The sequence below is a fragment of the Streptomyces sp. NPDC043726 genome (assembly GCF_056436565.1).
The window spans coordinates 172220-228898 of the sequence record NZ_JBWKCI010000012.1; the positions used below are offsets into that span (position 1 = coordinate 172220).

Here is a 56679-nt window from a genome sequence, read left to right on the forward strand (position 1 = left end):
CCGCCGCGCGGAACACCGGCCGGGACCTCAAGGCCGAGCTGGACAAGCTCACCGACTCCGTGCACCGCGGTGAGGTGCTCGGCGCCGAGAAGCGCATGCGGATCGAGCAACTGGAGACCAAGGCGCTGGAGGAACTCGGCGTGGAGCCCGCCGGGCTCGTCGAGGAGTACGGCCCCCACCAGCTCGTACCGCCGTCCCCGCCCGCCGAGGGCGAGGAGCTGCCCGAGGATCCGGAGCATCCGCGCAACCGGCCCAGGCCCTTCGCGCGCGGCGAGCAGGAGAAGCGGCTGAAGGCGGCCGAGCGGGCGTACCAGCAGCTCGGCAAGGTCAATCCGCTGGCCCTGGAGGAGTTCGCGGCGCTGGAGGAGCGGCACAAGTTCCTCAGCGAGCAGCTGGAGGACCTGAAGAAGACCCGCGCCGATCTGCTCCAGGTCGTCAAGGAGGTCGACGAGCGCGTCGAGCAGGTCTTCACGGAGGCCTACCGGGACACCGCCCGCGAGTTCGAGGGCGTCTTCAGCCGGCTCTTCCCGGGCGGCGAGGGGCGGTTGATCCTGACCGACCCCGACAACATGCTCACCACCGGCGTGGACGTCGAGGCGCGTCCGCCGGGCAAGAAGGTCAAGCGGCTCAGCCTGCTCTCCGGCGGCGAGCGGTCGCTGACCGCCGTGGCGCTGCTGGTGTCGATCTTCAAGGCCCGGCCCAGTCCGTTCTACGTCATGGACGAGGTCGAGGCCGCCCTCGACGACACCAACCTCCAGCGCCTGATCCGCATCATGCAGGAGCTGCAGGAGGCCTCGCAGCTGATCGTGATCACCCACCAGAAGCGGACCATGGAGGTCGCGGACGCGCTGTACGGCGTCTCCATGCAGGGTGACGGTGTGTCGAAGGTCATCTCCCAGCGCCTCCGGTGACCATTCAGCAGACCTTTCACCCGCACTTCTTCAACTCTTGAACACAACTCACCTCGTCGTGCCTCCAAAGTCACAGCAGATGAACTATTGACTTCGAAACTTGAAGGCATAGGGTCTGCAACGTTGCTTTTACCTTCGACCACTCGAAGGGCTCACCCCCCACCCGGCAGCGTTGCCGGTGGCACGAGGAGTACTACGTGACCAGCACAGCGCAGGCACCCCAGTCAGGAGCGAAGGCGGCGCACCCCGAACATCTCGGGCACGTCGTCTTCATCACGGCCGCAGCCGCCATGGGCGGATTCCTGTTCGGCTACGACAGCTCCGTCATCAACGGCGCCAACGGCGGCATCCAGGACAGGTTCGACCTGAGCTCCGGGGCCACCGGTACGGTCGCCGCCTGCGCCCTGCTCGGCAGCGCGGTCGGCGCGGCAGTCGCCGGCCGGATCGCGGACCGCATCGGCCGTATCCGCGTCATGCAGATCGCGGCGGTGCTGTTCGCCGTGTCGGCCGTCGGCTCGGGTCTCCCCTTCGCCGCCTGGGACCTCGCCGCCTGGCGTGTGCTCGGCGGCATAGCCATCGGTATGGCCTCGGTCATCGGCCCCGCCTACATCGCCGAGGTCGCCCCGCCGGCCTACCGCGGCCGGCTCGCCTCCTTCCAGCAGGCCGCCATCGTGATCGGCATCGCCGTCTCCCAGCTCGTCAACTGGGCCATCCTCAACATGGCCGACGGCGAGGAGCGCGGCAAGATCGCGGGCCTGGAGTCCTGGCAGTGGATGCTCGGCGTGATGGTCGTGCCGGCCCTCGTCTACGGCCTGCTGTCCTTCGCCATCCCCGAGTCCCCGCGCTTCCTGATCAGCGTCGGCCGGGTCGACGAGGCCAAGAAGGTGCTCGCCGACGTCGAGGGCGACATCGACCTCGACGCCCGGGTCGCCGAGATCGACGAGGCCATGCGCAGCGACCACAAGTCGACGTTCCGGGACCTGCTCGGCGGCAAGTTCGGCCTGCTGCCCATCGTCTGGATCGGTATCGGCCTGTCCGTCTTCCAGCAGCTGGTCGGCATCAACGTCATCTTCTACTACTCGAACCTGCTGTGGCAGTCGGTCGGCGTCGACCCGTCGAGCTCGTTCTTCTACTCGTTCGAGACCTCGATCATCAACATCATCGGTACGGTCATCGCGATGATCTTCGTCGACCGGATCGGCCGCAAGCCGCTGGCGCTGATCGGTTCCGTCGGCATGGGCATCTCGCTGGCGCTGGCCGCCTGGGCCTTCTCCTACCAGAACGGCAACGACCCGCTGCCGACCGCGCAGGGTGCCGTGGCGCTGATCGCCGCCAACGCGTTCGTGCTCTTCTTCGCCCTGTCCTGGGGTGTCGTGGTCTGGGTCATGCTCGGTGAGATCTTCCCGAACAAGATCCGCGCCGCCGCGCTCGGCGTGGCTGCCTCGGTCCAGTGGATCGCCAACTGGGTCATCACGATCACCTTCCCGGACCTCTCGGAGTGGAACCTGTCGCTCACCTACGTCATGTACGCGGTGTTCGCCTTCCTCTCCATCCCCTTCATCCTCAAGTTCGTGCCCGAGACCAAGGGCAAGAAGCTGGAGGAGATGGGCTGATCCCGGACTCCCCGGCCCCCCGGCCGGCTCCGGCCCCCGGACTCGGGGAGAAGGGCCAAGTCCCCGCTGCCCTCCTCCTCGTCTCATGAAAAGACGTACTGCCCCGGCTCAGTCAGGTGAGCCGGGGCAGTACGGCTTCGCAGAACAGCCGCAGGCTCCGCCAGCCCTCCTCCAGCGGCATGCCCCCGCACAGCGGATGCAGCACGAGGTTGTCCAGGCCTCGTGCCACGCACTCCTCGGGTGTCAGGACCCGGTACACGCCCTCCGTGCGCAGCTCGGCCACCGAGCCCGCCCCGGAGCGGACCGCCGACCGGATGTCGCCGGACTGCCAGGAGGCGTACGTCCGCGCCTCGTGCAGGAAGTGCTCGCCGTACTCGGCCCAGGTCCGGTCCGGGTCCTCGGCGAGATGCAGCAGCGGCGTCTCGGCGGCCGGCATCATCGTCCAGCCCTCGGTGCCGTACTCGGTGAGCCGCTCCTTGTAGTACGCCTCCAGCTCCGGCAGATGCGCGCTGGGGAAGAACGGCAGGCCGAGGCGGGCGGCCCGGCGTGCGGCGGCCTTCGAGGAACCGCCCACCAGCAGCAGGGGGTGCGGCTCGGTGAAGGGGCGCGGGGTGATCCGTACCGTACGGCCGCGGTACTCGAAATCCTCGCCGGTCCACGCCTTCAGCAGGGTCTCCAGCAGTTCGTCCTGGAGCCTGCCGCGCCGCTTCCAGTCCACGTCGAAGATCGCGTACTCCTCGGGGCGGTACCCGATCCCGGCCACCGTCACCAGGCGTCCGCCGCTGATCAGGTCCAGTACGGCGATGTCCTCGGCGAGTCGCAGCGGGTCGTGCAGCGGGCCGATGATCGCCGAGACCGTGACCGCGAGGCGCTTCGTCGCGCCGAACACGGCCGCCGCGAAGGCGAACGGCGACGGCAGCCAGTTGTTGTCGGTGCCGTGGTGCTCCTCGGTCTGGACCGTGGTGACGCCGTGCTCGTCGGCGTACGCGGCCATCTCCAGGGCGGTCCGGTAGCGCGCGGCGAGCGCGGCGGGGGCCGCGCCGGGCGCGACGAGGTTGAAGCGGACGACCGTGACGGGCATGGGGGTCCCCCTTCACCGGGCGGGTGTGGGGGAGGACGTTAGCTGACGGTGTGTCAGACATCCAGAGGGGTGTCGCCGTACTCCATGGCTGATACTGGACCCGTTATGGACATCGTCATCCTTGCTGTAGTCATCGCCGTGGTCGTGCTCGGCGCGCTCGGCGGGCTCATCGTCGGCAGCCGGCGCAAGAAGCAGCTGCCCCCGCCGCCCCCCGCAGCGCCCGACATCACCGCCCCTCCGGCCGAGCCGCACGTCGGCGACGAGGCCGAGACGCCGCGCGACGAACCGCGCCGGACGATAGAGGAGGTGGATCTTCCCGACGGATCGACCGGGGTCGCCGTCGAGGAACCGCCGGTCGTCGAGGAACTCCCGCCGACCGAGATCGAGGTTCCGGAGCCCACCGCGGGCCGCCTGGTCCGGCTCCGTGCCCGCCTGTCCCGCTCCCAGAACGCCCTCGGCAAGGGCCTGCTCACGCTGCTCTCGCGCGAGCATCTGGACGAGGACACCTGGGAGGAGATCGAGGACACGCTGCTCACCGCCGACGTCGGCGTGCAGCCCACCCAGGAGCTGGTGGACGGGCTGCGCGAGCGCGTGAAGGTGCTCGGCACCCGGACCCCCGAGGAGCTGCGCGGCCTGCTGCGCGAGGAGCTGCTCAAGCTGGTCGGGACCGACATGGACCGCACCGTGCGCACCGAGCCGGAGGACCGCAAGCCGGGCATCGTGATGGTCGTCGGGGTCAACGGCACCGGCAAGACCACCACCACCGGCAAGCTCGCCCGGGTGCTGGTCGCCGACGGGAACACCGTCGTCCTGGGCGCCGCGGACACCTTCCGTGCCGCCGCCGCCGATCAGCTCCAGACCTGGGGCGAGCGGGTCGGCGCGCACACCGTGCGGGGTCCGGAGGGCGGCGACCCCGCCTCCGTCGCCTTCGACGCGGTGAAGGAGGGCAAGGAGCTCGGCTCCGACGTCGTCCTCATCGACACCGCGGGCCGGCTGCACACCAAGACCGGTCTCATGGACGAGCTCGGCAAGGTCAAGCGGGTCGTGGAGAAGCACGCGCCGCTCGACGAGGTGCTGCTCGTCCTGGACGCCACCACCGGGCAGAACGGTCTGGTCCAGGCTCGGGTCTTCGCCGAGGTCGTCGACATCACCGGCATCGTGCTGACCAAGCTGGACGGTACCGCCAAGGGCGGCATCGTGGTCGCGGTGCAGCGCGAGCTGGGCGTGCCGGTCAAGCTGATCGGTCTGGGCGAGGGCGCGGACGATCTGGCACCGTTCGAGCCGGAGGCCTTCGTGGATGCGCTTATCGGCGACTGAGACCCCGCCGCCGACGAAGAAGCGCCCGCCTCCTCGAGGGACGGGCGCTTCGCTATGCCGGGGTGCTGACGTCGGGGTGCTGTTGTCGGGGGGCGGCGCGATGCTGCCCGGGACCGGCGTTCCGCTATGCCCGGGACCGGTGCGCCACGTACGCCAGTGTGCCCAGGAGCAGCCGTGCCGCCGGTGGCTTTGTCGCCGTGTCCAGGGCGGGGGAGCGCAGCCAGCGGACCGGGCCCTGGCCGGCTCGGTCGGACGGTGGGGCGGTGACGAAGGTGCCGGGGCCCAGGCCGCGCAGGTCGAGGGAGGTCGGGTCGTCCCAGCCCATGCGGTAGAGCAGCTCGGGAAGCTCGGCGGCGGCGCCGGGGGCGACGAAGAAGTGGGCGCGGCCGTCGGGCGTGGCGGTGACCGGGCCGAGGGGCAGGCCCATGCGCTCCAGGCGGGCCAGCGCGCGGCGCCCGGCCGCTTCGGCCACCTCGATCACGTCGAACGCCCGGCCGACCGCCAGCATCACCGCGGCGCCCGGGTACTCGGCCCAGGTCCGGCTGACCTCGTCGAGGGTGGCGCCGGCCGGGACCCGGGGGGCGAAGTGCAGGGGGTGGGCGCCCGGGTCGGGGCAGTCCGCCCGGCCGCACGAGCACGCGCCCGCCGCCGCCCGCGCACCCGGCACCACGTCCCAGCCCCACAGTCCGGTGAACTCGGCGACGGCGGTGCACTCCGACGACCGGCCGCGTCGACGCGTGCCGGAGCGGATCTCGCGGATGCCGGCGATCGTGAAGCCCATGCCCCCTCCAACGGGTCCGGCGCGCCTGTGGTTACGACGCGGATGCGGGTCGTGACCCTCTGTGTCCACCTTCGGTCTTCTCGCGCCCGGCTCCACGCATTCCGGGCGGCGCTCGGGAGCGCCCCGGGTCGCGCGCTCGGCGGTGCGCGCCCCTGAGTGCATCGCTCCGCCCACTCCCGGCCGGTCTATGTCAAGTGAATCGCGTGGAGGCGTACGTGAGTTCATTCGAAGGGGTGGCGAATGGTGGCGTTTCCGGGATCGCCATGGCTGGACCCGTGATCGTAGGATTACTTTGAGTGCACGAGTCCTGAGGGCACATGCACTTGCGGGTATGCCGGAGGCAACTCGGCTTTCCGTTCGAAGGGTGAGAACTTCCGGACGGGGAGCCGTATTTACCGGCATTCTGATAGGGCTTGGCGCACTCGGTGACAAGTGGTCCAAGGGATGGGGGCGTTCCAGTGAGCGGCAACAGCGGAAGCGGCACGAGCGCTACGAACGCCGACAAGCGGCCGAACGAACTGCTCACTTCCTGGTTCGTGCGCAGCGGCTGGTCGAAGGGCGAGCTCGCCCGCCAAGTCAACCGCCGGGCCCGCCAGTTGGGCGCCAACCACATCTCCACCGACACCTCCCGGGTCCGCCGCTGGCTGGACGGCGAGAACCCGCGCGAGCCGATCCCGCGGATCCTGTCCGAGCTGTTCTCCGAGCGGTTCGGCTGCGTCGTCTCCGTCGAGGACCTCGGCCTGCGCGCCGCCCGCCAGTCACCGTCGGTGTCCGGAGTGGACCTGCCCTGGACGGGCCCGCAGACCGTGGCCCTGCTCAGCGAGTTCTCGCGCAGCGACCTGATGCTGGCGCGGCGCGGCTTCCTCGGGACCTCGCTCGCCCTGTCCGCGGGCCCCTCCCTCATCGAGCCGATGCAGCGCTGGCTGGTCCCCTCCCCGACCGCCGGGCGCACCGAGCCCGAGCCCCCCGCCCAGGTCCGCCGCGGCCGGCTCTCCAAGCCCGAGCTGGAGCTGCTGGAGTCCACCACCGTGATGTTCCGGCAGTGGGACGCCCAGTGCGGCGGCGGCCTGCGGCGCAAGGCGGTCGTAGGACAACTGCACGAGGTGACCGACCTCCTTCAGGAACCGCAGCCCGAGTCCACCACCCGCAAGCTGTTCAAGGTGGCCGCCGAACTCGCCGAGCTGGCCGGGTGGATGTCGTACGACGTCGGGCTCCAGCCCACCGCGCAGAAGTACTTCGTGCTCGCCCTGCACGCCGCCAAGGAGGCCGGCGACCGGCCGCTCGGCTCGTACATCCTCTCCAGCATGAGCCGCCAGATGATCCACCTCGGCCGGCCCGACGACGCCCTGGAACTGGTCCACCTCGCCCAGTACGGCAGCCGCGACTGCGCGAGTCCGCGCACCCAGTCGATGCTGTATGCGATGGAGGCCCGCGCGTACGCCAACATGGGCCAGCCCGGCAAGTGCAAGCGGGCGGTGCGGATGGCCGAGGACACCTTCGGCGAGGCCGAGGAATGGGACGAGCCCGACCCCGACTGGATCCGCTTCTTCTCCGAGGCCGAGCTCTACGGCGAGAACTCGCACTCGTACCGCGACCTCGCCTATGTCGCGGGCCGCAGCCCGACCTACGCCTCGCTCGCCGAGCCGCTGATGCAGCGGGCCGTCGACCTGTTCGCCAAGGACTCCGAGCACCAGCGGTCCTACGCGCTGAACCTCATCGGCATGGCCACCGTCCATCTGCTCCGACGCGAGCCCGAGCGCAGCGCGCAGTACGCGACCGAGGCCATGCAGATCGCCAAGAAGGTGCGCTCGGAGCGCGTCAACACCCGGATCCGGAAGACGGTCGACACGGCCGTACGCGATTTCGGTGATCTGCACGAGGTCGTGGACCTCACGGACCGGCTCGCCGTGGAACTCCCGGAGACCGCGGAAGCCGTCTGAATCCCAAGAACCCCGGCCGCGGCCGGCCCTCCCGAACTGCCCGACTCGGCTCCCCCATGCCAGGTCATCGGAAGGCCGTCCGCGGCCGGCCCATACCTTCAACCGAAGGTTGCGCCACGATAACGATCGACGGGCCCTGAATCCGGCAGTTCATCGATGCGTAACACCCATGGCGCCTTCGTCACGGCGGCGAAACAACGAGGGGCTTCCACCGAAACCGCGCTGCGCCAATCTCATGGCGCATAACCGGCCCACCCCTCAATCCGCTCAGGCTTCGCCCGCACGGGGCCGTACCAACGACGAGGAGACGCCGATGGCACCAGCCATCACGCTTGCCGCAGAGACGGAGCTCTCTGCCGCCAACACAGGCTTCATGCTCATCTGCTCCGCCCTGGTGATGCTCATGACCCCGGGACTCGCCTTCTTCTACGGAGGCATGGTCCGCGTCAAAAGCACCCTGAACATGCTGATGATGAGTTTCATCAGCCTGGGGATCATCACCATCCTGTGGGTGCTCTTCGGGTTCTCCCTCGCCTTCGGTGACTCGCACGGCGGGCTCATCGGCTGGACCTCCGACTACGTCGGACTCAGCGGGGTCGGCAACGCCGAACTGTGGGACATCTACAACATCCCGGTCTATGTCTTCGCCGTGTTCCAGCTGATGTTCGCGATCATCACCCCCGCCCTGATAAGCGGTGCGCTCGCGGACCGCGTGAAGTTCAGCGCCTGGGCGCTGTTCATCACCCTGTGGGCCTGCGTCGTGTACTTCCCGGTCGCGCACTGGGTCTGGGCGCCGAGCGGCGGCTGGGCCTTCGACCTCGGCGTCATCGACTTCGCCGGCGGTACGGCCGTCCACATCAACGCCGGTGCCGCGGCCCTCGGCGTGATCCTGGTCATCGGCAAGCGCGTCGGCTTCAAGAGGGACCCGATGCGCCCGCACAGCCTCCCGCTGGTCATGCTCGGCGCCGGGCTGCTGTGGTTCGGCTGGTTCGGCTTCAACGCCGGTTCCTGGCTCGGCAACGACGACGGCGTCGGATCCCTGATGTTCGTCAACACGCAGGTCGCCACCGCCGCCGCCATGCTGGCCTGGCTCGCCTACGAGAAGATCCGGCACGGCGCGTTCACCACGCTGGGCGCCGCCTCCGGCGCGGTCGCCGGTCTGGTCGCCATCACCCCGTCCGGCGGTGCGGTCTCGCCGGTCGGCGCCATCGCGGTCGGCGCCATCGCCGGTCTGCTGTGCGCCATGGCGGTGGGCCTGAAGTACAAGCTCGGTTACGACGACTCGCTCGACGTCGTGGGCGTTCACCTGGTCGGCGGCATCGTCGGCTCCCTGCTCGTCGGCTTCTTCGCCAGCGGCAAGGGCCAGTCCGAGGTCGAGGGTCTCTTCTACGGCGGCGGCCTGGAGCAGTTCTGGAAGCAGTGCGCCGGTGTCGGTGCCGTCCTCGCCTACTCCTTCGTGGTCTCCGCCCTCCTCGCCTTCGTCATCGACAAGACCATGGGCATGCGGGTCTCCGAGGACGACGAGGTGGCCGGCATCGACCAGGCCGAGCACGCCGAGACCGCATACGACTTCAGCGGTGCCGGCGGCGGTGCCGCCCGGACCGCCGCCCCGGCCCCGGTCGCCGACACTGCGAGCAAGAAGGTGGACGCATGAAGCTCATCACCGCCGTCGTCAAGCCGCACCGGCTCGACGAGATCAAGGAAGCCCTCCAGGCCTTCGGCGTGCACGGCCTGACGGTCACCGAGGCCAGCGGCTACGGTCGGCAGCGGGGCCACACCGAGGTCTACCGCGGCGCCGAGTACACCGTCGACCTGGTCCCGAAGATCCGTATCGAGGTGCTGGCCGAGGACGACGACGCCGAGCAGCTGATCGACGTCATCGTCAAGGCCGCCCGCACCGGCAAGATCGGTGACGGCAAGGTCTGGTCCCTGCCGGTCGAGACGGCCGTACGGGTCCGCACCGGCGAGCGCGGGCCTGACGCGCTCTGATCGGACGCGCATAAAAACAGGAACAGGAGTCGCTGGGTGACGAGTACGGACGTACAGCAAGAAGCAGAGGACTCGGGACCCAGCGGCTATGCGGCGGCCCGGCTGCGCCTCCTCACCGAGGGGGCGCGGTCCGGGCCGCCGCGCCGTACCGCCCTCGCGGAACTCACCGACGACTGGCTCGCCGGCCTGTTCGCCGCCGGAGCCGAGGGGCTGCGCGGGGTCTCCCTGGTCGCCGTCGGGGGGTACGGCCGTGGCGAGCTGTCGCCGCGCAGCGATCTGGACCTGCTCCTGCTGCACGACGGCGCCGACGCGGACGACGTCGCCGCCCTGGCCGACCGGATCTGGTACCCCGTCTGGGACCTCGGGCTCGCCCTCGACCACTCGGTACGCACACCCGCCGAGGCCCGGAAGACGGCCGGGGACGACTTGAAGGTCCAACTCGGTCTCCTGGACGCCCGCCACATCGCGGGCGACCTCGGTCTGACGGCGGGCCTGCGGACGGCGGTCCTGGCCGACTGGCGCAACCAGGCGCCCAAGCGGCTGCCCGAACTCCAGGAACTCACCGCCGAACGCGCCGAGCGCCAGGGCGAGCTGCAGTACTTGCTGGAACCCGACCTCAAGGAGGCCCGGGGCGGACTGCGGGACGCCACGATCCTGCGCGCCGTCGCCGCGTCCTGGCTGGCCGACGCCCCGCGTGAGGGCCTCGACGCCGCCCGGCGCCGACTGCTCGACGTGCGGGACGCCCTGCACCTGGCCACCGGGCGCGCGACCGACCGGCTCGCGCTCCAGGAACAGGACCAGGTCGCGGCCGAGCTGGGCCTGCTCGACGCCGACACCCTGCTGCGGCAGGTGTACGAGGCGGCGCGGGTGATTTCGTACGCCAGTGACGTCACCTGGCGTGAGGTGGGGCGCGTGCTGCGGTCGCGCGCCGTACGACCGCGGTTGCGCGCCATGCTGGGCGGCGGCAAACCGGTCGCCGAGCGCTCCCCGCTGGCCGAGGGCGTCGTCGAACAGGACGGCGAGGTCGTGCTCGCCCGCGCCGCGCGCCCCGAGCGCGACCCCGTGCTGCCCCTGCGCGCCGCGGCCGCCGCCGCGCAGGCCGGACTCCCGCTCTCCCTGCACGCCGTACGGCGGCTGGCGGCCACCACCCGCCCCCTGCCCACGCCCTGGCCCGCCGAGGCCCGCGAACAGCTCGTCACCCTGCTCGGCTCGGGGCGCCCCACGATCGAGGTCTGGGAGGCGCTGGAGGCGGAAGGCCTGATCAGCCGCCTTCTCCCGGACTGGGAGCGGGTGCGCTGCCGCCCCCAGCGCAACGCCGTGCACATCTGGACCGTCGACCGGCACCTGATCGAGACCGCGGTACGCGCCTCCGAGTTCACCCGGCGCGTTCAGCGCCCCGACCTGCTGCTGGTCTCCGCGCTGCTGCACGACATCGGCAAGGGCTGGCCCGGCGACCACTCGGTGGCCGGGGAGATCATCGCGCGCGATGTCGCGGCCCGCATCGGATTCGACCGCGAGGACGTCGGCGTACTCGCCGCTCTCGTACGGCATCACCTGCTGCTCGTCGACACCGCCACCCGGCGCGACCTGGAGGACCCGGCCACGGTCCGCGCGGTCGCCGACGCGGTCGGCACCCAGTCCACGCTGGAGCTGCTGCACGCGCTGACCGAGGCGGACGCGCTGGCCACCGGTCCCGCAGCCTGGTCTGCCTGGCGCGGATCCCTCGTCGCCGACCTGGTCAAACGCGTCTCGGCCGTGCTCGCCGGGGACGCCCCCGCGGAGCCGGAGGCCGCCGCGCCCACCGCCGAGCAGGAGCGGCTCGCCATCGAGGCCGTCGCCACCGGCAGCCCGGTCCTGGCCCTGCGCGCCCAGACCGAACCCGCGACGGACGACCAGCCGGCCGGGGACCCGGAACCGCTCGGCGTGGAGCTGCTGATCGCCGTGCCGGACCAGCCGGGCGTGCTGCCCGCGGTCTCCGGCGTCCTCGCCATGCACCGCCTCACCGTGCGCACCGCGGAACTGCGCGCGCTGGACCTCCCCGACGGGGTCGAGGGCTCGGTCCTGCTGCTGAACTGGCGGGTCGCCGCGGAGTACGGTTCGCTGCCGCAGGCCGCCCGGCTGCGCGCGGACCTGGTTCGGGCCCTGGACGGCAGTCTGGACATCGCGGGCCGGCTGGCGGAGCGGGACGCGGCCTATCCCCGCCGCCGGGGCGTGGTGGCGCCGCCGCCCAGGGTGACGGTCCACCCGGCCGCCTCCCGCCTGGCCACGGTCATCGAGGTCCGCGCCCAGGACGCCCCCGGACTGCTCTTCCGGATCGGCCGGGCCCTGGAGGACGCCCGTGTGCGGGTCCGCAGCGCGCACGTGAGCACGCTGGGCGCGAACGCCGTGGACGCGTTCTATGTCACAGGCCCCGAAGGCGCCCCACTCCCGCGTGAGGAGGCCTCGGCGGTGGCCCGGAAACTGGAGGAAACCCTGCGGGGCTGAACAGGGATCCCGGCGACCGGTGTCGCCGGGATACCCTGGAGGGCGATTCCCAGCTGCCACCGACCCCGAGGACCGCGAGCGCCGTGTTCGATACTCTCTCCGATCGCCTCTCAGCGACTTTCAAGAACCTGCGCGGCAAGGGACGGCTCTCCGAGGCGGACATCGACGCCACCGCGCGCGAGATCCGGATCGCGCTCCTCGAAGCCGACGTCGCCCTGCCGGTCGTGCGGACCTTCATCAAGAGCGTCAAGGAGCGGTCGCTCGGTGCCGAGGTCTCCAAGGCGCTGAACCCGGCGCAGCAGGTCCTGAAGATCGTGAACGAGGAGCTCGTCACGATCCTCGGCGGTGAGACCCGGCGCCTGCGCTTCGCCAAGCAGCCGCCCACCGTGATCATGCTGGCGGGTCTGCAGGGTGCCGGTAAGACCACCCTCGCGGGCAAGCTCGGCCGGTGGCTCAAGGAGCAGGGCCACTCCCCGCTGCTGGTCGCGTGTGACCTTCAGCGGCCGAACGCCGTGAACCAGTTGAGCGTCGTCGCCGAGCGCGCCGGCGTCGCGGTCTACGCCCCGGAGCCGGGCAACGGCGTCGGCGACCCGGTCAAGGTCGCCAAGGACTCCATCGAGTTCGCGAAGTCGCGGGTCCACGACATCGTCATCGTCGACACCGCCGGCCGCCTGGGCATCGACCAGGAGATGATGCAGCAGGCCGCGGACATCCGGGACGCGGTCTCGCCGGACGAGATCCTCTTCGTCGTCGACGCGATGATCGGTCAGGACGCGGTCAACACCGCCGAGGCCTTCCGCGACGGCGTCGGCTTCGACGGCGTGGTGCTCTCCAAGCTCGACGGCGACGCCCGCGGTGGTGCCGCCCTGTCGATCCGGCAGATCACCGGCAAGCCGATCATGTTCGCGTCGAACGGCGAGAAGCTCGACGAGTTCGACGCCTTCCACCCGGACCGGATGGCCTCCCGCATCCTCGACATGGGTGACCTGCTCACCCTGATCGAGCAGGCGGAGAAGACCTTCGACCAGGCCGAAGCCCAGAAGATGGCGGAGAAGCTGGCCTCCAAGAAGGGCCAGGACTTCACCCTCGACGACTTCCTGTCCCAGATGGAACAGGTCAGGAAGATGGGCTCCATCTCCAAGCTGCTCGGCATGCTGCCCGGCATGGGGCAGATCAAGGACCAGATCAACAACCTGGACGAGCGGGACGTCGACCGCACCGCCGCGATCATCAAGTCGATGACCCCGGCCGAGCGCCAGGAACCGACGATCATCAACGGCTCGCGCCGCGCCCGCATCGCCAAGGGCTCCGGGGTCGACGTCAGCGCGGTGAAGAACCTGGTCGAGCGGTTCTTCGAGGCCCGCAAGATGATGTCCCGCATGGCCCAGGGCGGCGGTATGCCGGGTATGCCCGGGATGCCGGGCATGGGTGGCGGTCCCGGTCGCTCGAAGAAGCAGCCGAAGAAGGCCAAGGGCAAGCAGCGCTCCGGCAACCCGATGAAGCGCAAGCAGCAGGAGCAGGAGGAGGCGGCGCGGCGCGCGGCGGCGGCCCAGGGCGGCGCGTTCGGCGTGCCCGGTCAGCAGGCTCCGCAGGACTTCGAACTCCCCGACGAGTTCAAGAAGTTCATGGGCTGACATCCGGCTCCACGACAACGAGGGCGCCCCTGGTCACCAGGGGCGCCCTCGCCCGTTCTAGCCGTTCGGGAACGTCCAGACGTACGGCTCGCCCTCGGCCTCCTGCCAGTGCACCTCGACGCTCTTCGCGTCGGCGGGCACCAGGTAGGTCTCGCAGAAGGTGTGACTCTCGCCCCGCTTCCAGCCCTCCACGTCGTACGGGTCCTCGCAGCCGGCCGCGTCCTCGGCGGCGCCGATGAGGATCGAGCCGCGCTGTCCGTCGGCCCAGACGGTGGTCTCGTCGCCGACCTGCGGAGAGTCGGGCAGCGTCGGGCCGCTCTTGTGCGTGAACTTCACGTGGGCGACGGCCAGGACGAGCCCCTTGGCGTCCTCCGGGTCCGACACCGCCTGCGCGGCCTCGGCCTCGGTGCCGACGTCGACCGCTTGCGCGAGGATCTCGTACGTGACCTTCCCCGGGTCCTCCTCGTACGTCCCCGTGGCGCTCTCGCCGGTCTTCATCGCGCCGCCGGAGGAGGGCTCCGGCGACGCCGACGGCGAGGCCTTCGCCTGCGCGGTGGCCGGGCTCTTCGCGTCGGCCTCGTCGTCCCCGCCCGAGCAGGCGGTGAGCGCCAGGGCGAGGACGGCGACGGGCGCGGCCAGACGCAGCGCGGTCTTGCGGTACAGCACAACAGCTCCTGTATGCAGATGTGTAGTTCCCCCGAGCGGTTCGTCAGGCTAAGGGGAGGGCGTGCAGTTCAGCGAAGCGAGAGGGGTCCCGCATCGCTTTCTTCACACCATTCACACGTGCATTTCCAGGAACTCTTCTGCGTCGTACGCGACTTCAGGGGACGCGGGCGATGAGGTACCGGAAGATGTTCGTCATCCACACGGTCCCGTCCGGCCGTTGATGCGGATGCAGCGCCTCCGTCAGCTCCTTGTCCACCTGCGCCGGGTCGGTCGCGGAGATCGCCGCGTCGAACAGCCCGGTCGACAGCAGCCCGCGTACGGCGCTTTCGACGTCGGCGTACCCGAAGGGGCACGCCACGCGTCCGGAGCCGTCGAGGCGCAGGCCCGCCCGCAGCGCGACCTCCTCCAGGTCGTCACGGAGGGCGGGGCGCCAACTGCCCGCGCTGCGCAGCGGATCGGCCAGTTTGGTGGCCACGCGCAGCACCGACGACGTGGCGCAGCGTTCCGGCGGACCCCAGCCGGCCAGCACCACGGGCGCCCCCCGCTCGGCGAGCGGCTTCGCCTCTCGCAGCAGTTCACCGAGTCCCTCCGAGTCGCCCGCGAGGCACCCGATGGGTTCGAACGCGGTCACCAGGCTGTACGCGGGCGTCTCCACGTCGGCCGCGTCCCCCGGTGAGCCGTCCGTGAGCCGGACGCCGGCCCGCGCGCGTGCGCCCCAGGCTTCCGGCAGCAGCCGCTGCCGGGCCAGGGCCAGCCGTTCGGGCGAGGACGGCTCGACACCGGTGACCACGGCTCCCCGGGCCGCCGCCATCAGCAAAGCGAGTCCGGAACCGCAGCCGAGCCCCAACAACCTTGTGCCGAGGCCCACTTCGAGCCGTTCATGGACGGCCTCGTAGAGCGGGACAAGCATCCGCTCCTGGATCTCCGACCAGTCACGCGCGCGTGCCCACAGGTCCACACGGGGCGTGGGTCCCGTGTGAGACAGGTGATGCCGCACGAGCGTAGGTGTCATCGAAAGCGCCCCAATCCGCCGAGAGTTGCCGTTGTGCCGTATTCCGTAGCCCCCGTGACGTGCGCTCGCTCTCCCCCCGTATGCCAGGAAACTCCGCGCTCGACCCCGCGTCCAGGGGTCGTCGGGCCCTGCTTGCGGCTGGACCGTGCCCGTGGCAAAAATTCACATTCCGGCAACGTCGGCGGCCCGTACCATCGCGCCATGGCAAAAGCACCCGTACTCACCCCGCGGGCCGAAGACTTCCCGCGCTGGTACCAGGATCTGATCAACAAGGCCGAGCTGGCCGACAACGGCCCGGTGCGCGGCACCATGGTGATCCGACCGTACGGGTACGGACTGTGGGAGCGGATGCAGGCGGAGATGGACGCCCGCATCAAGGAGACGGGCACCCAGAACGCGTACTTCCCGCTGCTGATCCCGCAGTCGTACTTCGCCAAGGAGGCCGACCACGTCGAGGGCTTCGCGCCCGAGCTGGCGGTGGTTACGCACGGCGGCGGCAAGGAGCTGGAGGAGCCCGCGGTCGTCCGGCCCACCTCCGAGATGATCATCAACGACTACTTCTCGAAGTGGGTGCAGAGCTACCGCGACCTGCCCCTGCTGATCAACCAGTGGGCCAACGTGGTCCGTTGGGAGCTGCGGCCCCGCCTCTTCCTGCGGACGACGGAGTTCCTCTGGCAGGAGGGCCACACCGCGCACGCGACCTGTGAGGAGGCACGGGACTTCGCCTCCCGCATCCAGAGCGAGGTCTACGGCGACTTCCTGCGCAACGTCCTCGCGATGGACTTCGTCTCCGGTCGCAAGACGGTCAAGGAGCGCTTCGCCGGGGCCATCAACACCCTCACCCTCGAAAGCATGATGGGCGACGGCAAGGCGCTCCAGATGGTCACCAGCCATGAGCTGGGCCAGAACTTCGCGAAGGCCTTCAACACCTCGTACCTGTCGAAGGACGGCAGGCAGGAACTCGTCTGGCAGACCTCCTGGGGTTCGACCACCCGCATGATCGGCGCGCTGGTGATGACTCACGGGGATGACAACGGCCTGCGGGTCCCGCCGCGCCTCGCGCAGACCCAGGTCGTCGTCCTCGCGATCAAGGGCGAGGAGCCGGTTCTGGCCAAGGTCCGCGAGATCGGCGACCGGCTGCGGGCGGCGGGGCTGAGGGTGCAGGTCGACGACCGTACGGACACCCCCTTCGGGCGGCGCGCGGTCGACTGGGAGCTCAAGGGCGTGCCCGTGCGGATCGAGATCGGGCCGCGCGACCTGGAGAACGGCACCGCGATGGTGGCCCGCCGGATTCCGGGCGGCAAGGAACCGATGGCCGTCGAGTCCCTCGTAGACCTGCTGCCGGGGATGCTGGAGGACGACCAGGCGTTGCTGCTGCGGCAGTCCCGGGAGCGGCGGGAGGCGCGTACCGCCGAGGTGGCCACGGTCGCGGAGGCCGTCGAGGCCGCGGCGAGCGGGTGGGCGCGGATCCCGTGGGCCGTGCTCGGCGAGGCGGGCGAGGCCAGGCTCGCCGAGCACTCGGTGACCGTACGGTGTCTGCTCGCCGAGGACGGGTCGGTGCCGGAGGACGAGGACGCGCCGGGTAACGTCGCGATCGTCGCGCGCGCTTACTGAGACGAGGCAGGAGGCGCGAGAGCGACCGAAAGGCCTCTTGCGCCTCCGAGGGACACTGGCACCCCGTGGCGCGGAGACGGCGTACGCGCCGGTGCGTACGTCAGACTACGCACCACCTTGTGGTGAGCTGTGAGGCTTCTCCGCAGATCAGCGCACCCGCCCTCGTCAGGACGCATCAGCGGCAACTGACGGGTACGTGCAAAATATTTGGGATGGCCCGGAATCGGAACACAGGGGCACTCCGGCTCGTTGTCATTACGTGAGCACGACACAGACACCACCTGTTCTCGCCGCAGAGCTGGCGCAGGCGTGGGCCGACATTCAGCGGCACCACCCCGAGCTGCCGGATCTCGCCGCGCCAGAATCCCTGATCGGGGAGTCGTCGTCCGCGTGCGGACACGAGCTCTCCTTCGAACGCCTTCTCCATGAGGCGGTGCACGGCATCGCCGCCGCCCGTGGAGTGCGCGACACCTCCCGTGCCGGCCGCTACCACAACCGCAGATTCCTCGCGATCGCCGAGGAACTGGGCCTGGACCACCCCGACGAACCGCATCCCAGCAGCGGTTTCTCGCTGGTCACGCTCAACCCGGAGGCCAAGCGCCGCTACCGTCCGACGATCGAACGCCTCCAGCGCGCCCTGAAGGCGCACACGGCGGCCACGTCGGCGGACACGGCCCGCAGCTTCCGCGGTCCGGCGGCCCGGCACGGCTCCTCCGGCGGCGGCGTCCGGGTCAAGGCGGTCTGCGACTGCGGACGCAACGTCCGGGTCGTCCCGTCCGTCCTGGCCCAGGCCCCGATCGTCTGCGGCGGCTGCGGGAAGCCGTTCCGGATCCCCGAGGTGGTGGGCGCGGCGGCGAGCTGAGGCCACGGCTGCTCGTGGCAGCCGTGCCCTCCCTCGGCGGGCGCCGCACAGCGCACCCGACGTACCTCACCTCCGCGCCGGGTGCGCCTCCGCCATGCCCGCCTGCCCTCCGTCCGAGGGCAGGCGCGGGGTGTGGCACAATGGCTAGCTGTACTCGACAGTCGCACAGGACCCCTCTCTCCTCCGGCTGACGCGTCCATCGGGCACTCGGGTACCGCAACCCCACGCGGCCTTCTCGCCGTGCCCAACCACGTCAAAACCAGGAGAATCCACTCCCGTGGCAGTCAAGATCAAGCTGAAGCGTCTGGGCAAGATCCGTTCGCCTCACTACCGCATCGTCGTCGCCGACTCCCGCACCCGTCGTGACGGCCGTGCGATCGAGGAGATCGGCAAGTACCACCCGACCTACAACCCGTCGGTCATCGAGGTGGACGCCGAGCGCGTGGCGTACTGGCTGGGTGTCGGCGCGCAGCCGACCGAGCCCGTCCTCGCCATCCTGAAGAAGACCGGCGACTGGCAGAAGTTCAAGGGCGAGCCCGCCCCGGCTCCGCTGCTCGTCGCCGAGCCCAAGAAGGCGCGCCCCTCGTTCGAGGCCCTCGGTGGCGACGACGAGGGCAAGGGTGAGGCCATCACCCAGAAGAAGAAGGCGGAGAAGAAGGACGAGGCCCCCGCGGCTGAGTCCGAGTCGGCCGAGGCCTGAGCATGCTCGAGGAGGCTCTCGAGCACCTCGTGAAGGGCATCGTCGACAACCCTGACGATGTGCAGGTCGCTTCCCGCAACCTGCGCCGCGGGCGCGTGCTGGAGGTCCGGGTCCACCCCGACGACCTCGGCAAGGTGATCGGCCGCAACGGCCGCACCGCACGCGCTCTGCGCACCGTCGTGGGCGCCATCGGCGGTCGCGGTGTCCGCGTCGACCTCGTCGACGTGGACCACGTCCGCTGACGCCGAACGCAACACCGGCTCGGGCCGGGGAGGGCCACTGGGCCGTCCCCGGCCCGTAGTCGTATCCACTCGTCGTCCTGGAGATCAAGCACAGTGCAGCTGGTAGTCGCTCGTATCGGCCGTGCCCACGGCATCAAGGGCGAGGTCACCGTCGAGGTCCGCACCGACGAGCCGGAACTGAGGCTCGCGCCCGGTGCCGTGCTGCTGACGGACCCCGCCTCCACAGGCCCGCTCACCATCGAAACCGGCCGCGTCCACAGCGGGCGCCTGCTCCTGCGCTTCGAAGGCGTGAAGGACCGCACCGGCGCCGAGGCCCTCCGCAACACCCTCCTGATCGCCGAGGTCGACCCGGAGGAGCTGCCGGAGGAGGAGGACGAGTACTACGACCACCAGCTCATGGACCTCGACGTCGTGACCAAGGACGGCGTGGAGGTCGGGCGGATCACCGAGATCTCGCATCTGCCCTCGCAGGACCTCTTCATCGTCGAGCGGGCCGACGGCAGCGAGGTGCTCATCCCCTTCGTCCAGGAGATCGTCGTCGAGGTCGACCTGGAGGAGCAGAAGGCCGTCATCGATCCGCCGCCCGGGCTCATCGACGACCAGGCCGAGATCGCCTCCTCGCGGGACGCGGAGGACGCGTCGTAATGCGCCTCGACGTCGTCACGATCTTCCCCGAGTACCTGGAGCCCCTGAACGTCTCCCTGGTCGGCAAGGCGCGCGCGCGTGGACAGCTGAACGTCCAGGTGCACGATCTGCGCGGCTGGACCTACGACCGGCACAACACGGTCGACGACACGCCTTACGGCGGCGGACCCGGCATGGTCATGAAGACCGAGCCCTGGGGCGACGCGCTGGACTCCGTGCTGGCCGAGGGCTACGAGACCGGCGCCCACGCGCCCGCGCTGATCGTGCCCACGCCCAGCGGCCGTCCGTTCACCCAGGAACTCGCCGTGGAGCTCTCCGAGCGCCCCTGGCTGATCTTCACCCCGGCCCGCTACGAGGGCATCGACCGGCGGGTCATCGACGAGTACGGCACCCGGATGCCGGTCTACGAGGTGTCCATCGGCGACTACGTCCTCGCCGGCGGCGAGGCCGCCGTACTGGTGATCACCGAGGCCGTGGCCCGGCTGCTGCCCGGAGTCCTCGGCAACGCCGAGTCCCACCGCGACGACTCCTTCGCACCCGGCGCCATGGCCAACCTGCTGGAAGGGCCGGTGTACACCAAGCCGCCCGAGTGGCGCGGCCGGGACATCCCGGACGTGCTGCTCAGCGGCCACCACGGCAAGATCGCCCGCTGGCGGCGCGACGAGGCCCTCAAGCGCACCACGGCCCACCGGCCGGACCTGATCGAGCGCTGCGACCCCAAGGCCTTCGACAAGAAGGACCGCGAGATGCTCTCCATCCTGGGCTGGGCGCCCGATCCGGAGGGGGAGCCCCACGGCCGATTTTGGCGCAGGCCGGAGGCCGTGGAAGAATAGGTCGCTGTTGTGCGCCGTCCGGCGTGCGCCCCTGCCACAGGGGGACACGACGCCCGCCCCGACGCGAACAGCATCCTCTTTGGAAACCAGCTCCCGCCTATGACCTGTGGCATGGGCGAAGAAAGCAGACGAAATGTCTCACCTGCTCGACTCCGTCGACTCCGCGTCGCTGCGCAGCGACGTCCCGGCCTTCCGCCCGGGTGACACCGTCAACGTCCACGTCCGCGTCATCGAGGGCAACCGCTCCCGTGTGCAGCAGTTCAAGGGCGTTGTGATCCGCCGCCAGGGCGCCGGTGTCCGCGAGACCTTCACGGTCCGCAAGGTCTCCTTCTCGGTCGGCGTCGAGCGCACCTTCCCGGTGCACACCCCGATCGTCGAGAAGATCGAGCTCGTCACCAAGGGTGACGTGCGTCGCGCCAAGCTGTACTACCTCCGTGAGCTCCGCGGCAAGGCCGCGAAGATCAAGGAGAAGCGCGAGAACTGAGCGCTTTCGGGAGGTCATGGCGGGGCCGGATAGCATCTGGCTCCGATGGACACCGAAGCACAGCAGACGGAACGCGACCGCTCCTCCGAACCCGCCCCGCGCGGGACGGAGGGCCGGTCGCGTTTCGCGTTCGGTGGGGTGGTGGGGCGGGCGGCCGACTGGCTGCCCGGCGGACGGATCACCCTGACCCTGCTGGTCTGCCTGCTGTTCCTGCTGCTGTTCAGCACTTTCGTGGCGCAGCCCTTCCAGATCCCCAGCGGATCCATGGAGCGCGGATTGAGGATCGGGGACCGCGTTCTCGTAAATAAGTTGGCGTACCGTTTCGGTGCTCAGCCGCAGCGCGGCGATGTCGTGGTCTTCGACGGAACCGGGTACTTCGGGGACGCGGACTACATCAAGCGCGTTGTGGGTGTGGGGGGAGACCACGTGGTCTGCTGCGACAAGAAGGGGAGGATCCAGGTGAACGGCCGGTCGGTCGACGAGTCGGCGTTCCTGTACCCCGGGGACGGCGCGTCCGGCGTCCCCTTCGACGTCGCCGTGCCCGAGGGCACCCTCTTCGTCCTCGGCGACCACCGCAGCGCCTCCAGCGACTCCCGCGACCACCTGGGCTCCCCGGGCGGCGGCATGATCCCCGTCGGCGAGGTCGTCGGCCGGGCCGACTGGATCCTCTGGCCCACCTCCCACTGGACCCGCCTGGAGCGTCCCGGCGCGTACGCGCGCGTGCCCGCACCGGACGGTGCCCATGGGTAACCGCGGAAAGCCTCGCGGGGCGCCCAGCAGCGCCGCCGAGGACCTGCTCCCCACCGGGTCCCGGCGCGCCTCCCTCGGACCGGCGGGCGGTCGCAGCCGCGCCGAGCGACGCAAGCTCCAGCGCAAGGTCAAGCGGCGCCGCCGGCGCAGCGCGATCAAGGAGATACCGCTCCTCGTCGGTGTCGCGGTGCTGATAGCCCTCGTCCTGAAGACCTTTCTCGTCCAGGCCTTCGTCATCCCGTCCGGCTCGATGGAGCAGACGATCCAGATCGGCGACCGGGTCCTGGTCGACAAGCTCACCCCGTGGTTCGGCTCCAAGCCGCAGCGCGGGGACGTCGTCGTCTTCAAGGACCCGGGCGGCTGGCTCAACGACGAGCAGCCCGTCGCCAAGAAGGAGGACCCCGTCGTCGTCAAGCAGATCAAGGAAGGGCTCACCTTCATCGGTCTACTGCCGTCCGACAACGAGAAGGACCTCATCAAGCGGGTCGTCGGGGTGGGCGGCGACCGGGTCAAGTGCTGCGACACCCAAGGACGGGTCACGGTCAACGGGGTCCCCCTGGAGGAGACCGACTACCTCTTCCCCGGCAACGCCCCCTCCCAGACCGCGTTCGACATCACCGTCCCCCAGGGGCGGCTGTGGGTCATGGGCGACCACCGGGCCGACTCCGCGGACTCCCGCGCGCACCAGGACCAGAACGGCGGCACGGTCTCCGAGGACGAGGTCGTGGGCCGCGCCATGGTCATCGCCTGGCCACTGGGCCACTGGGGCGCGCTGGACGAACCGAAAACCTACGCCTCCGTGTCCGACTCGGCGACCGGGTCGACCGCGGCTCCCCGGCTGTCGCATAGGGTTGCCTCCGACGATCCGAACGGAAGCGTCCGACTCCCGACCCCTGCGGAACTCCCGCTCGTTATGGGAGTGGTGGGCCTGCACCGTCTCTGGGGCAGGCAGCGGCACAGAGTAAGGAGTTGGCGTGGGGGATGTGGCGGTTGGCGCACGATCCGGGCACGACGGCGAGGACCGCGGACGCCCCGCGGGAGCGGCCGACCCGGCCGTGGACGGCGCCGTGACCTCCGGGACCTCCGGGACTTCCGGGAGTGACTCCACCCCGGCCGAGGAGGGCACGACGTCCGGGGAGCAGACCCGCACGGACGGCCAGGGGCCCGGCGACGGGACCCCCCAGGCGAAGAAGCCCCGCTCCTTCTGGAAGGAGCTGCCCATCCTGATCGGTATCGCGCTGGTGCTGGCGCTGCTGATCAAGACCTTCCTGGTGCAGGCCTTCTCCATCCCGTCCGACTCGATGCAGAACACCCTCCAGCAGGGCGACCGCGTCCTGGTCGACAAGCTCACGCCCTGGTTCGGCTCGGAGCCCGAGCGCGGCGAGGTCGTCGTCTTCCACGACCCCGACAACTGGCTGGCCGGGGAGCCCACGGCCGACCCCAACGCCCTGCAGACCTTCCTCAGCTGGATCGGCCTGATGCCGTCCGCGGAGGAGAAGGATCTGATCAAGCGGGTCGTCGGCGTCGGCGGCGACACCATCGAGTGCAAGGGCACCGGCCCGCTGAAGGTCAACGGCAAGGCGCTGAACGAGTCGTCGTACGTCTACGCCGGCAATACGCCGTGCAGCGTCGACGACCAGGGCGGCCAGTTCAAGGTGAAGGTGCCCGAGGGCTTCATCTGGGTCATGGGCGACCACCGGCAGAACTCCCGGGACTCGCGCTACAACCAGGCGGACGCCAACAAGGGCATGGTGCCGGTGGACAAGGTCGTCGGACGCGCCATCGTGGTCGCCTGGCCGATCAACCGCTGGGACACCCTGCCGGTTCCGGACACCTTCGACCAGAACCTCAGCGCCAAGGCGGCGGCCGTCGCGCCCGAGGGACTGGCCCTCGCCGGCGTCGTCCCGTTCGCCCTGTGGCGCCGCAAGCGGGCCCGCCAGGACGCCGGCTGATCCGGCCGAGTGATCCAGACCATGGGCTGACCCGGGGGCGTACCCCCGGGTAGGGTGCGGACCCATGGGTGGTGAGAGCACGACGCGTACGGCCCCGCGGAGCGGGGGAGGCAACGGCCCGGCGGGCAGCAGGACCGGACAGCGACTGTCCGGACTTGCCGTGGCGCTGGGCCTGGTGCTGTTCCTGGGCGGCTTCGCCTGGGCGGCGGTGGTCTACCGGCCGTACACCGTGCCCACCAGTTCCATGACGCCGACCATCGACGCCGGTGAGCGGGTGCTGGCCGAGCGGGTCGACGGCGACGACGTCCGCCGCGGGGACGTCGTGGTGTTCAACGACGCGAACTGGGCGAACGCGCCCGTGCTCAAGCGGGTCGTGGCCGTCGGCGGCGACACCGTCGCCTGCTGCACGGACGGCAAGCTGACGGTCGACGGAAAGAAGATCGAGGAACCGTATCTGCCCGAGGGCAGCCTGGCCGAGATCCAGAACTTCCCGACGGTGACCGTGCCCGAGGGACGCCTCTTCCTGCTCGGTGACGAGCGGTCCGGCTCGCTGGACTCCACGGCCCACCTCACGGACGCGGCGAACGGCACGGTGGCGCGGGACGCGGTGACGGCCCGGGTGGACGCCGTGGTCTGGCCGATGGACGGCATGCTGGAGCGCCCCACGGGGTTCGAGCAGCTCGGCGCGCTCTCCTCGCCGGGGCCGCTGCGGACGATGGTCGCGCTGATCGTCGTGGGCGCGGCGCTGGTGCTCGGCGGTGGGGCGTACGGCCCAGTGGCCAAGGCGCTGGGGCGGTCGCGGTCGCGTGCGCGGACGGAGCCCGCGGGTGCTCGCTGAGGACGCGGGGCCGGAGGCGGCCGGTGAGGTGCGCAAGGTCGCCCGGGTCGTGCTCCTGGATCCCTCGGACCGGATCCTGCTGCTGCACGGGCATGAGCCGGACGATGTGAGCGACGACTGGTGGTTCACGCCCGGCGGCGGCCTAGAGGGCGACGAGACGCGCGAAGAGGCCGCTCTGCGGGAACTCGCGGAGGAGACCGGCATCACCGAGGTCGAGCTCGGACCGGTGCTGTGGCGGCGGCGGTGCTCGTTCCCGTTCGCGGGGCGCCGCTGGGACCAGGACGAGTGGTACTACCTGGCCCGTACGACGCAGACGGCCACCGAGGCCCTGGGCCTCACCGAGCTGGAGCGGCGCAGTGTCGCCGGAGCGCGCTGGTGGACGTGTCAGGAACTGACCCGGGCACATGAGACGGTGTATCCGACCAGACTCGCCGAGCTGCTGCGCAGGCTGCTCGACGAAGGTCCCCCGGCCGGGGCCGTGACCCTTGACACCGAAATCGTCTAGGGGCTCGCGGGACTGGCGCACAATGGTGGGATCGCACGGCTGAAGGGGAACATGCCATGAGCGCCGAGGACCTCGAGAAGTACGAGACCGAGATGGAGCTCAAGCTCTACCGGGAGTACCGCGATGTCGTCGGTCTGTTCAAATACGTGATCGAGACCGAGCGGCGCTTCTACCTGACCAACGACTACGAGATGCAGGTGCACTCGGTCCAGGGAGAGGTGTTCTTCGAGGTGTCCATGGCGGACGCCTGGGTGTGGGACATGTACCGGCCGGCTCGGTTCGTGAAGCAGGTGCGGGTGCTCACGTTCAAGGACGTGAACATCGAGGAGCTGAACAAGAGCGATCTGGAGCTCCCGGGCGGGTGAGGCGCCTGGTCGGCCCACCACCGGGTGACGGAGTTGTCCACAACTGACAGGCTGTCCACCAAGATCCTTTTCATGGGGGCGGATGCGTGATCGTCGGTGCCGGAGGTGGTGCCGACATGAACGCACGCAGTGCACTCGGCAGGTACGGCGAAGGACTGGCCGCGAGGCGGCTGGCAGAGGCCGGGATGACGGTCCTGGAGCGCAACTGGCGCTGTGGCCGGAGCGGTGAGATCGACATCGTGGCGCGGGACGGGGACGCGCTGGTCGTCTGCGAGGTGAAGACCCGCAGGGGCGACTGCTACGAGCATCCGATGGCCGCGGTGACCCCCGAGAAGGCGGAACGCCTGCGACACCTGGCCGAACGCTGGATCCAGTCCCACGGAGGAGCACCGCCCGGCGGCGTCCGCATCGACGTGGTCGGAGTCCTCCTCCCCGAACGGGGCGCCCCCGTGGTGGAACACGTACGGGGGGTGGCGTGATGGGTTTCGCACGCACCTGCTCGGTCGCCCTGGTGGGCGTCGAGGGAGTGGTCGTCGAGGTCCAGGCGGACCTGGAGCCGGGCGTAGCGGCCTTCACCCTGGTGGGCCTGCCCGACAAGAGCCTGACGGAGAGCCGGGACCGGGTTCGGGCGGCTGTGGTGAATTCGGGGGCCGAGTGGCCGCAGAAGAAGCTGACGGTGGGGCTCAGTCCGGCGTCGGTGCCCAAGGCGGGCAGCGGCTTCGACCTGGCCGTGGCCTGCGCGGTCCTGGGAGCGGCCGAGCGGATCGATCCCCGGGTGCTCGCCGACATCGTGATGATCGGGGAGCTGGGGCTCGACGGCCGGGTGCGGCCGGTGCGCGGCATCCTGCCGGCGGTGCTGGCCGCGGCCAACGCCGGCTACGAACAGGTGGTCGTGCCCGAGTGCGCCGCCGCCGAGGCCTCGCTCGTGCCCGGAGTCTCCGTGCTCGGGGTGCGCAGCCTGCGCCAGCTGATCGCCGTACTGGCGGACGAACCCGTACCCGAAGAGGAACCGGACGAGCCGGGCCGCCCCGATCCGCTGCTCGCCGGACTGCGGGTGCCGGGCACCGGCGCGGCCACGGGCATGCACAGTGCCGGAGCGGCGCAGCACGACGCGGGCCATGACCTCGCCGACGTCGTGGGCCAGCTCTCGGCCCGTACGGCCGTGGAGGTCGCGGCTGCGGGCGGGCACCATCTGTTCCTCGAGGGCCCTCCCGGAGCGGGCAAGACCATGCTCGCCGAACGGCTGCCCGCCATCCTGCCCCGGCTGGCCAGGCAGGAGTCGCTTGAGGTCACGGCCGTGCACTCGGTGGCGGGCCTGCTGCCTCCCGGCAAGCCTTTGATCGACGTGCCGCCCTACTGCGCCCCGCATCACTCGGCGACGATGCAGTCACTGGTCGGCGGTGGCCCGGGCATCGCGCGTCCCGGTGCCGTGTCGCTGTCCCACCGAGGCGTCCTGTTCCTGGACGAGACTCCGGAGTTCGGCAGCCAGGCCCTCGACGCGCTCCGGCAGCCGCTGGAGTCCGGGCATGTCGTGATCGCACGCAGCGCCGGCGTCGTCCGCTTCCCGGCGAAGTTCCTGATGGTGCTCGCGGCCAACCCCTGCCCGTGCGGTCGGTTCTCCCTGAACGACGACTTCTGCGAGTGCCCGCCCACCGCGGTCCGGCGCTACCAGGCCCGGCTCTCCGGGCCGCTCCTCGACCGGGTCGACCTGAGGGTCGAGGTGGACCGGGTCACGCGCGCCGAACTCGCCGACCGCGGCGCCCGGGGCGAGTCCACGGCGACGGTCGCCGCCCGCGTGCGGGAGGCCAGGGAGCGGGCGGCGGTCCGTCTGTCCGGCACGCCGTGGCGGACGAACAGCGAGGTGCCGGGCAGGGAACTGCGCAGCCGCTGGCACGCCGAGTCCGGCGCGATGGACGAGGCCGAGCGCAATCTCGAACGGGGCGTGCTGACCGCCCGGGGCCTGGACCGTGTCCTGCGCGTCGCCTGGACCGTCGCCGACCTCGTGGGCCACGACCGGCCCGACGCGACCGACGTCGCCCTGGCGCTGCAACTGCGCACCGGGGTCCCCCGAGGGGTTCCCATGGCCATCGGGGCTCTGACATGAGCGACCGCGACGATCCGGACGGCGAGCTGTATGCCCGGGTCTTTCTCGCTCGGGTGTTGGAGCCCGGGGACGAGGTTGGCGGGCGGTGGGTTCGGGAGTTCGGGGCTCGGGATGTCGTGCGGCGGTTGCGGGAGGCGGGGGAGCGGCCTCCCGGGGTGACCGAGCGACGGTGGGCCGGGCTGGTGGCTCGGGGGGCGCGGGCCGAGCCCGAGCGGGATCTCGGGGTCGCTCGGGAGAGCGGGGTCCGGTTCGTGTGTCCGGGGGACGGCGAGTGGCCTCGGCAGCTCGATGACCTGGGGGACGCCCGGCCCGTGGGGCTCTGGGTGCGCGGAATGCCCAGTCTGCGGATGTGGGCGCTGCGCTCCGTCGCCCTCGTCGGTGCCCGGGCCTGCAGCGAGTACGGCGCTCACATGGGCGCCACCCTCGCCGCCGGGCTCGCCGAGCGGGGGTGGGTGGTCGTGTCCGGCGGTGCCTACGGCATCGACGGCGCCGCCCACCGCGGAGCCCTGGCCTGCGGCGGCGCCACCGTCGCCGTACTCGCCTGCGGGGTCGATCGGCCCTACCCGCGCGGGCACACCCAGTTGATCACCAGGATCGCGGAACAGGGCCTCGTCATCGGGGAGTTGCCACCCGGGGATCATCCGACTCCGAGCAGGTTCATCGTCCGCAACCGGGTGATCGCCGCCCTCACCAGGGGCACCGTCGTCGTCGAGGCCGCGCACCGCAGCGGGTCACTCGCCACGGCGCGGGCGGCCCAGCGGTTGGGGCGCCACACGATAGGGGTACCGGGTCCCGCGAGCAGTGCCCTCTCCGCGGGGGTGCACGAACTGTTACGGGGGGAAGCCGTCCTGGTCACCGACGCCGCGGATGTCGTCGAGCTCGTCGGGGACATGGGCGAGCTGGCCCCCGACCGGCGCGGACCCGTCCTGCCCCGCGATCTGCTGGCGCCGGGTGTCCGCCGGGTGTTGGCCGCGCTGCCCGGGAGCGGCACCGCCGGCCCGGACGAGATCGCCCGCGGGGCGCAGACCACCGAGGACGACGCCGTCGCGCGGCTGTACGAGCTGAGAGCACTTGGTTACGTCGAACGACACGGCGACGGCTGGAAGTTGACACGCCAGGCGATGATCTCGGTGCGCGGCGGTCGGAGTCCATGCTGACCGAGCGTGTTCGGCCGTCCGGGGGAACCGCGACGCCCTTGCAAATTCCCGCAGTTGGTGTTCCGGGGTGATCACGCAGAGCGACCGTCATGCCCCGAGGGGACGCCCAGCGGAACGTATCTGCGGCGCCCCCCGGCCCCTGCCTTCGCACACCGCGACACTCCAGTCACGCTACGCTCACGTGAATTCCGGTGCAGACCGGTACCTCGGCACCAGACCCGTACCAGACCGACAGCTCACCCAGGCACCCGCACTTCACGGCAGAACGGCACAAGGCGACGAATGCCCCAGCACACCTCCGGGTCCGACCGGGCGGCGATCCCCCCAGCCGCCCGCGACGGTGGCAACGTGCGGCCGCCCGCTCCCTCGACACTCGACGAGCTGTGGCGGTCGTACAAGGCGACGGGGGACGAGCGGCTGCGCGAGCAGCTGATCCTGCACTACTCACCGCTCGTGAAGTACGTGGCGGGGCGGGTGAGCGTCGGACTGCCGCCCAATGTGGAGCAGGCCGATTTCGTGTCCTCGGGGGTGTTCGGACTGATCGACGCGATCGAGAAGTTCGACATCGGCCGGGAGATCAAGTTCGAGACGTACGCGATCACCCGGATCCGGGGCGCGATGATCGACGAGCTGCGGGCCCTGGACTGGATTCCGCGGTCGGTACGGCAGAAGGCGCGGAACGTGGAGCGGGCGTACGCGACGCTGGAGGCGCGGCTCAGACGGACGCCGTCGGAGGGGGAGGTGGCCGCCGAGATGGGGATCGCGGTGGACGAACTCCACTCGGTCTTCAGCCAGTTGTCGCTGGCCAACGTGGTGGCGCTGGAGGAGCTGCTGCATGTGGGGGGTGAGGGCGGGGACGGGCTGAGCGTCATGGACACCCTGGAGGACACCGCCGCGGACAACCCCGTGGAGGTGGCCGAGGACCGGGAGCTGCGGCGGTTTCTGGCGCGGGCCATCAACACGTTGCCGGAGCGGGAGAAGACCGTGGTGACGCTCTACTACTACGAGGGGCTCACGCTCGCCGAGATCGGGAACGTGCTCGGGGTGACCGAGAGCCGGGTGAGTCAGATCCACACCAAGTCGGTGCTTCAGCTGCGCGCGAAGCTGGCGAGTTTCGGGCGGTGAGCACCGGGTGACTCCCGCCCGGGGTGGCGCGTCCGTAGAGTGGACGGCGTGCCAAGGATTCGAGCGGCCTCCGTGGCCGAGCACCGGTCGATGCAACGAGCCGCCCTGCTGGACGCGGCTCGTTCTCTGCTGTCCGAGGGTGGTACGGAGGCGCTGACGTTCCCGGCCCTCGCCGAGCGGACGGGGCTCGCGCGGTCGTCCGTGTACGAGTACTTCCGGTCCCGGGCGGCTGTCGTCGAGGAGCTGTGCGCGGTCGACTTCCCGGTCTGGGCGGCGGAGGTCTCGGCGGCGATGGCCGCGGCGGAAGGGGCCGAGGCCAAGATCGAGGCGTATGTGCGGGCGCAGCTGGCGCTGGTGGGGGACCGGCGGCACCGGGCCGTGGTCGCGATCTCCGCGAGCGAGCTGGACGCGGGGGCCCGGGAGAAGATCCGGGCCGCGCACGGCGGGCTGGTCGCGATGATCGTCGAGGCGCTGGGGGAGCTGGGGCACGCGGAGCCTCGGCTGGCGGCGATGCTGCTGCAGGGGGTCGTGGACGCGGCGGTGCGGCGGATCGAGCTGGGGGCGGCGGAGGAGCCTTCGGCGATCACGGACGCGGCGGTGTCGATGGCGCTGCGGGGGGTTCGCGGCTGAGCGCTCCGCTGCGGTGCGTGTTCCCTTGCGGTGCGTGTTCCTGTGCGGGTGTGTGCGGGCGGGGCTTCGCCCGCCGGCGTGCGGTACGACTGGCCGCAGTCACGCGTGCTCTAGGGCAGCGGTACTTCCAGTACCGGCAGGAGCCTCGCAGGGCCCCTGTTCAGTAGGTGCGGGGGGAGCAGGGACAGCGGGTTCACGTAGGTCTCTCCTCTCAGTGCGCCCCAGTGCACGCAGCTCGTCGGGCAGTGGGGCGTGGTGGCGGGTACCGTTCCGACCACCTGGCCTGCCTTGACCTCCTCGCCCTTCTTCAGCTCCGCCCTGATCGGCTCGTACGTCGTGCGCAGTGGGGGTGTGCCGGTGTTCGTCAGTTCGATCGACAGGACGTCTTTGCCCGCCACCTTGCCCGCGAAGAACACCAGGCCCGGGGCTACCGCCCGCACTGGTGTGCCCGCGGGGGCCGCCAGGTCCACTCCTCTGTGGCCTCGGGCGTACGGCGTCGGCGGAGGGTCCCAGCCGCGGAGGATCCTGGGGTGGGGCACCGGCCAGGTTTCGGCCACCGGCGGGACCGAGGTCGTGGCCGTGTAGGTGGGGGACAAGGGGGCCTGCGGGCGCGCGGCGGGCAGGACCAGTGCCGCCGCCAGCGTCAGTGCCGCCGTACTCGCGCATCGTTTCGCTCGCATGCGCCCAGCGTCCCGGCAAGCCGCTGATCATGGCGTGATCTGTGGACCACGCCCCGCTTGTGGACAGCGGCGTCACCCGGCGCCTTCTCGGTCCCGTACACTTCTTCTGGCGATCCGGGTCACCGGGTCGACTTCGCACGCCCCGACATCGGGTCGACAAAACGACCTGTGTCAGCGCTCCTCGGTCCTTCGTGGCACGGCGCATGTGGGCGTCAGGCGCGGGAGCCGTCCGGCACCCGCGGCACAACCGAGAAATTCAAGGAGATACGGCCATGGCCGTCGTCACGATGCGGGAGCTGCTGGAGAGCGGCGTCCACTTCGGTCACCAGACCCGTCGCTGGAACCCGAAGATGAAGCGCTTCATCTTCACCGAGCGCAACGGCATCTACATCATCGACCTGCTCCAGTCGCTGTCGTACATCGACCGCGCCTACGAGTTCGTCAAGGAGACCGTCGCCCACGGCGGCACGGTCATGTTCGTCGGCACGAAGAAGCAGGCGCAGGAGGCCATCGCCGAGCAGGCCACCCGCGTCGGCATGCCCTACGTCAACCAGCGCTGGCTGGGCGGCATGCTCACCAACTTCTCCACCGTCTACAAGCGTCTGCAGCGCCTCAAGGAGCTCGAGCAGATCGACTTCGAGGACGTGGCCGCCTCGGGTCTGACCAAGAAGGAGCTCCTGGTCCTCTCGCGTGAGAAGGCCAAGCTCGAGAAGACCCTCGGTGGTATCCGCGAGATGCAGAAGGTGCCCAGCGCCGTCTGGATCGTGGACACCAAGAAGGAGCACATCGCGGTCGGTGAGGCCCGGAAGCTCAACATCCCGGTCGTCGCCATCCTCGACACCAACTGCGACCCCGACGAGGTCGACTACAAGATCCCGGGCAACGACGACGCGATCCGCTCCGTCACCCTGCTCACCCGTGTGATCGCCGACGCCGTCGCCGAGGGCCTCATCGCCCGTTCCGGCGTCGCCACCGGCGACAAGGGCGAGAAGGCCGCGGGCGAGCCGCTCGCCGAGTGGGAGCGCGACCTGCTCGAGGGTGAGAAGAAGGCCGAGGAGGCCCCGGCTGCCGAGGCTCCCGCCGCCGAGGCCCCCGCTGCTGAGGCTCCCGCCGCCGAGGCTCCGGCCGCCGAGGGCGAGAAGGCCGCGGACGCCGAGCAGGCCTGACCCGTAAGCGTTGACGGCGGGGGCGGCGACATCCGGTTCGCCCCCGCCGTTCACCCGTAGGTTCGCGTTCCCACATCCACATGTGGTTCGTGGATCGGGTAGATCTTCCGACTTCGAGAAAGACTTAACGACTCATGGCGAACTACACCGCCGCCGACGTCAAGAAGCTTCGTGAGCTCACGGGCGCCGGCATGATGGACTGCAAGAAGGCGCTGGACGAGGCCGAGGGCAACGTCGACAAGGCCGTCGAGGCGCTCCGCATCAAGGGCCAGAAGGGCGTCGCCAAGCGCGAGGGCCGCTCCGCCGAGAACGGCGCCGTGGTCTCCCTCATCGCCGACGACAACACCTCCGGTGTCCTGGTCGAGCTGAAGTGCGAGACGGACTTCGTCGCCAAGGGCGAGAAGTTCCAGGCCGTCGCCCAGCAGATCGCGCAGCACGTCGCCGCCACCTCCCCGGCCGACATCGAGGCCCTGCTCGCCTCCGAGATCGAGGCCGGCAAGACCGTCCAGGCGTTCGTGGACGAGGCCAACGCCAACCTCGGCGAGAAGATCGTCCTCGACCGCTTCGCGCAGTACGCCGACGGCTTCGTGTACTCCTACATGCACCGCACCATGCCCGACCTGCCCCCGCAGATCGGTGTCCTGGTCGAGCTGGACAAGGCCGACGCCGACCTGGCGAAGGGTGTCGCCCAGCACATCGCCGCCTTCGCGCCGAAGTACCTCTCCAAGGAGGACGTGCCGGCCGAGGTCGTCGAGTCCGAGCGCCGCGTCGCCGAGGAGACCACCCGCGCCGAGGGCAAGCCCGAGGCCGCCCTGCCGAAGATCGTCGAGGGTCGCCTCAACGGCTTCTTCAAGGACGCCACGCTGCTCGGTCAGCCGTACGCGCTCGACAACAAGAAGTCGGTCCAGAAGGTCCTGGAAGAGGCCGGTGTCACCCTGAAGCGCTTCACGCGCATCAAGGTCGGCATCTGAGTCCGTACCGCGATCGACGCACGACCCCGATAGGGTCGACAGCAGTCGTCCGCGTACGCCGTCACAGGGTTGGCGGACGACAGCAGATCTGACGAGGAGGCCATTGCCGAGCATGGGATGCGAACCAGTTCCCATCGGCAATGGCCTTCTTCGTATGTGCGACCCGTTGAAAGAAGTGAGAATCCGATGACCACCAAGGCCCAGAAGAGCGACGACGGCAAAGTACGCGGCCGGTATCTGCTGAAGCTGTCCGGAGAGGCGTTCTCCGGCGGTGGGGGCCTCGGCGTGGACCCGGACGTGGTGCACAAGATCGCCCGCGAGATCGCGGCCGTCGTGCGCGACGGGGCCGAGATCGCGGTCGTCATCGGCGGCGGCAACTTCTTCCGCGGCGCCGAGCTCCAGCAGCGCGGCATGGACCGCGCCCGCTCCGACTACATGGGCATGCTCGGCACCGTGATGAACTGCCTCGCCCTCCAGGACTTCCTGGAGAAGGAGGGCATCGACAGCCGGGTCCAGACCGCCATCACCATGGGCCAGGTCGCCGAGCCGTACATCCCGCTGCGCGCCGTGCGCCACCTGGAGAAGGGCCGCGTGGTCATCTTCGGCGCCGGTATGGGCATGCCGTACTTCTCCACCGACACCACCGCCGCCCAGCGCGCCCTGGAGATCGACGCCGAGGCGCTGCTGATGGGCAAGAACGGCGTGGACGGCGTTTACGACTCCGACCCCAAGGCCAACCCGGACGCGGTCAAGTTCGACTCCCTCGGCTACGGCGAGGTCATCACCCGGGACCTCAAGGTCGCCGACGCCACCGCCATCACGCTGTGCCGCGACAACAAGCTTCCGATCCTCGTCTTCGAGCTTCTGGCGGAGGGCAATATCGCCCGCGCCGTCAAGGGTGAGAAGATCGGCACGCTTGTGGGTGACCAGGGCAGCCGGGACTGACAGGCAAGACCCGCGGACTGACAGGCAACACCCGCGGGCCCTGACCGGGGGATGGACAATGTCCTGACGGTCGGGAACCGTGCAGGAAGAAGACGCGACGCAGCCGGCCGCCGCCGCACGCATACGGAACAGCAGCCGGGCCTACTCAAGACACGCAGGAGCAAGTGGTGATCGAAGAGACCCTCCTCGAGGCCGAGGAGAAGATGGAGAAGGCCGTCGTGGTCGCCAAGGAGGACTTCGCCGCGATCCGCACCGGCCGTGCGCACCCGGCGATGTTCAACAAGATCGTGGCCGACTACTACGGCGCGCCGACGCCGATCAACCAGCTGGCTTCGTTCTCCGTGCCGGAGCCGCGCATGGCGGTGGTGACCCCGTTCGACAAGAGCGCGCTGCGCAACATCGAGCAGGCGATCCGCGACTCCGACCTGGGCGTCAACCCGAGCAACGACGGCAACATCATCCGTGTGGTGTTCCCCGAGCTCACCGAGGAGCGCCGCCGCGACTACATCAAGGTTGCCAAGGGCAAGGCCGAGGACGCGCGTGTGTCCATCCGCTCCGTGCGCCGCAAGGCCAAGGACGGGATCGACAAGCTCGTCAAGGACGGCGAGGTCGGCGAGGACGAGGGCCGCCGTGCGGAGAAGGAGCTCGACGACGCGACGCACAAGTACGTCGCTCAGGTGGACGAGCTCCTGAAGCACAAGGAAGCGGAGCTGCTCGAGGTCTGATGAACGACTCTTCCTGGGGCGCTCCGCCACACGCCGGCCCTTCGGCCGGGTACTGGGGACCGTCCGACCAGGGGCCTGTCCAGGGGGCTGTCCCGGCGGGTCCCACGTACGATGCGCCCGAGGCGCAGCACACTCGCCCCATGCCCATCGTGCCTGACGGACCCGCCGTACATGGATATGGCGACGACCAGGATGACGACCGGGGGGCCGCACGGCTGAGCGGCCCCTTGTTCCGCGACGAGACACGCGACCAGACGCCGCGGGCGCAGACCTACCAGGCCGCGCCGCAGAATCCGGAGCCCATGCACGACGCCCCGCAGCCGGCGCCCCGACCGCAGAAGAAGAGCGCGGGGCGCGACCTGGGTGCGGCCATAGGGGTCGGCGTCGGACTCGGTGCGGTGATCGTCGCCTCGCTGTTCGTCGTCAAGGCCGTGTTCGTCGGCGTGGTGGCCGTCGCCGTGGTCGTCGGTCTGTGGGAACTGACCAAGCGGCTCGAGGAGCGCAAGGGGATCCGGGCGCCGCTCGTGCCGCTGGCGCTCGGCGGTGCCGCGATGGTCGTCGCCGGGTACGTCCGCGGGGCCGAGGGCGCCTGGGTGGCGATGGCGCTGACCGCGCTGGCCGTCCTGGTCTGGCGGATGACCGAGCCGCCGGAGGGCTACCTCAAGGACGTCACGGCCGGCGTCTTCGCGGCCTTCTACGTCCCCTTCCTCGCGACCTTCGTCGCGATGATGCTGACGGCGGACGACGGGCCCTGGCGGGTCCTGACCTTCCTGCTCCTGACGGTCGTCAGCGACACCGGCGCGTACGCCGTCGGCTGGCGCTTCGGCAAGCACAAGCTCGCCCCGCGCATCAGCCCCGGCAAGACCCGCGAGGGGCTGCTGGGCGCGGTGGCCTTCGCCATGGTGGCGGGCGCGCTGTGCATGCAGTTCCTGATCGACGACGGCACGTGGTGGCAGGGCCTGCTGCTGGGCCTCGCCGTGGCGGCGAGCGCGACGCTCGGTGACCTGGGCGAGTCGATGATCAAGCGCGACCTGGGCATCAAGGACATGGGCACCCTGCTGCCGGGCCACGGCGGCATCATGGACCGCCTGGACTCACTGCTGCCCACGGCTCCGGTGGTGTGGCTGCTGCTGGTGCTGTTCGTGGGATCCGGCTGATTGTCGTACGACGCCGGTGATGGTCGTACGACACCGGTGTACGACACCTGCGTACGGCCTTTTGTGAGAGCCCCCGTCCTTCCGGCGGGGGCTCTGCTGTTGCCGGAGGCCTTCCGGTGGGACGATTCGGGTGTACGCCCGCAAAGGGGGTCCACCATGTCCGCCATCCGTGAATCCATCGACGTCGACTGCACGCCCGAGGAAGTCTTCGCTTACGTCACCACCCCCTCCCACCTGCCCGAATGGCAGCTGAGCGCCGTGAAGGCGGAGCCCATGGAGGAGGGGCCGGTCCACCCCGGATCCCGGGTCAAGGTCACCCGCCGTCTCGGCACCCGTGAGATCCCGATGACCGTGGAGTTCGACGACCTCGACCCGCCGCGCAGCTGGGACCTGCACGGAGTCGAGGGGCCGGTCCGGCCGCGCACCCACGGCTCCATCGAGCCGCTCGACGACGGCCGCCGTTCCCGGGTGACCATCGAGATCGACTTCGAGGGCCACGGCCTGGGCAAGGTCCTGGTCCCCCTGGTCGTCCGCCCCCAGGTCCGCAAGGAACTCCCCCGCGACGAGGAACTCCTGAAGCAGCGCCTGGAGGGGCCCGCCGCGTGACGCGGACGTGTCGCGCGGTGCCGCCGGGCCGCCTCAACGTCGGCGGGGGAACTTCCAACCGTTCTGGCGCAGCTTGTAGAGGATGAAGACTCCGCAGAGCGCCCACACACCCAAGAAGGCCCACTTGAACCACGGGGGGCCTTGCCAGCGCTCCGCCAGTTGAACCGATGCCACGCAGTAGGAGGTCATCCCTTGCGCGTGCCCGGCTGTACGGGCGAGAACACCCCTGCGTAGCGGCCCCTCCCGCACCCTGCCCGCCGCCGCTCCGCTCCGGCCTGGGCCCCCGCGGTTGATCTGCGACACTGGAAGGGTTATGCCTAAGCCCGGAGAACTCACATTCGTCGCCCCGCGCGGAGCCAAGAAGCCGCCGCGGCATCTTGCTGATCTTTCGCCCGCTGAGCGCAAGGACGCTGTCGCCGCGGTCGGTGAGAAGCCGTTTCGTGCCAAGCAGCTGTCGCAGCACTACTTCGCCCGGTACACCCATGATCCCGAGCAGTGGACCGACATCCCCGCGGGGGCGCGGGACAAGCTGCGCGAGGAGCTGTTTCCCGAGCTCATGTCGGTCGTGCGGCATCTGTCGACCGACGAGGGGACCACGCGCAAGACGCTGTGGCGGCTGTTCGACGGGACGCTCGTCGAGTCGGTGCTGATGCGGTACCCGGACCGGGTGACCATGTGCATCAGTTCGCAGGCGGGTTGCGGGATGAACTGCCCCTTCTGCGCGACCGGGCAGGCGGGGCTGGACCGGAACCTGTCCACCGCCGAGATCGTCCATCAGATCGTCGACGGCATGCGGGCGCTGCGGGACGGGGACGTGCCCGGCGGGCCCGCTCGGCTCTCCAACATCGTCTTCATGGGCATGGGTGAGCCGCTCGCCAACTACAACCGCGTCGTGGGTGCGATCCGGCGGCTGACCGATCCCGAGCCCGACGGGCTGGGGCTCTCGCAGCGCGGCATCACCGTCTCCACCGTCGGGCTCGTGCCGGCCATCCACCGGTTCTCCGACGAGGGCTTCAAGTGCCGGCTCGCGATCTCGCTGCACGCCCCCGACGACGAGCTGCGCGACACCCTCGTCCCCGTCAACACGCGCTGGAAGGTGCGTGAGGTGCTCGACGCCGGGTTCGAGTACTCCGCCAAGTCCGGGCGCCGGCTCTCGATCGAGTACGCGCTCATCCGGGACATCAACGACCAGGCCTGGCGAGGCGACCGGCTCGGGCGGCTGCTCAAGGGCAAGCCCGTACACGTCAACCTCATCCCGCTGAACCCGACGCCGGGCTCGAAGTGGACCGCCTCCCGTCCCGAGGACGAGAAGGCGTTCGTCGAGGCCATCGCCGCCCATGGGGTACCGGTGACGATCCGGGACACCCGTGGTCAGGAGATCGACGGGGCCTGTGGTCAGCTCGCGGCCACCGAGCGGTAGTCTGATCGTCGTACAGGCATCTTCTTCGTAGCCGACAACTTCATCTTCATATCCGACAGGGGAGCGCTACAGCGCTGAGAGTGCGGCGATCGGGCCGCAGACCCTCTGAACCTCGCCCAGGTCATTCTGGGTAGGAAGTTCGGTCATCACCGTGAACAACAAGAAGCATCTGGCTGCCCTCGTCGGCCTCGGTCTCGTCGTGCTGTCCGCGTGCGGGTCGTCCGACGACGGCGAGTCCTCCGGCGGCTCCAAGACCGTCACCCTCGTCAGCCACAACTCGTGGGCCGTCTCGAAGGACGTCCTCGCCGCCTTCGAGAAGGAGTCCGGCTACCAGGTCAAGGTCCTCGAGGACGGCGACGCCGGGCAGGCCGTCAACAAGGCCATCCTGACCAAGGACAACCCGCAGGGCGACGTCTTCTTCGGCGTCGACAACACCCTGCTGTCCCGGGCGCTCGACAACGGGCTGTTCCAGTCGTACGAGGCGAAGGGCCTCGACCAGATCGACGCGACCTTCCAGCTCGACGGGGACGAGCACCGGGTCACGCCCGTCGACTACGGCGACATCTGCGTCAACTACGACAAGCAGTACTTCGCGGACCACGAGCTGGCGCCGCCGTCCTCCCTCGACGACCTGATCAAGCCGGAGTACAAGAACCTCCTGGTCACCGAGAACGCCTCCACCTCCTCGCCCGGCCTCGGCTTCCTGCTCGGCACCGCCGCCAAGTACGGCGACGACGGCTGGGAGGAGTACTGGACCAAGCTGAAGGCCAACGGCGTCAAGGTGGTCGACGGCTGGGAGCAGGCCTACAACGAGGAGTTCTCCGGCTCCGCCGGCGGCAAGGCCGCGAAGGCCGACCGGCCGCTCGTCGTGTCGTACGCCTCCTCGCCGCCCGCCGAGGTGATCTACGGCGACCCGAAGCCCGAGACCGCCCCCACGGGCGTCGCGGAGGGCACCTGCTTCCGGCAGATCGAGTTCGCGGGCCTGCTGAGCAACGCCGGGAACAGCGAGGGCGGCAAGGCCCTGATCGACTTCCTGGTCAGCAAGAAGTTCCAGGAGGACATGCCGCTGAACATGTTCGTCTACCCCGTGGTCGAGGAGGCGAGCGTGCCCGCGGAGTTCACCGAGTTCGGGCCCGCGGCCAAGAACCCCGAGACCATGGACCCCGCGAAGATCGCCGAGAACCGTGACGACTGGGTCAAGTCGTGGACGTCGCTCGTACTGAAGTAGCCGTCCGGAGGGGACACGCGGCGCGGCTGGGGCTCATGGTCCTGCCCGTCGCGTTCTTCGGCGTCTTCTTCGCCTATCCCGTCACCGCGATCGTCGCGCGCGGCCTGAAGGCCGACGGGGCCTGGCAGTTCGGGCGCCTCGCGGACGTGCTCGGGCAGTCCGACATCCGGCACGTCCTGTGGTTCACCACCTGGCAGGCCCTCGCCTCCACCGCGCTGACCCTGCTCGTGGCGCTCCCCGGCGCCTACGTCTTCGCCCGCTTCGACTTCCCGGGCAAGCAGATCCTGCGGGCGGTCGTCACCGTCCCCTTCGTGCTGCCGACCGTCGTCGTCGGTACGGCCTTCCTCGCGCTGGTCGGCCGCGGCGGACTGCTCGACGAGCTGTGGGGCGTACGGCTGGACACCACCGTGTGGGCCATCCTGCTGGCGCATGTCTTCTTCAACTACGCCGTCGTCGTGCGCACCGTCGGCGGGCTCTGGGCGCAGCTCGACCCCCGGCAGGAGGAGGCGGCCCGGATGCTGGGCGCGTCGCCCTTCAGGGCCTGGCGGCAGGTGACCCTGCCGGCCCTCGGCCCGGCCGTGGCCGCCGCGACCCTCATGGTCTTCCTGTTCACCTTCACCTCCTTCGGTGTCGTGCAGATCCTCGGCGGGCCGACCTTCTCCACCCTCGAAGTGGAGATCTACCGCCAGACCTCCGAGATCTTCGACCTCTCCACGGCCGCCGTCCTCACCATCGTCCAGTTCGCGGCCGTGGGCGCGATCCTCGCCCTGCACGCCTGGACGGTACGGCGGCGGGAGACCGCCCTGCGCCTCGTGGACGCCTCGCTGACCTCCCGCCGTCCGCGCGGAGCAGGACAGTGGGCGCTGCTGGCCGGAGTCCTCGCCACCATCGCCGTACTGCTCCTGCTGCCGCTCGCCGTGCTCGTGCAGCGGTCGCTCGACGCGCCCGACTTCGGCTACTACCGGGAGCTGACCAGCGCCGACGGCGGAGTCTTCCTGGTCCCGCCGATCGAGGCGATCGGGAACTCGCTGGAGTACGCCCTGGTCGCGACCACCCTCGCGGTGCTGATCGGGGGCCTCGCCGCCGCCGCGCTGACCCGACGGGACGCGGGGCGTTTCGTACGAGGGTTCGACGCGCTGCTGATGCTGCCGCTCGGGGTGTCCGCGGTGACCGTCGGGTTCGGGTTCCTGATCGCCCTGGACGAACCGCCACTGGACCTGCGGGCTAGCTGGATCCTGGTGCCGCTGGCGCAGGCGCTGGTCGGCGTCCCCTTCGTCGTACGGACCATGCTGCCCGTGCTGCGGGCCGTGGATCAGCGGCTGCGGGAGGCGGCGGCCGTGCTGGGGGCCTCGCCCTGGCGGGTGTGGCGGGAGGTCGATCTGCCCCTGGTGCGGCGGGCGTTGCTGATCGCGGCCGGGTTCGCCTTCGCGGTGTCGCTGGGCGAGTTCGGGGCGACGGTGTTCATCGCGCGGCCGGACAATCCGACGCTGCCGGTCGCCGTGGCCAAGCTGCTCGGGCGGGCCGGGCAGCTCAACTACGGCCAGGCGATGGCCCTTTCGACGATTCTGATGGTGGTGTGCGCGGTGGCGCTGCTGGTCCTGGAGCGGCTGCGGACCGATCGGACGGGGGAGTTCTGATGCTGCTCAGCCTGGAGAACGCGACCGTGCGGTTCGGTGGCCGGGCGGTGCTCGACGCCGTGGACCTGGCGGTGGCCGAGCACGAGGTGGTGTGCGTGCTCGGGCCCAGCGGCAGCGGCAAGTCGACGCTGCTGCGGGCGGTCGCGGGGCTGCAGCCCCTGGACGCCGGGCGCGTGTCGCTCGACGGGCACGACCAGTCCGGGGTCCCCGCCCACCGGCGCGGAGTCGGGCTGATGTTCCAGGACCACCAGCTCTTCCCGCAGCGGGACGTGGGCGGCAACGTCGCCTTCGGACTGCGGATGCAGCGCGACTCGAAGCGGCAACAGGGCGACCGTGTGGCGGAGTTGCTCGAACTCGTGGGGCTGCCGGGCGCCGCCCGCCGGGCCGTGGCCGCGCTCTCCGGCGGGGAGCAGCAGCGGGTGGCGCTGGCCCGTGCGCTCGCGCCCCGGCCCCGGCTGCTGATGCTCGACGAACCGCTCGGGCAGCTCGACCGCTCGCTGCGGGAGCGTCTTGTGGTGGAACTGCGGGAGCTGTTCAGCGAGTTGGGCACGACCGTGCTCGCCGTGACCCACGACCAGGGCGAGGCCTTCGCGCTCGCGGACCGGGTCGTGGTGATGCGGGACGGGCGGATCGCCCAGTCCGGTACGCCACTCGAGGTGTGGCAGCGGCCCGCGGACGAGTTCGTGGCCCGCTTCCTCGGCTTCGACAACGTGGTGCCCGCGACGGTCGCCGGGGAGGCGGCCGCCACTCCGTGGGGCAAGCTCCCGGTGCCCGACGGCACGCCCGAGGGCACCCGTACGCTCCTCGTCCGGCCCGCCGGAGTGCGCCTGGTCGCGGCCGAGCAGGGCCTGCGCTGCACGGTGGCCGCCCGCACCTTCAAGGGCACCCATGTCGCCGTACACCTGCAGCCCGAGGACGCGCCACGGCTGGAGGCCGCCTGCGCGCTGCGGGCGGCGCCGGAGGTCGGGGACGAGGTCGGGGTGGAGTTCGACGCGGCCGACGTCGTGGTCCTCGGCTGAACACCGGGCCCCCGAACGGAGTGCGGGTCACCTTCGGGTGAAGGTGACCCGCGAGTGCCGTTAGAGCGATCAGCGGCCGCTGTTCGCGCCGCGGCGGCGCAGGCCGAAGAAGACGGCGCCGCCGCCCACCGCGACCAGGGCGATCGCGATGCCCGCGATCACGGGGGTGTTGGAGTCGGCACCGGTCTCGGCGAGGTTGGACTCACCGGCCGGGGACGGGGCGTTGCTGGAGGTGTCCGCGGGAGCCGTGCTCTCGGGCTCGGAGGGCGACGGGACCGGGGTCTCCTCCGCCGGGGTGGAGGCGTCGTCCGACGGGGTCGGGGTCGGCGTGGGGGTGTCCGACGGGGCCGGGGTGTCCTCCTTCTTGCAGGCGGTGGACGGGGTCGTCAGGTTCGGCTTGATGTCCTCGTCGACCTGGTTGCCGGCCTTGACGTGGATGCGGTACTCGGCGTTCGGCTTCCAGTTCTCCGCGAACGTGATCGTGGTGCCCTCGCGCGAGCCCTCGACCACCTGCTCACCGACCTTCTTCAGGTCGGCGCCGTTGTTCTGGAGGTACACGGAGACGGTGGCCGGGACACCGGTCGGGTCCACGTCGGTCACGGTGATGACACCGTTGTCACCGTCGCACTTGGCCTCGGCCGAGAACTCGTTGATGTTGCAGGCGAACGCGTTGCCGCCGATGCCGAGCACGAGCGCGGCGGAGGCGGAGGCGACACCGAGCGCGCGGGCGGAGCGGGCGACGGTACGGCGAGATATCGACACAGCTGACAGGACTGCCACGTTGGTCCTTCACATGTTGCGCATATGCGGGGGGTTGAGGGAGTGGTCAGGCGCACCGGCCTCACCACTCCCACGAGGCTCACAGGTTTATAAGCGCTGCGTAAGTAGTGTCAACGCATATGCCGGACAAGGACCTTGGCTTTGCCCTCTTATTAACCGCCGATACGTTTCAGGGCGTCGGGAGCCTCTTCGATTCGGTCGACCAGGGCGATACGGGACTCCATGGACCGCTCCCGGGCCAGCGCCTGGAGCAGTGGCCAGGCCGGCAGCCTCTCGGTCCAGTGCGCCCGGTCCACGAGCACCATCGGCGTGGGTTCGCCCCGCGACTCGTAGTAGTTCGGCGTCGCGTTGTCGAAGATCTCCTGTACGGTGCCGGCGGCGCCCGGCAGGAAGACCACACCGGCGTTCGAGCGGGCCAGCAGGCCGTCCTCGCGGGTGGCGTTGGCGAAGTACTTGGCGATGTGCGTGGCGAACGGGTTCGGCGGCTCATGGCCGTAGAACCAGGTCGGGATGCCGACCGAGCCGCCGCCCTGGGGCCAGCGGGTGCGGACCTCGAAGGCCGCGGTCGCCCAGGCGGTGATCGACGGGGTGAACTTCGGCTCCTTGGCGAGGAGTTCGAGCGACTCCGTGAGCATCGCGTCGTCGAAGGGGGACGCGTAGGCGCCGAGGTTCGCCGCCTCCATCGCGCCCGGGCCGCCGCCGGTGGCGACGGTGAACCCGGCGCGGGTCAGCTCCCGGCCGAGGCGGGCGGCACCGGCGTACGCCTCACCGCCGCGGGCCATGGCGTGGCCGCCCATGACGCCCACGACCCGCGTGCCGCGCAGGAGTTCGTCGAGCGCGTCGGAGACGGCGTCGTCGTGGACGGAGCGGAGCATCGACGCGTATATGTCGCCGTCCGCCTTGGTCCGCTGGAACCAGGCGTACGCGAGGGCGTCGGGGGTCCCCTCATATCCCTTGCGCAGTCCGGCGAACAGCTCGTCCGGCGAGTAGACCGAGCCCCGGTACGGGTCGAAGGGCAGGTCCGGGACGGGCGGGAAGACCATGGCGCCGTCGGCGCGGATCTTCGCGGCGGCGTTCTCGCGCATCGGGCAGCCGAGGAAGACGGCGCCCGCGGTGTCCGTGCCGAGCAGTTCGCGGGTACGGTCCGTCAGATCGACGGCCTGGACCCGGAATCCGGCGAGGGAGCCGCGCGCCGCCACCGTGGCGTCGAACTCCTGGAGTGTCTCGATCTCACGGTCGTCGTGGTGGGCCGCATGGGCGGGCATCGTCTGCACCCGCCCATGCTAGACACGACCCCTGAGGCGCTTGCTCAGCCCTCGATCGCGGCCGGGTCCATCCACACGACCTCCCAGCTGTGGCCGTCGAGGTCGTCGAAGCCGCGGCCGTACATGAAGTCCATGTCCTGGACCTTGCTGGAAGCGGTGCCGCCGGCGGCGACGGCCTTCTCCACCAGCTCGTCGACCTTCTCGCGGCTCTCGGCGCTCAGACAGATCGACACCTCGCTGGTCTTCGTGGCGTCCGCGATCTCCTTGTCGGTGAAGGTCGCGTAGAAGGGCTTGGTGAGGAGCATCGCCACGATGGTGTCGCTGATCACGACACTGGCCGCGTTCTCGTCGCTGAACTGGGGGTTGATCGAGTAGCCCAGCTCCGTGAAGAACTTCTTCGAGGCGTCGAGGTCGGCGACGGGCAGGTTGACGAAGATCATCTGCTGGTACATCGGGGTCTCTCCCATCAGGGTCGGTCGGTTCGGTGGGGTAGACCGGGGGCCGGGGCGGAACTCATCGCGGGCCGGTGATTTTTTTCCGGGAGTTTTTCGTACGGGCTTTCAGCGGGCCAGGGGCAGGGCCGCCAGCTCGGCGACGATCATCGTGAGCGGGCCGAAGAGGGTGATCAGTGCGCCGGCGCGCAGGGCGGCGGCGCTGCGGAGCATCGTGGGCGGGGCGCCGAGGCGGAGCAGGGCGGCCGTGGTGTCGGCGCGGGCCTGCCGTGCTTCCACGGCCGCGGTGAGGAGGGTGGCCACCGCGCAGCCGGTGACGACGGTGGCGCCGAGGGTGGTGAGGGGGCCCAGGGCGCGGCCGTCGGTGGTGGGGTCGTGGAGTACGGCCATGGCGTACGCGGCGGAGGCGACGGCGCAGACGACGCCGAGGGGGCGGCCGATGCGGGTGGCCTCTTCCATCAGGACCCTTCCGGCGAGGAGGCGTAGGGCGCCGGGGCGGAGGGACTGGAGGAGTCGGCCGCAGAGGTGGGTGAGGCCGGGGCCGGCGAGGGCGAGGCCGATCGCGGTGAGGGCCCAGCCGAGGAGGACCGCGGTGGGGCCGGTGGGGAGGCCTGCGGGCATGGGGGCGGAGGGGTTGGTGGCGGTGCTCGCGTATGCCTCCACGGCCAGGCCCGCGGCGAGGATGGCTGTGCCCCAGGGGAGGCCTGGTGGGGTGGTGGTCGGTGGCGGGGCGTCCGGGTTATGTGCGGGTGCGTCGGGGCTGGGGCCGGGGTGGGATTCGCCTGCCCGCGCTTGCGGGGTGCCGCCTTCTTTGGTTGCGGGGGCCGCCCCAGCGGCACGACTGCCCGCGGACGGCTCGGCGCTGCTCCTCAGGCGGGCGCCGAATCTGCCGTACGCGCCGAAGGTTTCCCGTGCTGCTGAGCCGCCGTAGGCGCCGAAGCGGCCGAAGCGTGTGCGGGCGGCTTCAGGTTGGGCTGACTTTGGATCCCTCGGGCGGAGGGTCACCGCCACCGCAAGGGATGCCGCCGTGGGGGGCAGGGACAGCAGGGTCAGGGCCGCCGGGAGGGGGAGGGGCTCCGAGGCCGCCAGGAAGTCCGCCGCCGCTCCGTCGAAGGGCATGCCTGTCAGATCGCCCCGGAGGTGGAGGAAGACGAGCAGCGCCAGCATGGAGCCGAGGAGGGTCGACAGGGCCGTCGTCGTCGCGGAGACGGCCATCAGGCGGGCCGGGCCCAGGCCGATGGCCGCCAGGCCGGGGCGGGGGCGGGTGGCGGGGTCCGTCCGGGCCACCGCCACCGCGAAGTGGACCGTCGCCGCCAGGGGCGCCGCGCACCAGATCAGGCGGAGGACGGACGAGCCGGGGGAGTCGGGGTGGGTCATCGCATGGCCCAGGGCGCACAGGAGGAGGAAACCCGTGCCCGCCGACGCAGCCGCCACCAGCAGACGGCGCAGTTGTACGGCGGGATGGGCGCGGCGGGTCAGACGGAGAGCGAGCACGCGGCCCGGCCTTCCGCCTCGGCCATCGGCGGCAGGTGGACGGTGTTCACCCGGCGGCCGTCCAGCAGGGAGACCGTACGGTCCGCCAGGGCCGCCGTTTCCGCGTCGTGGGTGGCCAGGACCACCGTGATGCCGTGCGAGCGGGCCGCCGTGGTGAGGGTGCGCAGCACATGCGCGCGGTCGGCGCGGTGCAGCGGGGCCGTCGGTTCGTCGGCGAACAGGACCGTCGGAGCGGGGGCGAGGGCGCGGGCGATGCACACGCGCTGGCGCTGCGCCTGGGTCAGTTCCCTCGGGCGTTTGCGGGAGCCGTCGCCGATGTCGAGGCGCTCCAGCCACTCCAGCGCGGCCGTCTTGGCGCGCCGGCGGCTCGTGCCGCGCAGCATGAGGGGGAGGGCGGCGTTCTCCCAGACGTTGAGCTCGGGGACGAGCACCGGCTCCGGGTCGATCCAGCCGAAGCGGTCCCGGCGCAGCCGTTCGCGGCCGACGGGGCCCATGGTGTGCACGGGCACGCTGTTGAACCAGACCTCGCCGCGCTGAGCGGGCACCTGCCCCGACAGGCAGCGCAGGAGCGTCGACTTGCCGCTGCCGCGCGGGCCGCTGACGGCGAGGATCTCGCCCTCCCGGACGCCGAGCGAGACACCGCCGAGCGCGGGCGAGCCGTCGTGGTGGGTGAAGTGCAGGGCACGGGCCCAGAGCACATCGTTGTCGGGCGGGGCCTCCATGCGCGTACACCTCGTTCTGATCCGTTTTCCCTGCCGTGATCCCCCGTGCGGGGGAACGAAGACAGGGCCGATCGGTCACTCGGCACGCTAGGCAGTCCGTGCACACAGGCCGGACAGCACGCGGCCCCGGGTCGCCGATTCTCACTCGAACGGGCGGCACCGGGGCCGGTGTTGATCATGCAGAAGGAAGATCCCTCCGGAGGATCAGAGCTTGGTCCACGCCTCCGACAGGGTCGCGCGCAGGATCTGCTCGATCTCGTCGAACGTGTCCTGGTTGGAGATCAGCGGCGGGGCCAGCTGGACGACCGGGTCGCCGCGGTCGTCGGCACGGCAGTACAGGCCGTTGTCGTAGAGCGCCTTGGAGAGGAAGCCGTACAGGACGCGCTCGGTCTCCTCGTCGTTGAAGGACTCCTTGGTGGCCTTGTCCTTGACGAGCTCGATGCCGTAGAAGAAGCCGTTGCCGCGGACGTCGCCGACGATCGGCAGGTCGTGCAGCTTCTCCAGCGTGGAGCGGAAGGCGCCCTCGTTGTCCAGCACGTGCTGGTTCAGGCCCTCGCGCTCGAACAGGTCGAGGTTGGCGAGGCCGACCGCCGCGGAGACCGGGTGGCCGCCGAAGGTGTAGCCGTGCAGGAAGGTGTTGTCGCCCTTGTAGAACGGCTCGGCCAGCCGGTCGGAGATGATGCAGGCGCCGATCGGGGAGTAGCCCGAGGTCATGCCCTTGGCGCAGGTGATCATGTCCGGGACGTAGCCGAACTTGTCGCAGGCGAAGGTGGTGCCGAGGCGGCCGAAGGCGCAGATGACCTCGTCCGACACGAGCAGCACGTCGTACTGGTCGCAGATCTCGCGCACCCGCTGGAAGTAGCCGGGCGGGGGCGGGAAGCAGCCGCCCGCGTTCTGCACCGGCTCCAGGAAGACCGCAGCGACGGTGTCCGGGCCCTCGAAGAGGATCTGCTGCTCGATCTGGTCGGCGGCCCAGCGGCCGAATGCCTCCGGGTCGTCGCCGAAGATCGGGGCGCGGTAGATGTTGGTGTTCGGGACCTTGTGCGCTCCCGGTACCAGCGGCTCGAAGGGGGCCTTCAGGCCCGGCAGGCCGGTGATGGACAGGGCGCCCTGGGGGGTGCCGTGGTAGGCGACCGCGCGGGAGATGACCTTGTACTTGGTGGGCTTGCCGGTCAGCTTGAAGTACTGCTTGGCGAGCTTCCAGGCGGTCTCGACGGCCTCGCCGCCACCGGTGGTGAAGAAGACCTTGTTGAGGTCGCCCGGGGCCTCGTGCGCGAGTCGCTCCGCCAGCTCGACGGCCTTGGGGTGGGCGTAGGACCAGACCGGGAAGAAGGCCAGTTCCTGCGCCTGCTTCGAGGCGGTCTCGGCGAGCTCGGTCCGGCCGTGGCCCGCCTGGACCACGAACAGGCCGGCGAGACCGTCGAGGTAGCGCTTGCCCTTGTCGTCGTAGATGTAGGTGCCCTCGCCCCGGACGATGGTGGGGACGGGGGAGTTCTCGTACGAGGACATGCGGGTGAAGTGCATCCACAGGTGGTCGTACGCGGTCTGGCTGAGGTCCTTGGAGCTCACGGTTATCGGGTCCTCACGGCTATCGGGTTCCCCACATGTAGGTCTGCTTCTTGAGCTTCAGGTAGACGAAGCTCTCGGTGGAGCGCACTCCGGGGATGGCTCGGATGCGGCGGTTGATGACTTCCAGCAGGTGGTCGTCGTCCTCGCAGACGATCTCCACCATCAGGTCGAAGGAGCCGGCCGTCATCACGACGTACTCGCACTCGGCCATCCCGGTCAGCACCTCGGCGACGGACTCCACGTCGCCCTCGACATGGATGCCGACCATCGCCTGGCGACGGAAGCCCACGGTGAGCGGGTCCGTGACGGCGACGATCTGCATCACGCCCTGGTCGAGCAGCTTCTGGACGCGCTGGCGCACGGCCGCCTCGGAGAGGCCCACGGCCTTGCCTATGGCGGCGTACGGCCGGCGGCCGTCCTCCTGGAGCTGTTCGATGATGGCGAGGGAGACGGCGTCCAGGTGCGGCGAGCTGCCGTTCCTGGATTCGCGGGGGGACTCGCGGGAGTCCCTGGGGTCTGCGCTTCGACTGGCCACGACCTCACTGTGCACGAGGTCTCGTCAGTTTCGCAAGGGCCGAGCGATGAAATTCGTTGTTTACGTGACCGAGACTTGCGGATTTCGCAGTTCGAGGCGGATCGGGGGTGTTGAAAACGTGGGCCTGCCGATTAGGGTGGGTGTCTCAGCAATCGGACAGTGAAACCTGACAGGAGGCCGGCAGTGAGCACCGAGCTGCGTCGTCTGCGCAACTACATCGACGGTGAGTTCCGGGACGCCGCCGACGGACGGACCACCGAGGTGGTCAACCCCGCGACGGGCGAGGCGTACGCGACCGCGCCGCTGTCCGGGCAGGCGGACGTCGACGCCGCCATGGAGGCCGCCGCCCGCGCCTTCCCCGCCTGGCGCGACACCACCCCCGCCGAGCGCCAGAAGGCCCTCCTGAAGATCGCGGACGCGTTCGAGGAGCGGGCCGAGGAGCTCATCGCGGCCGAGGTGGAGAACACCGGCAAGCCGATCGGACTGACCCGGTCCGAGGAGATCCCGCCGATGGTGGACCAGATCCGGTTCTTCGCCGGTGCGGCCCGCATGCTCGAGGGCCGCTCGGCCGGCGAGTACATGGAGGGGATGACCTCGATCATCCGCCGTGAGCCGGTCGGCGTCTGCGCGCAGGTCGCGCCGTGGAACTACCCGATGATGATGGCCGTATGGAAGTTCGCGCCGGCCATCGCGGCGGGCAACACGGTCGTCCTGAAGCCCTCGGACACCACCCCGGCGTCGACCGTCCTGATCGCCGACATCATCGGCGCGATCCTGCCCAAGGGTGTCTTCAACGTCATCACCGGCGACCGGGACACCGGCCGCCTGATGGTCGAGCACCCGACCCCGGCGATGGCGTCCATCACCGGCTCCGTGCGCGCGGGCATGTCCGTCGCCGAGTCCGCCTCCAAGGACCTCAAGCGGGTCCACCTGGAGCTGGGCGGCAAGGCGCCGGTCGTCGTCTTCGAGGACACCGACATCGCCAAGGCCGTCGAGGACATCTCGGTGGCGGGCTTCTTCAACGCCGGCCAGGACTGTACGGCCGCCACGCGCGTCCTCGTCCAGGAGTCCATCCACGACGAGTTCGTGGCCGCGCTCGCGAAGGCCGCCGCCGAGACGAAGACGGGGCAGCCGGACGACGAGGACGTGCTCTTCGGCCCGCTGAACAACCCCAACCAGCTCAAGCAGGTCTCCGGCTTCATCGAGCGCCTCCCCGCGCACGCCAAGGTCGAGGCCGGCGGTCAGCGGGTCGGCGACAAGGGCTTCTTCTACGCCCCGACCGTCGTCTCCGGCCTCAAGCAGGACGACGAGATCATCCAGAACGAGGTCTTCGGCCCGGTCATCACCGTCCAGTCCTTCTCGGACGAGGCGCAGGCCGTCGAGTGGGCGAACGGCGTCGACTACGCCCTCGCCTCCTCGGTGTGGACCAAGGACCACGCGCGGGCGATGCGCATGTCCAAGACGCTCGACTTCGGCTGCGTCTGGATCAACACGCACATCCCGCTGGTCGCCGAGATGCCGCACGGCGGCTTCAAGAAGTCCGGCTACGGCAAGGACCTGTCGGGGTACGGCTTCGACGACTACACGCGCATCAAGCACGTGATGACGTCGCTCGACGGCTGACGGTCGCTCCGCGGCTGCGGGGATCCGGCGCCCTGTCGTTGACAAGGTGTCGGGTCCCCGCGGTTTCGTTTCGGCGGGGCGTCCATTGTCCGGTGCCCGGAACCGGCGGCATCCTGCGTGGATGCTGCCGACCTCGCCCAACACCTCCCGCATCTCCCGCCGTTCCCTGCTGCTCGCGCTCGGCGGTGCCGCGCTGGCGGGATGCGGCGTGCCCGCCGCCTACGTCAAGGCCGGTGACCGGGCCGGCGCCGATCTGTCCGCGTCAGAGCGCCGGCTGACCTGGGCGAACTGGCCGCTGTACATCGACGTCGACGACGCGGACGAGACGAAGCGGCCCACGCTGGACGCGTTCGAGCGGCGCACCGGCATCTCCGTGGACTACGTCGAGGAGATCAACGACAACGACGAGTTCTTCGGGAAGATCAGCCCTTCCTTGATGAACCGTCAGCAGACGGACCGCGATCTCATCGTCATCAGCGACTGGATGTGCGCGCGGTTCGTACGGCTCGGCTGGGTGCAGGAGATGGACCGCGCCCGCCAGCCCCAGGTGGCGCGGTACCTGGACCCGCTGCTGCGCTCGCCTGCCTTCGACCCCGGCCGCAGGTTCACGGTGCCGTGGCAGTCGGGGATCACCGGGATCGCGTACAATCGCCGCCGGCTGGGCCGGGAGGTCCGGCAGGTCTCCGACCTGTGGGCGGACGACCTCAAGGGCAAGGTCACGCTGCTGTCCGGGCTCGACGAGGCCTTCGCGCTGCTGATGCAGGGCAACGGCGTCGACATCACGCGGTGGACGGCGGACGACTTCCACGAGGTGTGCGAACAGGTCGAGCGCCGGGTGGACAGCGGGCACATACGGCGCTTCACTGGCAACGACTACATCAAGGACCTCTCCAGCGGTGACGTCCTGGCCTGTCAGGCGTACTCCGGCGATGTCATCCAACTGCAGGCGGACGACCCGGACATCGAGTTCGTCGTCCCCGAGGAGGGCGCGGAGCTCTGGTCGGAGTCCCTGATGATCCCCAACCTCGCCCGCCACAAGACCAACGCCGAGCGCCTGATCGACTACTACTACGAACCCGAGGTCGCCGCGGAGCTGGCCGCCTGGGTGAACTACGTCTGCCCGGTCCCCGCCGCCCAGGACGTCCTGGCCTCGGCCAAGGACAAGGAGACCGCGGCCCTGGCCGAGGACCCGCTGATCTTCCCGGACACCGCGATGCGCGAACGCCTCGCCGTCGCACGGGACATCACCTCGGAGGAACGGGTCGGATTCGCCAAGCGGTGGAACGAGATCGTGGGGCTGTAGGGACCTGTCTCGCGGCCGTCTCACGCCGACAGGTGCGACGGCACCCAGCAGATGTGGCAGAACGAGTACTACTACGTCGACGGCTCGGTCGTCCTCAGCCTGAACGAGCGCGGTGCCTCCTACGGCCTGGTCCGTGACACCGGCGACGACACCGCGCCCGTCCCGCAGTACGTCACCCGCGCGACGCCCGTCGATTCGGCGCCGGTGCGGCAGCGTTCGCGCGTGTGAGCGCGCGGAGGGTGTCGATGCGGTTGGTGGTGATCGAGTCCACGCCGAGGGCGATCAGCCGGCGCATCGAGCGGCGGGTGTCCGGGGTCCAGACCGACAGCAGGTGCCCGCCCCGGTGGACGCGTTCGGCGAGGGCCCGGTCGACCAGGCCGAACCGGTAGTTGAGCCAGCGCGGCCGGACCGCGTCCAGCAGCGCGGGCCGCGGCGGCGCCAGGGTCGTCCAGGTCAGCGCGATCTCGGCGGCCGGGTCGGCGGCGCGCACGGCGAGCATCGCGGGGGCGCCCGCGCAGTAGTACACGCGGTCCGACGCCCCCGCCTCCCGTACGACGTCCACGATCCGGCGGACCGTGCGCAGGTCCGGGGCGCCGGGCAGGTCGAGCATCACCCGGCAGCCGTCGGTCGCGGCCAGCGCGTCCGTCAGCGTCGGCACCCCGCCGGAGGTGTGCCCGCGCACCTCGTCCGCCGACAGCGCGAGCAACGGCCGGTCCAGCTCCCACATCCGCTTCAGCGAGGCGTCGTGCAGCAGGAGGGGGACGCCGTCCCGGGTGAGCCGTACGTCGATCTCCACCGCGTCGGCGCCCCTGCGGATCGCCGAGCGCAGGGAGTCGAGGGTGTTCTCACGGAACAGGTAGGGGTCGCCGCGGTGGGCGACGGCGGTGAGGGTCCCGTTCATCGTCAGGGGGCCAGCCAGGTGGTGGTGTACGCGTCGATCTCTTCCTTGATCCGGGCCTTGCCGGGCTCGTCGAGGAACGACACGTCCACGGCGTTGTGCGCGAGCCGGGCCAGACCCCGCTCGTCGAGGTCCAGCAGGCGGGCGGCGACCGCGTACTCGTTGTTGAGGTCGGTGCCGAACATCGGCGGATCGTCGGAGTTGACGGTGACGATGACCCCGGCCCGCGTGAACTCCTTGATCGGGTGCTCGTCGAGGGTGCGCACCGCGCGGGTGGCGATGTTGGAGGTGGGGCACACCTCCAGCGCGATCCGGTGCTCGGCGAGGTGCTCCAGCAGCTTCGGGTCCCGCGCGGAACTGGTGCCGTGCCCGATGCGCTCGGCGCGCAGGTGGGTCAGGGCGTCCCAGACCGTCTCCGGGCCCGTGGTCTCGCCCGCGTGCGGCACGGAGTGCAGGCCCGCGGCGATGGCCCGGTCGAAGTACGGCTTGAACTGCGGCCGCGGTACGCCGATCTCGGGGCCGCCGAGTCCGAACGACACCAGGCCCTCCGGGCGCAGCCGGTCGTCGGTGGCGAGCCGCGCGGTCTCCTCGGCGGACTCCAGGCCCGCCTCGCCGGGGATGTCGAAGCACCAGCGCAGCACGGTCCCGAACTCGGCCTCGGCGGCCTTGCGGGCGTCCTCGATCGCGTCCATGAAGCCGCGCTCGTCGATGCCGCGGCGGGTGGAGGAGAAGGGGGTGATGGTCAGCTCGGCGTACCGCACCTGCTGGCGGGCCAGGTCCCGGGCCACCTCGTACGTCAGCAGGCGCACGTCCTCCGGGGTGCGGATCAGGTCCACGACGGACAGGTACACCTCGATGAAGTGGGCGAAGTCCGTGAAGGTGAAGTAGTCGACCAGGGCCTCGGGGTCGGTGGGCACCTTGGAGTCGGGGTGGCGGGCGGCCAGTTCCGAGACGATGCGCGGGGAGGCGGAGCCGACGTGGTGCACATGGAGTTCGGCCTTGGGCAGACCGGCGATGAAGGCGTGCAGATCGCGCGGGGCGCTGTTCGGGCCGGCGGCGGTGTGGTCGGTCAAGGTCCCTCCCCGGGAACGGCGTCTCCGGCCGGGGTGCGGCGGGACGCGGGTGATCGGCTGATCGGTGACTCGGGATCATCGTAGGCCGGGGCCTCGCGGTGCGGGACGGCGCCGTAGCATGACGACACGCATACGGAGGGGGCCCGCGCATGTCCGACGACGAGCCGGCACCGGCCGCGCCGGAGCACCCGGGGGCCGCCCCGAAGGTGGGATTGAGCAAGGAGGGCGCGGCCGAGGCGAACCCTTGGGCGCCGCCGGCCGCGGGGTCCGACGGTCCGGGTCACACCCTGCCCTCCTCGTCGGCGGTCTGGCCGGCACCCCCCTCGGTCCATGACCAGGAGACGGTCACCTCCGTATCGGGCTTCGACGCGCAGCCGCAGCCGCAGCCCTGGTCCGCCCCGGCCGGCCCCTTCGCGCCGCCCCCGGCCTACGGCGCCCCCACACCGCCGTACCCCCAGACCGGCGAGCCCGTCCCGCCGCCGCCCATCGCCCCCGACGGCCCCGGCCAGGTTCCCTACGGCTACCCCGGTACGTACGGCGCCCCCGGTGGCTACGGCTACGGCTATGGCTACGGCTGGTCCGGTCAGCACCCGATGCCGAGCAACGGCATGGGCACCACCGCGCTCGTGCTCGGAATCATCTCGGCCGCCGTGTTCTGTCTGTGGCCGGTGGCCATCCTGCTCGGCGTGCTGGCACTGATCTTCGGCCTGCTCGGCCGTGGCAAGGCCCGGCGCGGGGAGGCCACCAACCACGGCCAGGCCCTGGCCGGCGCGATCTGCGGAGCGGCGGGCATCGTCCTGGGCCTCGCGGCACTGGCCTTCGTGATCGCGACAGGTTAGGCAGCGCACAGGCCGGGGCCGCCGGCCCGGGAGCAGGGCGCCACCCGAGCCGACGGCAAGCCGAGTCCGCACCTGGCCATTGCCGACCGGCCCGCCAAGCGGCTCCGCGCTGAGCGCCGGCGAGCCGCAGCCGTCCGCCAAGCAGCCCCGCCGTAACTGCCCCCGCCCTAACCAGCCCCACCCCGCAGCCGTCCGCCAAGCAGGCCCGCCGTAAGTGCCCCCGCCCTAACCAGCCCTGCCCCGCAGTCGTCCGTCAAGCAGCCCCGCCGTTAGTGCCCCACCCCGCAGCCCCCGCCCTAACCAGCCCCGCCCCGCAGCCGTCCGCCAAGCAGCCCCGCCCCGCGGCCCCCGCCCTAACCAGCCCCACCCCGCAGCCGTTCCCGCGCCTCCATCAGGGCGAAGCCCAGCAAATTCGGCCCTCGCCAGCGCTCCGGGTTCATCGCCCCCTCGTCGTTCGCCGCGAGGCCGATGCCCCAGACGCGGTCCACGGGGCTCGCCTCGACCAGTACCCGCTCTCCCGTGCCCAGCAGATACGAGCGCAGCGCCTCGTCCGAGCCGAACTTGTGCACGCTGCCCTCGACCACGATGCCGAACCGCTCGCGCGCCCACACGGCCTCGTCGAAGCCGCGCACCAGGCGCCCCGCGTTCTTCGCCTGCGAGGGGTGTTCCGCAGCCAGGATCCGGCGCTCCGCCTCGGGGTCGTCGAAGAGGCGGGCCTTCTCGGCCATCATCCAGTGCTCTGCAGTCCCATAGGTCACCCCCGCCACAGTGAACGGCGACGGCCACCACTGGCTCAGACAGCTCGCTCCGATCCATCCGTCCGGCAATGGCCGATGTCCCCAGAAGTGCAGATACTTGATCCCCGCCCCCGCCGATCCCGCCCGGGCGCGGACCTCCCTGACCAGGGCTTCCCGAGAGTCGATCTTTCCCATGCACGCGAGTCTGGCACGCACCACTGACACGGTGTCCTGGCTTTTTCGCGTTCACTCGACACCTGGTCGACAGATTCCGTCGCGTAACCAAAAGGCAACAACGGAATCACTTGTTGGAGTGCTACCGCTCTGTCAGGATCGGCACTCAAATCGAGCTGGAGCTACGCCACCCGCCCCCGTGGACAGCGGGGCGAAGGCGGAGGAGAGCGACATGCACAACCCGGGCAACACCACCCCGGAACGATTCCCCGCGCAGGAGCGGTTCGCCGCCGGTGCGCAGTTCATCGGCGGCCGGCTCACCAAGGGCACCTCGGGCCGCACCCACGCCGTCGTGGACCCTGCCACCGGCGAGGAGGTGCTCACTTACGAGCTGGCCGGCACCGCGGACGTGGACGCCGCCGTCGCCGCCGCCCGCGCCGCCTTCCCGGCCTGGTCCGGAGCCACCCCCGGCGAGCGTTCCGACGCGCTGCACAAGCTGGCCGCCGTGCTCGCCGAGCGTGCCGAGGACTTCGCCCGCGCCGAGTCCCTCCAGTGCGGCAAGCCGCTGAAGCTGACCCGCGAGTTCGACGTCCCGGGGACCGTCGACAACGCCGCGTTCTTCGCCGGGGCCGCCCGTCATCTCCAGGGCCAGTCGGCCGGCGAGTACTCCGGCGACCACACGTCGTACGTCCGCCGTGAGGCGATCGGCGTCGTCGGTTCCATCGCCCCCTGGAACTACCCCCTCCAGATGGCCGCCTGGAAGATCCTCCCGGCCATCGCGGCGGGCAACACCATCGTGCTGAAGCCCGCCGAGCTGACCCCGCTCACCTCGCTCCTGTTCGCCGAGGCGTGCACCGAGGCCGGGATCCCGGACGGTGTCGTCAACATCGTCACCGGCACCGGGAAGGAGGCCGGTGAGCACCTGGTCGGCCACCCGGACGTGGCGATGACCTCCTTCACCGGGTCCACCGCGGTCGGCAAGCGGGTCGCCGAGATCGCCACGGCAACCGTCAAGCGGATCCACCTGGAGCTCGGCGGCAAGGCACCCTTCGTCGTCTTCGACGACGCCGACCTGGAGGCCGCCGCCAACGGCGCGGTCGCGGGCGCCCTCATCAACACCGGCCAGGACTGCACGGCCGCCACGCGCGCGTACGTGCAGCGGCCGCTGTACGAGGCGTTCGTGGAGCGGACCGCCGCCCTGATGGAGACCGTGCGGCTGGGCGATCCCTTCGCCGACGGCACCGACCTCGGGCCGCTCATCTCCCACGTCCAGCGCGACCGCGTCGCCGCCTTCGTCGACCGGGCGCGGGCCTACGCGCGCGTGGTGACCGGTGGCGAGGCACCCCAGGGCGAGCTCAAGAGCGGCGCCTACTACCGGCCCACCCTCGTCGCCGACGCGGCCCAGGACAGCGAGATCGTCCAGTCCG

Annotated in this window: 54 protein-coding genes and 2 pseudogenes (2 of these 56 only partly in view); 41 read left to right on the forward strand and 15 right to left on the reverse strand. The window is 70.6% G+C overall.

The window, feature by feature from the left end; genetic code table 11:
- Window positions 1-911, forward strand: partial view of a chromosome segregation protein SMC gene (gene smc / locus AC068Z_RS31815; RefSeq protein WP_478563385.1) — the final stretch only. 2674 nt of this gene lie to the left of the window's left edge; 911 of the gene's 3585 nt are visible here — the last part of the coding sequence; its start codon lies beyond the left edge, outside the window; the stop codon is at window positions 909-911.
- Between the two features lie 197 nt (window positions 912-1108).
- Entirely contained in the window at window positions 1109-2524 is a 1416-nt protein-coding gene (locus AC068Z_RS31820) for a sugar porter family MFS transporter (protein WP_478563388.1), read from the forward strand.
- Window positions 2525-2636: 112 nt separating this feature from the next.
- Here the strand turns inward: AC068Z_RS31820 and AC068Z_RS31825 are convergent, their stop codons facing one another.
- On the reverse strand, window positions 2637-3605 hold the full coding sequence (locus AC068Z_RS31825; protein ID WP_478563391.1) for an LLM class flavin-dependent oxidoreductase: 969 nt from the start codon (window positions 3603-3605) through the stop codon (window positions 2637-2639).
- A 105-nt stretch (window positions 3606-3710) separates the two neighbouring features.
- Here AC068Z_RS31825 and ftsY point away from each other — a divergent pair, with 105 nt between their 5' ends.
- Complete coding sequence (gene ftsY, locus AC068Z_RS31830; protein ID WP_478563394.1) at window positions 3711-4922, forward strand: signal recognition particle-docking protein FtsY; 1212 nt, start codon at window positions 3711-3713, stop codon at window positions 4920-4922.
- A gap of 124 nt (window positions 4923-5046) precedes the next feature.
- Here the strand turns inward: ftsY and AC068Z_RS31835 are convergent, their stop codons facing one another.
- Window positions 5047-5703 (reverse strand): bifunctional DNA primase/polymerase, encoded by a 657-nt coding sequence (locus AC068Z_RS31835; protein ID WP_478563397.1) that lies wholly within the window; start codon window positions 5701-5703, stop codon window positions 5047-5049.
- Between the two features lie 458 nt (window positions 5704-6161).
- Between AC068Z_RS31835 and nsdA the strand changes: the two genes are divergently transcribed.
- From nsdA to ffh, 5 genes are all read left to right on the forward strand, one after another.
- On the forward strand, window positions 6162-7643 hold the full coding sequence (nsdA, locus tag AC068Z_RS31840; RefSeq protein WP_478563400.1) for a transcriptional repressor NsdA: 1482 nt from the start codon (window positions 6162-6164) through the stop codon (window positions 7641-7643).
- Between the two features lie 313 nt (window positions 7644-7956).
- The gene (locus tag AC068Z_RS31845; RefSeq protein WP_478563403.1) at window positions 7957-9297 is read left to right on the forward strand and encodes an ammonium transporter; all 1341 of its coding nucleotides are present in this window, start codon (window positions 7957-7959) and stop codon (window positions 9295-9297) included.
- On the forward strand, window positions 9294-9632 hold the full coding sequence (locus AC068Z_RS31850) for a P-II family nitrogen regulator (RefSeq protein WP_003997576.1): 339 nt from the start codon (window positions 9294-9296) through the stop codon (window positions 9630-9632). Before AC068Z_RS31845 ends, AC068Z_RS31850 begins: the two co-directional genes overlap by 4 nt.
- A gap of 36 nt (window positions 9633-9668) precedes the next feature.
- A complete protein-coding gene (locus tag AC068Z_RS31855; RefSeq protein WP_478563406.1) occupies window positions 9669-12116 on the forward strand; it encodes a [protein-PII] uridylyltransferase in 2448 nt (815 codons plus the stop codon).
- An 83-nt stretch (window positions 12117-12199) separates the two neighbouring features.
- Window positions 12200-13750: a signal recognition particle protein gene (ffh, locus tag AC068Z_RS31860; protein ID WP_478563409.1), complete on the forward strand. Its 1551-nt coding sequence runs from the start codon at window positions 12200-12202 to the stop codon at window positions 13748-13750.
- A 57-nt stretch (window positions 13751-13807) separates the two neighbouring features.
- On the opposite strand, the gene AC068Z_RS31865 is transcribed toward ffh, so the two are convergent.
- Window positions 13808-14416 carry a hypothetical protein gene (locus tag AC068Z_RS31865; protein WP_478563412.1) on the reverse strand — a complete coding sequence of 203 codons (609 nt, stop codon included), beginning with the start codon at window positions 14414-14416 and terminating at the stop codon, window positions 13808-13810.
- Window positions 14417-14570: 154 nt separating this feature from the next.
- Window positions 14571-15428: an SAM-dependent methyltransferase gene (locus AC068Z_RS31870; RefSeq protein ID WP_478563415.1), complete on the reverse strand. Its 858-nt coding sequence runs from the start codon at window positions 15426-15428 to the stop codon at window positions 14571-14573.
- Between the two features lie 201 nt (window positions 15429-15629).
- Between AC068Z_RS31870 and proS the strand changes: the two genes are divergently transcribed.
- From proS to AC068Z_RS31960, 18 genes are all read left to right on the forward strand, one after another.
- Window positions 15630-17042, forward strand: coding sequence for a proline--tRNA ligase (gene proS / locus AC068Z_RS31875; protein ID WP_478563417.1), 1413 nt, complete (start codon window positions 15630-15632; stop codon window positions 17040-17042).
- A 259-nt stretch (window positions 17043-17301) separates the two neighbouring features.
- Window positions 17302-17904: a hypothetical protein gene (locus tag AC068Z_RS31880; protein ID WP_451721671.1), complete on the forward strand. Its 603-nt coding sequence runs from the start codon at window positions 17302-17304 to the stop codon at window positions 17902-17904.
- Between the two features lie 277 nt (window positions 17905-18181).
- Entirely contained in the window at window positions 18182-18604 is a 423-nt protein-coding gene (rpsP, locus tag AC068Z_RS31885) for a 30S ribosomal protein S16 (RefSeq protein WP_478563420.1), read from the forward strand.
- Window positions 18605-18606: 2 nt separating this feature from the next.
- Entirely contained in the window at window positions 18607-18846 is a 240-nt protein-coding gene (locus AC068Z_RS31890) for an RNA-binding protein (protein ID WP_003973401.1), read from the forward strand.
- Between the two features lie 93 nt (window positions 18847-18939).
- Window positions 18940-19491 carry a ribosome maturation factor RimM gene (rimM, locus tag AC068Z_RS31895; protein ID WP_478563423.1) on the forward strand — a complete coding sequence of 184 codons (552 nt, stop codon included), beginning with the start codon at window positions 18940-18942 and terminating at the stop codon, window positions 19489-19491.
- A complete protein-coding gene (trmD, locus tag AC068Z_RS31900; RefSeq protein ID WP_478563426.1) occupies window positions 19491-20324 on the forward strand; it encodes a tRNA (guanosine(37)-N1)-methyltransferase TrmD in 834 nt (277 codons plus the stop codon). Before rimM ends, trmD begins: the two co-directional genes overlap by 1 nt.
- A gap of 133 nt (window positions 20325-20457) precedes the next feature.
- Entirely contained in the window at window positions 20458-20808 is a 351-nt protein-coding gene (gene rplS / locus AC068Z_RS31905; RefSeq protein ID WP_190098062.1) for a 50S ribosomal protein L19, read from the forward strand.
- A gap of 45 nt (window positions 20809-20853) precedes the next feature.
- A complete protein-coding gene (gene lepB, locus AC068Z_RS31910) occupies window positions 20854-21558 on the forward strand; it encodes a signal peptidase I (protein ID WP_478563429.1) in 705 nt (234 codons plus the stop codon).
- Window positions 21551-22660 carry a signal peptidase I gene (gene lepB, locus AC068Z_RS31915; RefSeq protein WP_478563431.1) on the forward strand — a complete coding sequence of 370 codons (1110 nt, stop codon included), beginning with the start codon at window positions 21551-21553 and terminating at the stop codon, window positions 22658-22660. The genes lepB (AC068Z_RS31910) and lepB (AC068Z_RS31915) overlap by 8 nt, the downstream gene beginning before the upstream one ends.
- Window positions 22542-23510 carry a signal peptidase I gene (gene lepB / locus AC068Z_RS31920; protein WP_478563434.1) on the forward strand — a complete coding sequence of 323 codons (969 nt, stop codon included), beginning with the start codon at window positions 22542-22544 and terminating at the stop codon, window positions 23508-23510. The genes lepB (AC068Z_RS31915) and lepB (AC068Z_RS31920) overlap by 119 nt, the downstream gene beginning before the upstream one ends.
- A 64-nt stretch (window positions 23511-23574) precedes the next feature.
- Window positions 23575-24348: a signal peptidase I gene (lepB, locus tag AC068Z_RS31925; protein WP_478563437.1), complete on the forward strand. Its 774-nt coding sequence runs from the start codon at window positions 23575-23577 to the stop codon at window positions 24346-24348.
- Window positions 24338-24853 (forward strand): NUDIX hydrolase, encoded by a 516-nt coding sequence (locus AC068Z_RS31930; protein WP_478563440.1) that lies wholly within the window; start codon window positions 24338-24340, stop codon window positions 24851-24853. Before lepB (AC068Z_RS31925) ends, AC068Z_RS31930 begins: the two co-directional genes overlap by 11 nt.
- A gap of 56 nt (window positions 24854-24909) precedes the next feature.
- The gene (locus AC068Z_RS31935) at window positions 24910-25218 is read left to right on the forward strand and encodes a DUF2469 domain-containing protein (protein ID WP_003965949.1); all 309 of its coding nucleotides are present in this window, start codon (window positions 24910-24912) and stop codon (window positions 25216-25218) included.
- Between the two features lie 86 nt (window positions 25219-25304).
- Window positions 25305-25697, forward strand: a complete 393-nt coding sequence (locus tag AC068Z_RS31940; RefSeq protein WP_478563443.1) for a YraN family protein — start codon at window positions 25305-25307, stop codon at window positions 25695-25697.
- The gene (locus AC068Z_RS31945; RefSeq protein ID WP_478563446.1) at window positions 25697-27322 is read left to right on the forward strand and encodes a YifB family Mg chelatase-like AAA ATPase; all 1626 of its coding nucleotides are present in this window, start codon (window positions 25697-25699) and stop codon (window positions 27320-27322) included. The genes AC068Z_RS31940 and AC068Z_RS31945 overlap by 1 nt, the downstream gene beginning before the upstream one ends.
- Window positions 27319-28479 carry a DNA-processing protein DprA gene (dprA, locus tag AC068Z_RS31950; protein ID WP_478563449.1) on the forward strand — a complete coding sequence of 387 codons (1161 nt, stop codon included), beginning with the start codon at window positions 27319-27321 and terminating at the stop codon, window positions 28477-28479. Before AC068Z_RS31945 ends, dprA begins: the two co-directional genes overlap by 4 nt.
- A 282-nt stretch (window positions 28480-28761) precedes the next feature.
- Window positions 28762-29604 carry an RNA polymerase sigma factor WhiG gene (gene whiG, locus AC068Z_RS31955; RefSeq protein WP_478563452.1) on the forward strand — a complete coding sequence of 281 codons (843 nt, stop codon included), beginning with the start codon at window positions 28762-28764 and terminating at the stop codon, window positions 29602-29604.
- 72 nt (window positions 29605-29676) lie between these two features.
- Window positions 29677-30234, forward strand: coding sequence for a TetR/AcrR family transcriptional regulator (locus AC068Z_RS31960; RefSeq protein WP_478563676.1), 558 nt, complete (start codon window positions 29677-29679; stop codon window positions 30232-30234).
- A gap of 110 nt (window positions 30235-30344) precedes the next feature.
- Here the strand turns inward: AC068Z_RS31960 and AC068Z_RS31965 are convergent, their stop codons facing one another.
- Window positions 30345-30914 (reverse strand): M23 family metallopeptidase, encoded by a 570-nt coding sequence (locus tag AC068Z_RS31965; RefSeq protein ID WP_478563455.1) that lies wholly within the window; start codon window positions 30912-30914, stop codon window positions 30345-30347.
- Between the two features lie 272 nt (window positions 30915-31186).
- Here AC068Z_RS31965 and rpsB point away from each other — a divergent pair, with 272 nt between their 5' ends.
- The 10 genes from rpsB (at window position 31187) to AC068Z_RS32015 (ending at window position 41788) form a co-directional block, all read left to right on the forward strand.
- A complete protein-coding gene (gene rpsB / locus AC068Z_RS31970) occupies window positions 31187-32080 on the forward strand; it encodes a 30S ribosomal protein S2 (protein WP_478563458.1) in 894 nt (297 codons plus the stop codon).
- 134 nt (window positions 32081-32214) lie between these two features.
- Window positions 32215-33051: a translation elongation factor Ts gene (tsf, locus tag AC068Z_RS31975; protein ID WP_478563461.1), complete on the forward strand. Its 837-nt coding sequence runs from the start codon at window positions 32215-32217 to the stop codon at window positions 33049-33051.
- A gap of 186 nt (window positions 33052-33237) precedes the next feature.
- Complete coding sequence (pyrH, locus tag AC068Z_RS31980; RefSeq protein ID WP_478563464.1) at window positions 33238-33996, forward strand: UMP kinase; 759 nt, start codon at window positions 33238-33240, stop codon at window positions 33994-33996.
- Between the two features lie 167 nt (window positions 33997-34163).
- Entirely contained in the window at window positions 34164-34721 is a 558-nt protein-coding gene (gene frr, locus AC068Z_RS31985; protein ID WP_363165270.1) for a ribosome recycling factor, read from the forward strand.
- Window positions 34721-35878: a phosphatidate cytidylyltransferase gene (locus AC068Z_RS31990; RefSeq protein ID WP_478563469.1), complete on the forward strand. Its 1158-nt coding sequence runs from the start codon at window positions 34721-34723 to the stop codon at window positions 35876-35878. The genes frr and AC068Z_RS31990 overlap by 1 nt, the downstream gene beginning before the upstream one ends.
- Before the next feature lie 156 nt (window positions 35879-36034).
- The gene (locus AC068Z_RS31995; protein ID WP_478563472.1) at window positions 36035-36484 is read left to right on the forward strand and encodes an SRPBCC family protein; all 450 of its coding nucleotides are present in this window, start codon (window positions 36035-36037) and stop codon (window positions 36482-36484) included.
- A gap of 313 nt (window positions 36485-36797) precedes the next feature.
- Window positions 36798-37904 (forward strand): dual-specificity RNA methyltransferase RlmN, encoded by a 1107-nt coding sequence (rlmN, locus tag AC068Z_RS32000; RefSeq protein WP_478563475.1) that lies wholly within the window; start codon window positions 36798-36800, stop codon window positions 37902-37904.
- A gap of 151 nt (window positions 37905-38055) precedes the next feature.
- Window positions 38056-39132: a thiamine ABC transporter substrate-binding protein gene (locus AC068Z_RS32005; protein ID WP_478563478.1), complete on the forward strand. Its 1077-nt coding sequence runs from the start codon at window positions 38056-38058 to the stop codon at window positions 39130-39132.
- Between the two features lie 35 nt (window positions 39133-39167).
- On the forward strand, window positions 39168-40769 hold the full coding sequence (locus AC068Z_RS32010) for an ABC transporter permease (protein WP_478563481.1): 1602 nt from the start codon (window positions 39168-39170) through the stop codon (window positions 40767-40769).
- A complete protein-coding gene (locus AC068Z_RS32015) occupies window positions 40769-41788 on the forward strand; it encodes an ABC transporter ATP-binding protein (RefSeq protein ID WP_478563484.1) in 1020 nt (339 codons plus the stop codon). Before AC068Z_RS32010 ends, AC068Z_RS32015 begins: the two co-directional genes overlap by 1 nt.
- 69 nt (window positions 41789-41857) lie before the next feature.
- On the opposite strand, the gene AC068Z_RS32020 is transcribed toward AC068Z_RS32015, so the two are convergent.
- From AC068Z_RS32020 to AC068Z_RS32050, 7 genes are all read right to left on the reverse strand, one after another.
- Complete coding sequence (locus AC068Z_RS32020) at window positions 41858-42550, reverse strand: LAETG motif-containing sortase-dependent surface protein (RefSeq protein ID WP_478563487.1); 693 nt, start codon at window positions 42548-42550, stop codon at window positions 41858-41860.
- A 170-nt stretch (window positions 42551-42720) separates the two neighbouring features.
- The gene (locus tag AC068Z_RS32025; RefSeq protein ID WP_478563490.1) at window positions 42721-43842 is read right to left on the reverse strand and encodes an LOG family protein; all 1122 of its coding nucleotides are present in this window, start codon (window positions 43840-43842) and stop codon (window positions 42721-42723) included.
- A gap of 35 nt (window positions 43843-43877) precedes the next feature.
- Window positions 43878-44285: a VOC family protein gene (locus tag AC068Z_RS32030; RefSeq protein WP_478563493.1), complete on the reverse strand. Its 408-nt coding sequence runs from the start codon at window positions 44283-44285 to the stop codon at window positions 43878-43880.
- Window positions 44286-44393: 108 nt separating this feature from the next.
- Window positions 44394-45779 carry a hypothetical protein gene (locus AC068Z_RS32035; RefSeq protein WP_478563496.1) on the reverse strand — a complete coding sequence of 462 codons (1386 nt, stop codon included), beginning with the start codon at window positions 45777-45779 and terminating at the stop codon, window positions 44394-44396.
- Window positions 45761-46501 carry an ABC transporter ATP-binding protein gene (locus tag AC068Z_RS32040; RefSeq protein ID WP_451721644.1) on the reverse strand — a complete coding sequence of 247 codons (741 nt, stop codon included), beginning with the start codon at window positions 46499-46501 and terminating at the stop codon, window positions 45761-45763. The genes AC068Z_RS32035 and AC068Z_RS32040 overlap by 19 nt, the downstream gene beginning before the upstream one ends.
- Before the next feature lie 204 nt (window positions 46502-46705).
- Window positions 46706-48070, reverse strand: a complete 1365-nt coding sequence (locus tag AC068Z_RS32045) for an aspartate aminotransferase family protein (RefSeq protein WP_451721643.1) — start codon at window positions 48068-48070, stop codon at window positions 46706-46708.
- A gap of 19 nt (window positions 48071-48089) precedes the next feature.
- The gene (locus tag AC068Z_RS32050) at window positions 48090-48620 is read right to left on the reverse strand and encodes an Lrp/AsnC family transcriptional regulator (protein ID WP_478563500.1); all 531 of its coding nucleotides are present in this window, start codon (window positions 48618-48620) and stop codon (window positions 48090-48092) included.
- Window positions 48621-48788: 168 nt separating this feature from the next.
- Between AC068Z_RS32050 and AC068Z_RS32055 the strand changes: the two genes are divergently transcribed.
- The 3 genes and pseudogenes from AC068Z_RS32055 to AC068Z_RS32065 form a co-directional block, all read left to right on the forward strand.
- Complete coding sequence (locus tag AC068Z_RS32055) at window positions 48789-50228, forward strand: gamma-aminobutyraldehyde dehydrogenase (RefSeq protein WP_478563503.1); 1440 nt, start codon at window positions 48789-48791, stop codon at window positions 50226-50228.
- Between the two features lie 121 nt (window positions 50229-50349).
- Window positions 50350-51531, forward strand: coding sequence for a polyamine ABC transporter substrate-binding protein (locus AC068Z_RS32060; RefSeq protein WP_478563506.1), 1182 nt, complete (start codon window positions 50350-50352; stop codon window positions 51529-51531).
- 36 nt (window positions 51532-51567) lie between these two features.
- A pseudogene (locus AC068Z_RS32065) lies at window positions 51568-51759 on the forward strand (sigma-70 family RNA polymerase sigma factor); the annotation flags it as partial.
- Here the strand turns inward: AC068Z_RS32065 and AC068Z_RS32070 are convergent.
- The gene (locus AC068Z_RS32070) at window positions 51704-52432 is read right to left on the reverse strand and encodes a glycerophosphodiester phosphodiesterase (protein ID WP_478563509.1); all 729 of its coding nucleotides are present in this window, start codon (window positions 52430-52432) and stop codon (window positions 51704-51706) included. The pseudogene AC068Z_RS32065 and the gene AC068Z_RS32070 overlap by 56 nt on opposite strands.
- A gap of 2 nt (window positions 52433-52434) precedes the next feature.
- Window positions 52435-53630, reverse strand: a pseudogene (locus AC068Z_RS32075) (adenosine deaminase).
- Window positions 53631-53651: 21 nt separating this feature from the next.
- Here AC068Z_RS32075 and AC068Z_RS32080 point away from each other — a divergent pair.
- Window positions 53652-54341 (forward strand): DUF4190 domain-containing protein, encoded by a 690-nt coding sequence (locus tag AC068Z_RS32080; RefSeq protein WP_478563512.1) that lies wholly within the window; start codon window positions 53652-53654, stop codon window positions 54339-54341.
- A 353-nt stretch (window positions 54342-54694) separates the two neighbouring features.
- On the opposite strand, the gene AC068Z_RS32085 is transcribed toward AC068Z_RS32080, so the two are convergent.
- Entirely contained in the window at window positions 54695-55273 is a 579-nt protein-coding gene (locus tag AC068Z_RS32085) for an NADAR family protein (RefSeq protein WP_478563515.1), read from the reverse strand.
- 211 nt (window positions 55274-55484) lie between these two features.
- Between AC068Z_RS32085 and AC068Z_RS32090 the strand changes: the two genes are divergently transcribed.
- Window positions 55485-56679 carry the 5' portion of a gamma-aminobutyraldehyde dehydrogenase gene (locus tag AC068Z_RS32090; RefSeq protein WP_478563518.1) on the forward strand. 341 nt of this gene lie beyond the right edge of the window, so the window shows 1195 of its 1536 coding nt (coding positions 1-1195); the start codon lies at window positions 55485-55487; its stop codon lies off the right edge, out of view.

Excerpts from the sequence above, each read along its gene's own strand:
- AC068Z_RS31825 (WP_478563391.1), bottom strand. The coding sequence starts at position 3,605 with ATGCCCGTCACGGTCGTCCGCTTCAACCTCGTCGCGCCCGGCGCGGCC.
- ftsY (WP_478563394.1), top strand. The coding sequence starts at position 3,711 with ATGGACATCGTCATCCTTGCTGTAGTCATCGCCGTGGTCGTGCTCGGC.
- AC068Z_RS31835 (WP_478563397.1), bottom strand. The coding sequence starts at position 5,703 with ATGGGCTTCACGATCGCCGGCATCCGCGAGATCCGCTCCGGCACGCGT.
- AC068Z_RS31845 (WP_478563403.1), top strand. The coding sequence starts at position 7,957 with ATGGCACCAGCCATCACGCTTGCCGCAGAGACGGAGCTCTCTGCCGCC.
- AC068Z_RS31850 (WP_003997576.1), top strand. The coding sequence starts at position 9,294 with ATGAAGCTCATCACCGCCGTCGTCAAGCCGCACCGGCTCGACGAGATC.
- AC068Z_RS31870 (WP_478563415.1), bottom strand. The coding sequence starts at position 15,428 with ATGACACCTACGCTCGTGCGGCATCACCTGTCTCACACGGGACCCACG.
- proS (WP_478563417.1), top strand. The coding sequence starts at position 15,630 with ATGGCAAAAGCACCCGTACTCACCCCGCGGGCCGAAGACTTCCCGCGC.
- AC068Z_RS31890 (WP_003973401.1), top strand. The coding sequence starts at position 18,607 with ATGCTCGAGGAGGCTCTCGAGCACCTCGTGAAGGGCATCGTCGACAAC.
- trmD (WP_478563426.1), top strand. The coding sequence starts at position 19,491 with ATGCGCCTCGACGTCGTCACGATCTTCCCCGAGTACCTGGAGCCCCTG.
- rplS (WP_190098062.1), top strand. The coding sequence starts at position 20,458 with ATGTCTCACCTGCTCGACTCCGTCGACTCCGCGTCGCTGCGCAGCGAC.
- lepB (WP_478563429.1), top strand. The coding sequence starts at position 20,854 with ATGGACACCGAAGCACAGCAGACGGAACGCGACCGCTCCTCCGAACCC.
- lepB (WP_478563431.1), top strand. The coding sequence starts at position 21,551 with ATGGGTAACCGCGGAAAGCCTCGCGGGGCGCCCAGCAGCGCCGCCGAG.
- lepB (WP_478563437.1), top strand. The coding sequence starts at position 23,575 with ATGGGTGGTGAGAGCACGACGCGTACGGCCCCGCGGAGCGGGGGAGGC.
- AC068Z_RS31935 (WP_003965949.1), top strand. The coding sequence starts at position 24,910 with ATGAGCGCCGAGGACCTCGAGAAGTACGAGACCGAGATGGAGCTCAAG.
- AC068Z_RS31945 (WP_478563446.1), top strand. The coding sequence starts at position 25,697 with ATGGGTTTCGCACGCACCTGCTCGGTCGCCCTGGTGGGCGTCGAGGGA.
- dprA (WP_478563449.1), top strand. The coding sequence starts at position 27,319 with ATGAGCGACCGCGACGATCCGGACGGCGAGCTGTATGCCCGGGTCTTT.
- whiG (WP_478563452.1), top strand. The coding sequence starts at position 28,762 with ATGCCCCAGCACACCTCCGGGTCCGACCGGGCGGCGATCCCCCCAGCC.
- AC068Z_RS31965 (WP_478563455.1), bottom strand. The coding sequence starts at position 30,914 with ATGCGAGCGAAACGATGCGCGAGTACGGCGGCACTGACGCTGGCGGCG.
- rpsB (WP_478563458.1), top strand. The coding sequence starts at position 31,187 with ATGGCCGTCGTCACGATGCGGGAGCTGCTGGAGAGCGGCGTCCACTTC.
- tsf (WP_478563461.1), top strand. The coding sequence starts at position 32,215 with ATGGCGAACTACACCGCCGCCGACGTCAAGAAGCTTCGTGAGCTCACG.
- pyrH (WP_478563464.1), top strand. The coding sequence starts at position 33,238 with ATGACCACCAAGGCCCAGAAGAGCGACGACGGCAAAGTACGCGGCCGG.
- AC068Z_RS31990 (WP_478563469.1), top strand. The coding sequence starts at position 34,721 with ATGAACGACTCTTCCTGGGGCGCTCCGCCACACGCCGGCCCTTCGGCC.
- AC068Z_RS31995 (WP_478563472.1), top strand. The coding sequence starts at position 36,035 with ATGTCCGCCATCCGTGAATCCATCGACGTCGACTGCACGCCCGAGGAA.
- rlmN (WP_478563475.1), top strand. The coding sequence starts at position 36,798 with ATGCCTAAGCCCGGAGAACTCACATTCGTCGCCCCGCGCGGAGCCAAG.
- AC068Z_RS32010 (WP_478563481.1), top strand. The coding sequence starts at position 39,168 with ATGGTCCTGCCCGTCGCGTTCTTCGGCGTCTTCTTCGCCTATCCCGTC.
- AC068Z_RS32015 (WP_478563484.1), top strand. The coding sequence starts at position 40,769 with ATGCTGCTCAGCCTGGAGAACGCGACCGTGCGGTTCGGTGGCCGGGCG.
- AC068Z_RS32030 (WP_478563493.1), bottom strand. The coding sequence starts at position 44,285 with ATGTACCAGCAGATGATCTTCGTCAACCTGCCCGTCGCCGACCTCGAC.
- AC068Z_RS32040 (WP_451721644.1), bottom strand. The coding sequence starts at position 46,501 with ATGGAGGCCCCGCCCGACAACGATGTGCTCTGGGCCCGTGCCCTGCAC.
- AC068Z_RS32060 (WP_478563506.1), top strand. The coding sequence starts at position 50,350 with ATGCTGCCGACCTCGCCCAACACCTCCCGCATCTCCCGCCGTTCCCTG.
- AC068Z_RS32070 (WP_478563509.1), bottom strand. The coding sequence starts at position 52,432 with ATGAACGGGACCCTCACCGCCGTCGCCCACCGCGGCGACCCCTACCTG.
- AC068Z_RS32080 (WP_478563512.1), top strand. The coding sequence starts at position 53,652 with ATGTCCGACGACGAGCCGGCACCGGCCGCGCCGGAGCACCCGGGGGCC.
- AC068Z_RS32085 (WP_478563515.1), bottom strand. The coding sequence starts at position 55,273 with ATGGGAAAGATCGACTCTCGGGAAGCCCTGGTCAGGGAGGTCCGCGCC.